General features: G+C 53.3%; 60 protein-coding genes (2 of these 60 only partly in view). 41 read left to right on the plus strand and 19 right to left on the minus strand.

The annotated features are described in order from the left end of the window. From HV107_RS19455 to HV107_RS19465, 3 genes are all read right to left on the minus strand, one after another. A protein-coding gene (locus HV107_RS19455; protein ID WP_182060431.1) for a MysB family protein crosses the window boundary here: on the minus strand, positions 1–362 show its 5' portion. The gene continues 13 nt to the left of window position 1, outside the view; the window shows 362 of its 375 coding nt (coding positions 1–362); its start codon is at positions 360–362; its stop codon lies beyond the left edge, outside the window. A 98-nt stretch (positions 363–460) separates the two neighbouring features. Continuing rightward, complete coding sequence (gene mdtG / locus HV107_RS19460) at positions 461–1711, minus strand: multidrug efflux MFS transporter MdtG (RefSeq protein WP_182060432.1); 1251 nt, start codon at positions 1709–1711, stop codon at positions 461–463. A gap of 138 nt (positions 1712–1849) precedes the next feature. Then, complete coding sequence (locus HV107_RS19465) at positions 1850–2776, minus strand: Kdo(2)-lipid IV(A) acyltransferase (protein ID WP_182060433.1); 927 nt, start codon at positions 2774–2776, stop codon at positions 1850–1852. 222 nt (positions 2777–2998) lie between these two features. Here HV107_RS19465 and HV107_RS19470 point away from each other — a divergent pair, with 222 nt between their 5' ends. After that, positions 2999–4048 carry a rhodanese-related sulfurtransferase gene (locus HV107_RS19470; RefSeq protein ID WP_182060434.1) on the plus strand — a complete coding sequence of 350 codons (1050 nt, stop codon included), beginning with the start codon at positions 2999–3001 and terminating at the stop codon, positions 4046–4048. A 42-nt stretch (positions 4049–4090) separates the two neighbouring features. On the opposite strand, the gene HV107_RS19475 is transcribed toward HV107_RS19470, so the two are convergent. The 5 genes from HV107_RS19475 to bssS all read right to left on the minus strand — a co-directional run bounded on the left by HV107_RS19475 (position 4091) and on the right by bssS (position 7093). Next, on the minus strand, positions 4091–4669 hold the full coding sequence (locus HV107_RS19475; RefSeq protein ID WP_182060435.1) for a YceI family protein: 579 nt from the start codon (positions 4667–4669) through the stop codon (positions 4091–4093). Position 4670: 1 nt separating this feature from the next. After that, positions 4671–5237 (minus strand): cytochrome b, encoded by a 567-nt coding sequence (locus HV107_RS19480; protein WP_182060436.1) that lies wholly within the window; start codon positions 5235–5237, stop codon positions 4671–4673. 192 nt (positions 5238–5429) lie between these two features. Beyond that, positions 5430–5543, minus strand: coding sequence for a DUF2770 family protein (locus tag HV107_RS19485; protein WP_182060437.1), 114 nt, complete (start codon positions 5541–5543; stop codon positions 5430–5432). 61 nt (positions 5544–5604) lie between these two features. Further along, positions 5605–6723: an N-methyl-L-tryptophan oxidase gene (solA, locus tag HV107_RS19490; RefSeq protein ID WP_182060438.1), complete on the minus strand. Its 1119-nt coding sequence runs from the start codon at positions 6721–6723 to the stop codon at positions 5605–5607. Between the two features lie 115 nt (positions 6724–6838). Further along, on the minus strand, positions 6839–7093 hold the full coding sequence (gene bssS / locus HV107_RS19495) for a biofilm formation regulator BssS (protein WP_014069756.1): 255 nt from the start codon (positions 7091–7093) through the stop codon (positions 6839–6841). Positions 7094–7193: 100 nt separating this feature from the next. On the opposite strand from bssS, the gene HV107_RS19500 reads away from it, so the two are divergent. Continuing rightward, positions 7194–8341 (plus strand): IS3 family transposase gene (locus HV107_RS19500; RefSeq protein ID WP_172747731.1). Its coding sequence is split into 2 segments (ribosomal slippage): positions 7194–7431 and positions 7431–8341, totalling 1149 coding nucleotides; the frame shifts between segments, so codons are not numbered across the junction. Positions 8342–8606: 265 nt separating this feature from the next. Here HV107_RS19500 and dinI read toward each other — a convergent pair. From dinI to mdtH, 4 genes are all read right to left on the minus strand, one after another. Next, positions 8607–8852: a DNA damage-inducible protein I gene (gene dinI, locus HV107_RS19505; protein ID WP_182060439.1), complete on the minus strand. Its 246-nt coding sequence runs from the start codon at positions 8850–8852 to the stop codon at positions 8607–8609. A gap of 75 nt (positions 8853–8927) precedes the next feature. Beyond that, positions 8928–9974, minus strand: a complete 1047-nt coding sequence (gene pyrC, locus HV107_RS19510) for a dihydroorotase (RefSeq protein ID WP_182060440.1) — start codon at positions 9972–9974, stop codon at positions 8928–8930. A 128-nt stretch (positions 9975–10102) separates the two neighbouring features. Then, entirely contained in the window at positions 10103–10663 is a 561-nt protein-coding gene (locus HV107_RS19515) for a lipoprotein (RefSeq protein ID WP_182060441.1), read from the minus strand. Positions 10664–10788: 125 nt separating this feature from the next. Then, positions 10789–11997 (minus strand): multidrug efflux MFS transporter MdtH, encoded by a 1209-nt coding sequence (gene mdtH, locus HV107_RS19520; RefSeq protein ID WP_182060442.1) that lies wholly within the window; start codon positions 11995–11997, stop codon positions 10789–10791. Positions 11998–12233: 236 nt separating this feature from the next. On the opposite strand from mdtH, the gene rimJ reads away from it, so the two are divergent. The 4 genes from rimJ to murJ all read left to right on the plus strand — a co-directional run bounded on the left by rimJ (position 12234) and on the right by murJ (position 16069). Then, on the plus strand, positions 12234–12818 hold the full coding sequence (rimJ, locus tag HV107_RS19525) for a ribosomal protein S5-alanine N-acetyltransferase (RefSeq protein ID WP_182060443.1): 585 nt from the start codon (positions 12234–12236) through the stop codon (positions 12816–12818). Positions 12819–12827: 9 nt separating this feature from the next. Beyond that, positions 12828–13478, plus strand: coding sequence for a YceH family protein (locus tag HV107_RS19530; RefSeq protein ID WP_182060444.1), 651 nt, complete (start codon positions 12828–12830; stop codon positions 13476–13478). Between the two features lie 2 nt (positions 13479–13480). Then, positions 13481–14404 (plus strand): Gfo/Idh/MocA family protein, encoded by a 924-nt coding sequence (locus HV107_RS19535; protein ID WP_182060445.1) that lies wholly within the window; start codon positions 13481–13483, stop codon positions 14402–14404. Positions 14405–14533: 129 nt separating this feature from the next. Next, on the plus strand, positions 14534–16069 hold the full coding sequence (gene murJ, locus HV107_RS19540; RefSeq protein WP_182060446.1) for a murein biosynthesis integral membrane protein MurJ: 1536 nt from the start codon (positions 14534–14536) through the stop codon (positions 16067–16069). A 59-nt stretch (positions 16070–16128) separates the two neighbouring features. On the opposite strand, the gene flgN is transcribed toward murJ, so the two are convergent. From flgN to flgA, 3 genes are all read right to left on the minus strand, one after another. Then, positions 16129–16554, minus strand: a complete 426-nt coding sequence (gene flgN, locus HV107_RS19545; protein WP_014069765.1) for a flagella biosynthesis chaperone FlgN — start codon at positions 16552–16554, stop codon at positions 16129–16131. A gap of 4 nt (positions 16555–16558) precedes the next feature. Continuing rightward, positions 16559–16852, minus strand: coding sequence for a flagellar biosynthesis anti-sigma factor FlgM (flgM, locus tag HV107_RS19550; RefSeq protein ID WP_182060447.1), 294 nt, complete (start codon positions 16850–16852; stop codon positions 16559–16561). Positions 16853–16945: 93 nt separating this feature from the next. Next, entirely contained in the window at positions 16946–17635 is a 690-nt protein-coding gene (gene flgA, locus HV107_RS19555) for a flagellar basal body P-ring formation chaperone FlgA (protein WP_182060448.1), read from the minus strand. Positions 17636–17792: 157 nt separating this feature from the next. On the opposite strand from flgA, the gene flgB reads away from it, so the two are divergent. The 11 genes from flgB (at position 17793) to flgL (ending at position 27708) form a co-directional block, all read left to right on the plus strand. Next, complete coding sequence (gene flgB, locus HV107_RS19560; protein WP_182060449.1) at positions 17793–18209, plus strand: flagellar basal body rod protein FlgB; 417 nt, start codon at positions 17793–17795, stop codon at positions 18207–18209. A gap of 3 nt (positions 18210–18212) precedes the next feature. Next, on the plus strand, positions 18213–18617 hold the full coding sequence (gene flgC, locus HV107_RS19565; protein WP_014069769.1) for a flagellar basal body rod protein FlgC: 405 nt from the start codon (positions 18213–18215) through the stop codon (positions 18615–18617). An 11-nt stretch (positions 18618–18628) separates the two neighbouring features. Then, complete coding sequence (flgD, locus tag HV107_RS19570) at positions 18629–19336, plus strand: flagellar hook assembly protein FlgD (protein WP_182060450.1); 708 nt, start codon at positions 18629–18631, stop codon at positions 19334–19336. 26 nt (positions 19337–19362) lie between these two features. Next, positions 19363–20631, plus strand: coding sequence for a flagellar hook protein FlgE (gene flgE, locus HV107_RS19575; RefSeq protein ID WP_182060451.1), 1269 nt, complete (start codon positions 19363–19365; stop codon positions 20629–20631). Positions 20632–20651: 20 nt separating this feature from the next. Next, a complete protein-coding gene (locus HV107_RS19580; protein ID WP_109081055.1) occupies positions 20652–21407 on the plus strand; it encodes a flagellar basal body rod protein FlgF in 756 nt (251 codons plus the stop codon). Positions 21408–21418: 11 nt separating this feature from the next. Then, the gene (flgG, locus tag HV107_RS19585; protein ID WP_014069773.1) at positions 21419–22201 is read left to right on the plus strand and encodes a flagellar basal-body rod protein FlgG; all 783 of its coding nucleotides are present in this window, start codon (positions 21419–21421) and stop codon (positions 22199–22201) included. Positions 22202–22258: 57 nt separating this feature from the next. Beyond that, a complete protein-coding gene (gene flgH, locus HV107_RS19590; RefSeq protein WP_182060452.1) occupies positions 22259–22957 on the plus strand; it encodes a flagellar basal body L-ring protein FlgH in 699 nt (232 codons plus the stop codon). A 12-nt stretch (positions 22958–22969) separates the two neighbouring features. Beyond that, a complete protein-coding gene (locus HV107_RS19595; RefSeq protein ID WP_182060453.1) occupies positions 22970–24067 on the plus strand; it encodes a flagellar basal body P-ring protein FlgI in 1098 nt (365 codons plus the stop codon). Further along, the gene (gene flgJ / locus HV107_RS19600) at positions 24067–25023 is read left to right on the plus strand and encodes a flagellar assembly peptidoglycan hydrolase FlgJ (protein ID WP_182060454.1); all 957 of its coding nucleotides are present in this window, start codon (positions 24067–24069) and stop codon (positions 25021–25023) included. The genes HV107_RS19595 and flgJ overlap by 1 nt, the downstream gene beginning before the upstream one ends. A gap of 75 nt (positions 25024–25098) precedes the next feature. Next, positions 25099–26739 carry a flagellar hook-associated protein FlgK gene (flgK, locus tag HV107_RS19605; RefSeq protein WP_182060455.1) on the plus strand — a complete coding sequence of 547 codons (1641 nt, stop codon included), beginning with the start codon at positions 25099–25101 and terminating at the stop codon, positions 26737–26739. A 15-nt stretch (positions 26740–26754) separates the two neighbouring features. Further along, a complete protein-coding gene (flgL, locus tag HV107_RS19610; RefSeq protein WP_182060456.1) occupies positions 26755–27708 on the plus strand; it encodes a flagellar hook-associated protein FlgL in 954 nt (317 codons plus the stop codon). A gap of 78 nt (positions 27709–27786) precedes the next feature. On the opposite strand, the gene HV107_RS19615 is transcribed toward flgL, so the two are convergent. Then, entirely contained in the window at positions 27787–29001 is a 1215-nt protein-coding gene (locus tag HV107_RS19615) for an MFS transporter (protein WP_182060457.1), read from the minus strand. 109 nt (positions 29002–29110) lie between these two features. On the opposite strand from HV107_RS19615, the gene HV107_RS19620 reads away from it, so the two are divergent. Then, positions 29111–30043, plus strand: a complete 933-nt coding sequence (locus HV107_RS19620) for a LysR family transcriptional regulator (RefSeq protein ID WP_182060458.1) — start codon at positions 29111–29113, stop codon at positions 30041–30043. 48 nt (positions 30044–30091) lie between these two features. On the opposite strand, the gene rne is transcribed toward HV107_RS19620, so the two are convergent. Next, entirely contained in the window at positions 30092–33199 is a 3108-nt protein-coding gene (gene rne, locus HV107_RS19625) for a ribonuclease E (protein WP_182060459.1), read from the minus strand. 571 nt (positions 33200–33770) lie between these two features. Between rne and rluC the strand changes: the two genes are divergently transcribed. Continuing rightward, complete coding sequence (gene rluC, locus HV107_RS19630; protein WP_182060460.1) at positions 33771–34718, plus strand: 23S rRNA pseudouridine(955/2504/2580) synthase RluC; 948 nt, start codon at positions 33771–33773, stop codon at positions 34716–34718. A gap of 87 nt (positions 34719–34805) precedes the next feature. Here rluC and HV107_RS19635 read toward each other — a convergent pair whose 3' ends face one another. Continuing rightward, complete coding sequence (locus HV107_RS19635; RefSeq protein ID WP_182060461.1) at positions 34806–35390, minus strand: nucleoside triphosphate pyrophosphatase; 585 nt, start codon at positions 35388–35390, stop codon at positions 34806–34808. 140 nt (positions 35391–35530) lie between these two features. Between HV107_RS19635 and yceD the strand changes: the two genes are divergently transcribed. From yceD to ptsG, 14 genes are all read left to right on the plus strand, one after another. Further along, positions 35531–36052, plus strand: coding sequence for a 23S rRNA accumulation protein YceD (yceD, locus tag HV107_RS19640; protein WP_182060462.1), 522 nt, complete (start codon positions 35531–35533; stop codon positions 36050–36052). Between the two features lie 16 nt (positions 36053–36068). Next, positions 36069–36242, plus strand: coding sequence for a 50S ribosomal protein L32 (rpmF, locus tag HV107_RS19645; protein WP_003857964.1), 174 nt, complete (start codon positions 36069–36071; stop codon positions 36240–36242). Between the two features lie 79 nt (positions 36243–36321). Next, entirely contained in the window at positions 36322–37356 is a 1035-nt protein-coding gene (plsX, locus tag HV107_RS19650; RefSeq protein WP_182060463.1) for a phosphate acyltransferase PlsX, read from the plus strand. 6 nt (positions 37357–37362) lie between these two features. Further along, on the plus strand, positions 37363–38316 hold the full coding sequence (locus HV107_RS19655; RefSeq protein WP_182060464.1) for a beta-ketoacyl-ACP synthase III: 954 nt from the start codon (positions 37363–37365) through the stop codon (positions 38314–38316). Between the two features lie 16 nt (positions 38317–38332). Next, on the plus strand, positions 38333–39262 hold the full coding sequence (fabD, locus tag HV107_RS19660; RefSeq protein ID WP_182060465.1) for an ACP S-malonyltransferase: 930 nt from the start codon (positions 38333–38335) through the stop codon (positions 39260–39262). A gap of 12 nt (positions 39263–39274) precedes the next feature. Beyond that, positions 39275–40009, plus strand: coding sequence for a 3-oxoacyl-ACP reductase FabG (gene fabG, locus HV107_RS19665; protein ID WP_014069787.1), 735 nt, complete (start codon positions 39275–39277; stop codon positions 40007–40009). 154 nt (positions 40010–40163) lie between these two features. Then, positions 40164–40400 (plus strand): acyl carrier protein, encoded by a 237-nt coding sequence (gene acpP, locus HV107_RS19670; protein WP_003857954.1) that lies wholly within the window; start codon positions 40164–40166, stop codon positions 40398–40400. Between the two features lie 89 nt (positions 40401–40489). After that, the gene (gene fabF / locus HV107_RS19675) at positions 40490–41731 is read left to right on the plus strand and encodes a beta-ketoacyl-ACP synthase II (protein ID WP_182060466.1); all 1242 of its coding nucleotides are present in this window, start codon (positions 40490–40492) and stop codon (positions 41729–41731) included. Positions 41732–41850: 119 nt separating this feature from the next. Continuing rightward, positions 41851–42666, plus strand: a complete 816-nt coding sequence (pabC, locus tag HV107_RS19680) for an aminodeoxychorismate lyase (RefSeq protein WP_182060467.1) — start codon at positions 41851–41853, stop codon at positions 42664–42666. Further along, positions 42663–43685: a cell division protein YceG gene (yceG, locus tag HV107_RS19685; RefSeq protein WP_182060468.1), complete on the plus strand. Its 1023-nt coding sequence runs from the start codon at positions 42663–42665 to the stop codon at positions 43683–43685. The genes pabC and yceG overlap by 4 nt, the downstream gene beginning before the upstream one ends. Further along, on the plus strand, positions 43675–44316 hold the full coding sequence (gene tmk, locus HV107_RS19690; protein WP_182060469.1) for a dTMP kinase: 642 nt from the start codon (positions 43675–43677) through the stop codon (positions 44314–44316). The genes yceG and tmk overlap by 11 nt, the downstream gene beginning before the upstream one ends. Further along, on the plus strand, positions 44313–45317 hold the full coding sequence (gene holB / locus HV107_RS19695) for a DNA polymerase III subunit delta' (protein ID WP_182060470.1): 1005 nt from the start codon (positions 44313–44315) through the stop codon (positions 45315–45317). Before tmk ends, holB begins: the two co-directional genes overlap by 4 nt. A gap of 10 nt (positions 45318–45327) precedes the next feature. Further along, entirely contained in the window at positions 45328–46122 is a 795-nt protein-coding gene (locus HV107_RS19700) for a metal-dependent hydrolase (RefSeq protein WP_182060471.1), read from the plus strand. 298 nt (positions 46123–46420) lie between these two features. After that, a complete protein-coding gene (gene ptsG, locus HV107_RS19705) occupies positions 46421–47854 on the plus strand; it encodes a PTS glucose transporter subunit IIBC (protein ID WP_182060472.1) in 1434 nt (477 codons plus the stop codon). A 121-nt stretch (positions 47855–47975) separates the two neighbouring features. Here the strand turns inward: ptsG and fhuE are convergent, their stop codons facing one another. Continuing rightward, entirely contained in the window at positions 47976–50168 is a 2193-nt protein-coding gene (gene fhuE / locus HV107_RS19710; RefSeq protein WP_182060473.1) for a ferric-rhodotorulic acid/ferric-coprogen receptor FhuE, read from the minus strand. A 353-nt stretch (positions 50169–50521) separates the two neighbouring features. On the opposite strand from fhuE, the gene hinT reads away from it, so the two are divergent. From hinT to HV107_RS19750, 8 genes are all read left to right on the plus strand, one after another. Beyond that, positions 50522–50881, plus strand: coding sequence for a purine nucleoside phosphoramidase (gene hinT, locus HV107_RS19715; protein WP_014069796.1), 360 nt, complete (start codon positions 50522–50524; stop codon positions 50879–50881). A gap of 1 nt (position 50882) precedes the next feature. Continuing rightward, entirely contained in the window at positions 50883–51257 is a 375-nt protein-coding gene (locus tag HV107_RS19720; protein ID WP_182060474.1) for a YcfL family protein, read from the plus strand. A 13-nt stretch (positions 51258–51270) separates the two neighbouring features. Then, positions 51271–51915, plus strand: a complete 645-nt coding sequence (lpoB, locus tag HV107_RS19725; protein WP_182063552.1) for a penicillin-binding protein activator LpoB — start codon at positions 51271–51273, stop codon at positions 51913–51915. After that, positions 51896–52720: a thiamine kinase gene (gene thiK / locus HV107_RS19730; RefSeq protein WP_182060475.1), complete on the plus strand. Its 825-nt coding sequence runs from the start codon at positions 51896–51898 to the stop codon at positions 52718–52720. The genes lpoB and thiK overlap by 20 nt, the downstream gene beginning before the upstream one ends. Before the next feature lie 11 nt (positions 52721–52731). Then, entirely contained in the window at positions 52732–53757 is a 1026-nt protein-coding gene (nagZ, locus tag HV107_RS19735; protein ID WP_182060476.1) for a beta-N-acetylhexosaminidase, read from the plus strand. A gap of 34 nt (positions 53758–53791) precedes the next feature. Beyond that, positions 53792–54334, plus strand: coding sequence for an alpha/beta hydrolase YcfP (gene ycfP, locus HV107_RS19740; RefSeq protein WP_182060477.1), 543 nt, complete (start codon positions 53792–53794; stop codon positions 54332–54334). A 236-nt stretch (positions 54335–54570) separates the two neighbouring features. Continuing rightward, positions 54571–55875 carry an NAD(P)/FAD-dependent oxidoreductase gene (locus tag HV107_RS19745; RefSeq protein ID WP_182060478.1) on the plus strand — a complete coding sequence of 435 codons (1305 nt, stop codon included), beginning with the start codon at positions 54571–54573 and terminating at the stop codon, positions 55873–55875. Positions 55876–56067: 192 nt separating this feature from the next. Beyond that, positions 56068–56450: the 5' portion of a glycine zipper 2TM domain-containing protein gene (locus tag HV107_RS19750; protein WP_182060479.1), read on the plus strand. It continues 157 nt past the right edge of the window; 383 of the gene's 540 nt are visible here — the first part of the coding sequence; its start codon is at positions 56068–56070; the stop codon falls past the right edge of the window.

Here is a 56450-nt window from a genome sequence, read left to right on the forward strand (position 1 = left end):
CACTCATCTGCTGCGGTTTGCCCCTCTTCGGTATCCAGCGGAGGTTCGAGCTGGAACTCGCCCTCATCCCACTCGTGCAGGGTGTTTTCTTCAAGCCATTCCTGACGCAGTTCTATTTCGTCATAGTCACCGTCGAAGACGGCCTGCGCCGCTTCACCACTCAATATCGGCAAACATTCCCCTTCATCACCGTCATCAACGAAGAATTCGGCCTGCCACATAATATCCCCGTCCTGAAGGACATATTTTTGAATATTGAGTTGTTGCACGTCAGCGTCATCTTCCTCAATACCGGGATTATCGGCGAGGAACTCTTCGCGAGCGGCATCAATAGCTTCTTCCAGCGTGGCGTACATGGTCATCAGTTTCTCCCTGTTTTCGAGAAGGTATTCAGGGAAAGAATAGCTGATTATCAGATCCTGCAAGTATGAATACGAAAATATGCCGTCACGCCTTCGTCTTATTCGCGGGCAGGGCTATTTTGTTCACCTGGCTTGTCGGGAGCAGGGCGTAATGCTCTCGATAAACTGAACCAGGAATAGATGGCGTTAAACAGGACTACACCTGCTGTCACGATAAATACGGCGCGAAAACCAAAACTTGCAGAAACCCCTGCGCCGACGAGCGGCCCGGTGACATTGCCGATGTCACGGAACGACTGGTTATAGCTAAAAATACGCCCGGCAATCTGGTTGGTGGAGTTATAAACCAGCAGGGTCTGAACCGCGGGAAGAAGTGCGCCATCTGCGGCGCCCAGCAGGAAACGGAGCAGGCCCAGCTGCCACGGGGATTGCACCATCGACATCGGGATGAGCAACAATACCGAGATGACCAGCGCGCAAATCAGGATTTTCTCCGGGCCAATTTTGTCGCCCAGTCTTCCCAGACGCGGCGCACTCAGCAGCGCGGCAACCCCGGGCACAGACGCAATAAGCCCGCTGATAAAGGCAATATTATTCACATTACCCGCGAGATCACGCACGTAGAGCGTCAGAATCGGGGCAATAGAACCCGTGGCGACCTGGATTATCATGGTGGTGACAAACAGGCTTAATACCAGTTTCGGATTTTTCAGCGAAGCCAGAACGTCCCTTGCGTGGAGCATCTCTTTTTTGGCAATCGGGGTAAATTTTTCCCGGATACAGAGCAAGGTGACGATAAAACAGAGGAACAACACGCTGGCGGTAATGAAAAAGACCGGTCGCAACCCGTAATTATCTGCCAGTAACCCGCCAGCAAGTGGCCCCAGTAGCGCACCGCTCACCGCACCTGTTGAAAGCGTCCCCAGTGCCCAGCCGCTTTTATGACGGGGAATTTGCGTGGCGATAAGCGCGTTAGCGTTGGGCACAAACCCGCCCAGCAGACCCAGCAGTGCGCGTAAAATCAGGAACTGCCAGACGTTCTGCGCCATTCCCATCAGCACCATAATAATGGACATGCCAAGCGCGGAACGCAGCAGCATGATTTTTCGCCCTTTACGGTCGGCAAGCCCACCCCAGAACGGTGAGGCAATCGCCGAGAACAGGAAGGTGATACTGAACACCAGTCCTGACCACATATTCAGCGCGCTGTGGCCTGTCACGCCAAGCTGTTCGACATAGAGAGGGAGGAAAGGCATCACAAGGCTGAATGCTGCACCAGTGAGAAAACAGCCAAGCCATGCAACCGTGAGGTTACGTTTCCAGTTTATGGGGGCATCTGAGGGTGACATAACAATCCGCATAACGAGGTGCAGCGCACGATAAAGTAGAGGTAATAAGCCTGCTAATTATGCGCCTGGGTTATGATTGCTGCAATGTCAGGAGCTTTTAAAGCTAAAACAAAATGCGGCCACTGCGGCCGCACAGGATTAATAACGGGAGGGAACACCTTCCGGGCGGGTCTTGAAGCGGCGATGCAACCACATGTATTGCTCCGGCGCCAGCATAATGCATTGTTCAACAACGCCGTTCATCCATTTGGCCGTGGTTTCGGCATCGTCCAGCGGCGGTGTCATTTCCGGTTTCAGCATGATTAACTGATAGCCTGAACCATCGGGTTTACGGCGCGGAACAAAGGGAACGATAGCGGCTTTGGACATCCGCGCCAGCATCCAGGTGCCGGTTGTTGTGGCGGCTTCATCGACCGCAAAAAAGGGGACAAACACGCTGGCCTGCGGGCCGTAATCATGGTCCGGGGCATACCAGACAACTTCACCTGACTTGAGTGCACGGATCATCCCTTTCAGATCCTTACGGTCGATCATGCTTTTGTTTGAGCGCATCCGGCCATTGGTCTGCACTAAATCGATTACCGGGTTGTCATTCGGGCGATAAACACCAATACCTGGTGCCTGCATTCCGAACATACGCGCGCCGATTTCCAGCGTCAGAAAGTGCACACCAATTAACAGAACCCCGGTCTGATTCTCCTGAAGAGAATGCACTGGCTCCATGCCTGTTCCGGTTACCTCAGTCCAGCGTGCCATGCGTTTGTCAGGCCAGAACCATGCCATACCGGTTTCCATTAGCCCCATGCCCACAGACTCAAAATTTTTGGCGACCATATCATGACGTTCTGATTCGCTCATTTGCGGAAAGCAGAGTTCCAGATTGCGGTAAGCAATTCTGGCGCGACGCTTCATGAACATTAGCGCGATACGACCCAATCCTTTACCCAGACGGAAAATAACCGGATAAGGGAGTTGTACAAGCAGCCACAAAAAGCCAATACCAAGCCAGGTTAACCAATAACGGGGATGCAAAAGGTCGGCAGTAAATTTCGGTAACTGGGTCATGTCTGTCCTGTTTTCTTACGTCCTGAAGGTCTTATTGTCTCATTTTTTAAGGCTTAACCAAAATGTCCGTCATCGAATCGAGCGTTAATACAGCAAATGTTACATGCAATAATTCGGGCTGAGTGAAATGTAGCGTAAATTGTGTGGATGTAAATTGTCATTGTTTGCTATATGATGCCGACCGATTTTTCTTACTCTTAACGATTGCAGGACTTGTACACCATGCCAGTGTTACACAACCGCGTATCGAATGAGATGTTAAAAGAGCGTATGTTGGCTGAAACCGAACCGCGCACGACAATCTCATTCTACAAATATTTCACCATCAACGATCCACAAGCGACCCGCGATGCACTTTACCAGGCATTCACTGCGCTGAATGTGTTCGGACGCGTCTATTTGGCACGTGAAGGTATTAATGCGCAGATCAGCATCCCTGAAAGCAAAGTAAATGCGTTCCGTGATTTCCTCTACGCGTTTGACCCTGCGCTGAACGATCTGCGTCTGAATGTTGCGCTGGACGATGACGGTAAATCGTTCTGGGTGCTGCGTATGAAAGTCCGCGAACGTATTGTTGCCGACGGTATCGACGACCCGAGTTTTAATGCGGGCGATGTGGGGGAATACCTCAAAGCGGCCGAAGTGAATGCGATGCTGGACGACCCGGATGCAGTGTTCATCGATATGCGTAACCACTACGAATACGAAGTGGGTCATTTCGAAAACGCACTTGAAATCCCGGCGGATACCTTCCGTGAACAGCTGCCGAAAGCCGTTGAAATGATGCAGGAACATAAAGATAAAAAAATCGTTATGTACTGCACCGGCGGTATTCGCTGCGAAAAAGCCAGCGCCTGGATGAAACACAACGGGTTTAATAAAGTCTGGCACATTGAAGGTGGCATCATTGAGTATGCCCGTCGTGCCCGCGAGCAAGGGCTGCCGGTGCGCTTTATCGGCAAGAACTTCGTGTTTGATGAGCGTATGGGCGAGCGGATTTCAGATGATGTGATTTCACACTGCCACCAGTGCGGTACACCGTGCGATACACACACGAACTGCAAAAATGATGGCTGCCATCTGTTGTTTATCCAGTGTCCGACGTGTGCCGAGAAGTACCACAACTGTTGTAGCGAGCTGTGCAGTGAAGAGAGCATGTTGCCTGAAGAAGAGCAACGCCGCCGTCGCGCTGGCCGTGAAAACGGCAACAAGATCTTTAATAAATCTCGTGGTCGCCTGAATACCAAACTGGGTATTCCTGACCCGGAGTAAAGAAATAAGCCCGGTGGTGTGTTGGCTCACCGGGCTGCATTATTACGACTTCTGCTGAACACCTTCCACAGAAATAATCAATTCGACATCCTGGGACGCCGGGCCTAAATCCGTGGTGATATTAAAGTCTTTCAGGTGAATTTTCCCGGTGGCTTCAAAACCTGCACGCTTTCCGCACCACGGATCATCACCCTGGCCGATTAACGTTGCCTGAAGTGTGACCGGTTTTGTTACCCCGTTGAGTGTGAGATTACCGGTAATATCAAGTTTATCTCCGGCTTTCTTCACCTCTGTTGAAGTGAATGTGGCCTGCGGGAATTTGGTTACGTTAAGAAAATCGGCACTGCGCAGATGCTTATCGCGCTCAGCATGGTTTGTGTCCACGCTGCTGGTATTTATGGTGACGTTGACGTTATCCGCGGCGGGGTTTTTGTCATCAAAACGAAATGTGCCATCGAAATCGTTAAAACTGCCATATAACCAGCTATAACCAAGATGCTGAATCCGGAAATTGACGAAAGCATGTTGGCCTTCTTTATCAATTTTATAATCAGCGGCCACCGCAGAACCGGTGGTAAATAACAGCGAACCTAACGCGATACCCAACAGGTGTTTTTTCATTTTATGCTCCAGAGTCAACTGACGAACGGCCGAGCATTCGCTTCAGCGTATCGTCTTTATCAATAAAGTGGTGTTTGAGCGCAGCAAGCCCATGAAGGACTGAAAAGATAACGATGCTCCAGGCAAGCCACAGATGAACAATGCCCGCGATATCGGCCTGTGAACCGGCATCCGTCAATGTGGCGGGAACATCAAAAATGCCAAAGACGCTGACCGGCTTGCCATCTGCGGTGGAGATAAGATACCCACTAACCAAAATGGCGATGAGCAGGGCATAGAGGGCAATATGTACCCCTTTTGCGCTAAGACGCGTGAATTTACCGTGGCTTTGCGGAGCCGGCGGCGGTGGAGAAATATGTCGCCACACCACGCGGAAAACGAGCCCCATCATCAGCAGAATGCCAATGCTTTTATGCAACTCAGGTGCCTGATGATACCAGCCATCATAATAGCTGAGCGTCACCATCCAGAGTCCAAGACCGAACATGGCATAAATAGCCAGAGCAAATACCCAGTGTAAGCACATGGATATAATGCCGTAGCGCGAAGACGAATTTCGCAGTTGCATAAATATTACCATTCGTAATAAACAGAACGGTAAAAATGGACTGAGTAAAAAGATATTGCAACTTAAAAAATAGAATGACGATATTTATTTAATTTATTTCAGTGATTTTGAAAGTGATGAGGTGGTGTAATTCAGTAAGTTCGTGCAATTAAATTAATATAAAGTTATGTCAGTTATTGTCAGTGTTTGTTTTTAGTAAAATACAATATAAATAAAATCGATGATTGCCAGCAGCGACCACAATAAAATATAAAACATTAAATGCTCGCGAATATTATTGATAAGGTAGCTAACGATTTTGCGCATAATACCCCGAGAGATGTAGTGATAAAAAACAGGCTCCGCATCTTCGGAGCCTGAGGGCGTATTATCCGTTAAAACGGGAGAGGGAGAAGGGCTTCAGATCAAACTGTGGCGCGATCCCCTGAGCAAATTGTGCAGCGATTTCGCCCAGCACAGAGGCAAATTTAAACCCGTGGCCGCTAAGCCCGGTGATGAGCAGCGTGTTGTCATGGCCAGGCAGGGTGTCGATGATGAAATCTTCATCCGGCGTGTTGTCATAGGTGCAGGCTGCACCGTAGAGCAGGCCGCCAATACCTGGCAGGATATTTCGCAGGAACGTAAAGGCTTCAGAACCGTCGGTCGGGTAAGCGCCAAAAGGTTTACGCTCTTCTGGTGAAGAGATAACTTGCCCGCCGTTGTGTTTACCAATCTTGAGCGCGTCTTTTTCTGACGGGAAGCCGTAGAACTGATCGCCATTGGGCAATTCGCCAGTGAAGGCCGGGAACTTATTCTGGCTGCTGTAACGACCATCCGCCTGAAACCAGGAGAAGACTTTACGCACTGGCTGTACGGGCAGGTCAGGCAGCAGTTTTGTAACCCAGGTGCCAGCGCTGATAAGCAAACGAGAGGCAGAGTAGTCGCCTTCCTGGGTGCTGACGGTGACGCCTTCTTCGTGATGGGTAATGGCAGTTACCGGGCAGTTGAATAGTTGAGCGCATCCTGCTTTTTCAGCAAGAGAAATCCAGGTTTTGATAGCCGTCTCGCAATGCAACACGCCGGAATTGGCTTCAAACAGCCCAAAGTAATCATCAGGAACACGGATCTCCGGCCAGCGTTTCATGATGGCTTCGGCGTCAAGACGCTCAACATCAAGATTAAACTCACGCGCGCTGTGTTCGACGGTGGCCAGAAAAGCGGAATGGGCAGGTCCGAGGTTAATAATGCCTGTTCGGTCAAAGACGCGCTCTTCGGTGAGCGTGGCCAGTTCATCCCAAAGCGTCTGGGCACGCAGCACGAGGGGCACATAGCGTTCACCTTCGCCATAGGCATGACGAATCAGACGGGTATCACCGTGATGGCTGCCTTCAGAATGCGGAGGAAGATGGGCGTCTATCATCAGAACGTTAAGACCGGCCTGCGTTGCATAATAACCTGCTGCAGAACCCACGGAGCCGCTGCCTATAATGATTAAGTCGTATTTCATAGGTATCTCATAAACCAACACTTTGTAGCAGAGTAATTAACATCGGAGGGTTATACAAGGGAGAAATAAATAAGGCACCCCGAGGGTGCCTGTTGAGTGAAATGTGGGCATAAGGTTAATGCCGTTTATACTCATTTTCCTGGTAGTCGCCAGATTCTATTTTTGCAATACCTGCTTCCAAAATAGAAATAAACTGACGTGCGACGGCAGTGGTAAGCCACAGCGTCTGCCCAATTTCCGCTTCTTCACGGTTTGGCTGATTCGGGGTCTGGTAGTGCAAACGCAGCATCAAAGCATCGTAGCTATCTACGGTACTGATATCCCAACCAACGAGAGGATGGGTCTGGATGACTTCACTATTCTTTTCCATGATAACCCCCTTAATACGTGCTAGAAGACAACGACTTTGAATCGCCATGGGTTTAACAGACACCTCAGAGTCATTTAAGATGGCTTAAAGAGAGGTGCCCATGAGCGGTAAGCGTTATCCCGAAGAGTTTAAAACTGAAGCAGTCAAACAGGTTGTTGATCGCGGTTATTCTGTTGCCAGCGTTGCAACACGTCTCGATATCACCACCCACAGCCTTTACGCCTGGATAAAGAAGTACGGTCCGGATTCTTCCACTAATAAAGAACAGTCAGATGCTCAGGCCGAGATCCGCCGTCTCCAGAAAGAGCTGAAACGGGTTACCGACGAACGGGACATATTAAAAAAAGCCGCGGCGTACTTCGCAAAGCTGTCCGACTGAGGTACGCCTTTATCCGTGACAACTCCTGTTGCTGGCCTGTTCGCCTGCTCTGTCGGGTGCTGGATGTTCATCCTAGTGGTTTTTACGCCTGGCTTCAGCAGCCGCATTCACAACGCCATCAGGCAGACCTGAGACTGACAGGACAGATTAAACAGTTCTGGCTGGAATCGGGATGCGTCTATGGTTATCGCAAAATCCATCTGGATCTGCGGGACAGCGGGCAACAGTGCGGAGTGAACCGGGTCTGGCGACTGATGAAACGTGTCGGGATAAAGGCTCAGGTCGGATACCGGAGCCCGCGGGCACGTAAAGGCGAGGCCAGTATCGTGTCGCCCAACAGGCTCCAGCGACAGTTCAATCCGGATGCTCCGGATGAGCGTTGGGTAACGGACATAACCTACATCAGGACCCACGAAGGCTGGCTGTATCTTGCCGTTGTTGTTGATCTGTTCTCACGCAAAATTATCGGCTGGTCCATGCAATCCCGGATGACAAAGGACATTGTCCTGAACGCACTGCTGATGGCTGTATGGCGGCGTAATCCCCAAAAACAGGTGCTGGTTCATTCGGATCAGGGCAGTCAGTACACAAGCCATGAGTGGCAGTCGTTCCTGAAATCACACGGCCTGGAGGGCAGCATGAGCCGTCGCGGTAACTGCCATGATAATGCGGTTGCAGAAAGCTTTTTCCAGTTGTTGAAACGCGAACGGATAAAGAAAAAGATCTACGGAACGCGGGAAGAAGCCCGCAGCGATATTTTTGATTACATCGAAATGTTTTATAACAGTAAGCGTCGGCATGGTTCTAGCGATCAGATGTCACCGACAGAATATGAAAACCAGTATTATCAACGGCTCGGAAGTGTCTAGATTTTCCGTGGCGATTCACTTTGAGGTTCAATGCATGTTTTTCTGAAGCAACTTCAGTATATCAATAAATAAGGGTTATGACGGGAAAAATAAATAGCTGGCAACACATTTTTCTGTGTTTTAGGATTGTTCGAACAATAAAACACCATCTTGTTCACGTTTTTTAAAGAAGACACCCAATTATTTTGAACTATCCCAAATACCGGATAGCAGATAAAAAAAAGCCGGGGCGACCCGGCAAAAAAACACAATGAGGGAGCAAGATTTAATCGGTGATGAACCAGTCGTCGGCACTTTCCCACGTTTCTTGCAGGATTTCGCTGATGCGATCTTTATCTTCTTTCGCAGCGCCAATAACGGACAGATTGTTCGCGGCAGCATAACGTACCGTTACGGCGCCATCGTTTTCCGGGAAACTGTTGTGAATACGGCGGGATAATTCACCGGCAAGCGCATCAAGCGCGCCAGCAGGCAGAACGGTTGTTTTGGCGATGGTAACTTCAATACGCATAAATGCCCCCTGTGTAATATACTGTTTATTTATACAGGTATATTATGGGTTTGACAACAAGGGGCATTGATATTTTTAGCGTTTAACTGTCCATTGCACGGTTTCACCCGCCAGGAATGGGATCAGCGTGTCGTCAGTCAGTGGAATGGCGTCTTCTACCTGGTACGCGGTGCGCTCCAGTTCGATAAAGGTTTCATTGACCGGCAGGCCATAGAAACGCGGGCCGTTCAGGGAGCAGAAGGCCTCAAAATGCGCCAGCGCGTTCATCTCTTCAAACACGGTTGCGTAGCTGGCAAGTGCCGTTGGCGCGTTAAAGCAGCCCGCACAGCCGCAGCTCGCTTCTTTACGATGACGCGCGTGTGGCGCGGAATCGGTGCCCAGGAATGCGCGGTCGAAGCCACTTGCCACCAGCTCGCGCAGTGCCTGCTGGTGAATATTACGCTTGAGGATCGGCAGGCAGTAGAGATGCGGACGAACACCGCCTACCAGCATGTGGTTACGGTTAAACATCAGATGCTGTGGGGTGATGGTAGCAGCGATAAGCTCGTTGCCGTCGCGAACATATTCGGCGGCATCTTTGGTGGTGATGTGCTCAAACACCACTTTCAGTGCAGGCAGACGCTGACGCAGCGGCTCCATCACCGTCTCAATAAAACGGGCCTCACGGTCGAAGATATCAATATCAGCATGGGTAACTTCGCCGTGGATCAGCAGCGGCATCCCCAGTTTCTGCATTCTTTCCAGCACCGGCATAATGGCGTCGATACTGGTTACACCGTGGCTGGAGTTGGTGGTCGCATTGGCCGGGTAGAGCTTAGCGGCGGTGAACACCCCTTCGTTAAACCCGCGCTCCACCTCGTTCGGGTCGAGTGAGTCCGTCAGATAGCAGGTCATCAGCGGGGTGAAATCATGGCCCGCAGGGACGGCATCAAGAATACGCTGGCGATACGCGATAGCAGCATCGACGGTGGTGACTGGCGGAACCAGGTTAGGCATAACAATCGCGCGGCCATAAATTTCGCTGGTATAAGGCACGACGGTTTTCAGCATATCGCCATCACGCAGATGGATATGCCAGTCGTCAGGGCGGCGGATTTTAAGAACCTGGGGTTGTGCAGTCATGGATGAGCTCCGGCTTGTCAGGAATCAGTCATTGGGATGGCCGTTTTTGCCGGACACAAATCATAAGCGGAAACGTTTTCGTTTGCACACATTTCCGTAAAAAAAAGGGCGCCTGAGCGCCCCTGGGGTTAATCGGTGAATGGAATGATGATTTCTCCCGGTTTCACCTCTATCCCTTTTGCATATTTTTTGGCAAGTGATTCGCCTTTGCTCTTATCTTCACTCAGAACATAGGCTGGCTGCTGGTTGAAATAGCTGCTCAGCGACTGGTTGAGGTAGGGGATCAGGGTCTGGATCACCGGTTTCATCTTATCGGGTGAAACCACTGCATCCACCACTTCCATCTCTTGCAGATAGATGGCCCCTTTCTCTTTATTGAAGACCGGCAGCGCTTTGAGCTTGAGTTTGATATTCGCTTTCTGGCTACCGAAGAGGGAATTCATGTCCAGGTCTGCATCACCGGTAAGGGTGACTTTGTTCGGCTCTTCACGCCCAATCTGGCTGGTGAGCTTGCTCAGCACGATATGCGCGTCGGCAAGGCCCGGCACGCCAATGTCTTTTGAAAAGTTGTTATGCTTTTCCAGCGCCTGATTAATCTCCTGCTCACTGACGGTATATTGCGTAAGCTGGTTACAACCCACCAGCAGGCCGCTAACGACGAATGCTGCGGCAAAGACGATCTTCTTCATGGCGTTCCTCAAAAAAATATCGGCGCTTCTGTCCTGATGCGTCAGTATGTCAGTGAGATCTGGCAGAAACCAGCAGAAAAAACTGATAAAGAAGGGCGGGAGAGCGCTCCCGCCGAACAGAGAGGTTATGCGCCAGGCTCGAGCATCCCGCGCGCACTGCGTTTCTGGCTGAACTGCCACCACAATGCAAGAAGTGTAATAAAGCCCACCACGCCCAGCATCATCCACGGAAGCTCTGGTTGATTCAGCGCTTTGCCCGCATCAAACAGCCAGCCACCGCCGGCATAGCCCAGCGCACCGCCAAAGGCCAGCCCAAGACGGCTGAACCCCATATAGCTGCCACGGGCGCGGGCGTCTGCCAGAGAGGCACTCAGCGTTTCACGCGCCGGTTCGGCGATAATCGAACCGATGTAGAACGTGCATATCAGCATAAAGAGCTGCTGCAAGGTATTCACTAGCCCAATCGGCATCATGCTCAGGGTCATCAGCAGCAGCCCGGCCATCAGCCGATGCTCAAGACGAAACCGGCGTTCGCTCCAGCGAGCAATCGGATAAAGCAGCGTCAATGAGAGGCTGGCTTCAATGGCATACATCCATTTGACGGCCGCGGGTGAGCCGGCAATATCGTTGACCATGATGGGCAGCATCAGCATGACCTGAACCGCGAGCATGTAATAGCCCGTCAGGGTCAGTACATAAGTGACGAAGCGTTTGTCACGTAGCACGCGGCCCAGACCTTCACGCACTGGGGCTTTTACCGTCGATAATTTCCATGCAGGCAGCAGCCATGCGTTAAAGGCTGCACACAGAATAAAGAGCACTGCGCCGGTGGCACACACCAGACGAAAATCATATTGCAGCAACCAGCTTCCCAGCAGTGCGCCTACCACCGCACCGGCGCTATCCTGCATCATCAGCACAGAGAAGAAGCGGCCTCGCTGGCGCGGGCGGATCAGCTTGACCACCAGTGCCGTTCGTGGGGGATCGAAGAGGGTGCCGCCGATACCGGAAAGGAAGCAGGAGAACCACAGCAACCAGGGTTCATGCGCAATTCCCATGGTGGCGAAACCTGCCGCGCGTAACAACATCCCGGTGACAATCATTGGCTTGGCACCAAAACGGTCAGCGATAGCCCCACCAAATACGCCCAGCCCCTGCTGGACAAACTGGCGTAAACCCAGCGCGATGCCGACCATTAATGCCGCCCAGCCCATTTGATCGACAAAGCGAATCGAAATAAGCGGAAAAACGACAAAAAAGCCGAGCACGACCAGCATGTTATCGACTAACAGGAAATATTTACCCAGGTTCCTGGCCTGTGATACGCGGGACATTTCCCCTCCAGGGAAAAGAAGATGGTGAGCACGCTAATATTCTGCGGGGTCGTCAGGCTTTTTCCCACCCCGCCAGCGACAATATTTTTTTATCAAAAGGGTGCTTTGATAGAGACTTCTCATCGAAAAATGTGAAAAGAGGTCAAAATGGTATGTCACTGTTTTCACAGACGGCAAAGGCGCAGGTATAGTAAAGCTAATGGGTAGAGCAGAAGCGACGGGAAGGAGTGGTATCGATGTTTGGCTATCGCAGTAATGTGCCAAAAGTGCGCCTGACAACGGACAGGCTTGTCGTCCGTCTGGTGCATGAGCGTGATGCCTGGCGTCTGGCGGATTATTACGCCGAGAATCGCCAGTTTTTAAAACCCTGGGAACCCGTTCGGGATGAGAGCCATTGTTACCCGTCAGGCTGGCAGGCGCGGCTCAGTATGATTACGGAGTTTCACAAGCAAGGTAGTGCGTTCTATTTTGCGCTGCTGGACCCGGAAGAAAAAGAGATCGTTGGTATCGCTAACTTTTCCAATGTAGTGCGTGGGTCATTTCACGCCTGTTATCTTGGGTATTCCATCGGACAGAAGTGGCAAGGTCAGGGGTTGATGTTTGAAGCGCTGACCACGGCAATTCGCTACATGCAACGCACTCAACACATTCATCGCATCATGGCGAACTATATGCCGCATAACCAACGCAGCGGAAATTTGCTGGCGCGTTTAGGGTTTGAGAAAGAAGGTTACGCCAAAGATTATCTGCTTATCGATGGTGAATGGCGTGACCATGTGCTGACGGCGTTAACCACCCCAGACTGGACAGCAGGTCGTTAAGGAGAAAAGATGAAATATCAGTTAACCGCCACCGAAGCGCGGGTCATTGGCTGCCTGCTTGAAAAGCAGGTGACCACCCCAGAGCAATATCCGTTATCTGTGAATGCGGTGACCATGGCCTGTAATCAAAAGACCAACCGCGAGCCGGTGATGAATCTCGGTGAACACGACGTGCAGGATGTACTGGACGCGCTGGTCAAACGGCATTATCTACGCACGGTGAGCGGGTTTGGCAACCGGGTGACCAAGTACGAACAACGTTTTTGTAATTCCGAGTTTGGCGATCTCAAATTAAGTAGCGCAGAAGTGGCGGTCATCACCACGCTGCTGTTGCGTGGCGCGCAAACCCCTGGCGAACTGCGTTCACGTGCCTCCCGAATGCATGAATTCAGCGATATGCAGGAAGTCGAGCAAACGCTGGAAGGGCTGGCGACACGCGAAGATGGCCCTTACGTGCAACGCCTTGCGCGGGAGCCGGGCAAGCGCGAAAGCCGCTTTATGCACCTGTTCAGCGGTGATGTGGAACCGCTGGACAGTTATACCGAAACCGATGCACCAGAGGGCAATGACAGCCTGACGGCGCGAGTGGAAGCGCTTGAAGAAGAAGTCGCCGGGCTTAAACAGCGTCTGGATGCCTTGCTTGCTCATTTGGGAGATTAACGGTGACAAAATTACGCGTGGGAGTCGTCGGGCTTGGCGGTATTGCTCAAAAAGCCTGGTTGCCGGTATTAGGCGCAGCGACGGACTGGACGCTGCAAGGGGCGTGGTCGCCTACTCGCGAAAAAGCGCAGCGCATCTGTGATACCTGGCGCATCCCGTATGCCAACTCGCTGCTGGATTTAGCCCGCGACTGTGATGCGGTGTTTGTGCATACCTCAACCTCAACGCATTATCAGGTGGTCAGCGAATTGCTGAACGCCGGTGTGCATGTCTGCGTGGATAAGCCGCTGGCGGAAAACGTTCAGGATGCCGAGCGCCTGATTGACCTTGCGGCCAGCAAAAACCTGCAACTGATGGTGGGTTTCAACCGTCGCTTTGCGCCACTCTATCAGCAACTCAAAGCCCAGTCCGGGAACCTTGCCTCGCTGCGCATGGACAAGCACCGTACTGACAGCATTGGGCCGAACGATCTGCGCTTTACGTTGCTCGATGATTATCTGCATGTTGTGGACACCGCACTGTGGCTCACCAACGGCAACGCGCAGCTGAAAAGCGGAACGCTGTTAACCAGCGAGCAGGGCGAAATGGTGTATGCCGAACATCACTTTTCGGTGGATCATCTCCAGGTAACAACCAGTATGCACCGCCGGGCAGGAAGCCAGCGGGAATCGGTGCAGGCCGTTACCGATGGCGCACTGTATGACATTACCGATATGCGCGAGTGGCGGGAAGAGAAGGGCAACGGCGTGGTGATGCAGCCCGTTCCAGGGTGGCAGAGCACGCTTGAACAACGTGGCTTTGTCGGGTGTGCGCGTCACTTTATCACCTGCGTGCAAAATCAGACGGTTCCTGAAACCTCTGGCGAGCAGGCAATCCTGGCGCAGCGTATTGTAGAAAGGCTCTGGCGAGATGCCATGAGTGAATAACTCGCTGTAACATCTGCGGATAGTAATTCGTTGAAATCGGGTTAGACTAAGCGCCGCTCGTTGGCTTTGCCGGGTGGCGCTTTCGTTTACCCGGCCTACAAATCCGTATGGTTCTGGAAATTCACGTTAATGAACTTATTAAAATCGCTGGCGGCAGTCAGCTCGATGACCATGTTTTCCCGCGTGCTTGGCTTTGCGCGCGATGCCATTGTGGCAAGGGTTTTTGGCGCAGGGATGGCCACTGACGCCTTTTTCGTCGCGTTCAAGCTGCCGAATTTGCTGCGCCGTATTTTTGCCGAAGGGGCATTTTCACAGGCGTTTGTTCCCATCCTTGCGGAATATAAAAGCAAGCAAGGCGAAGATGCCACCCGCGTTTTTGTCTCCTATGTTTCTGGCCTGTTGACGCTTGCACTGGCGGTAGTGACCGTAATCGGGATGCTGGCGGCCCCCTGGGTAATTATGGTGACGGCGCCGGGTTTTGCTGATACGGCCGATAAATTTGCCCTCACCAGCCAGCTTCTGCGCATTACCTTTCCTTATATTCTGCTTATCTCGCTGGCCTCACTGGTTGGTGCCATTCTGAACACCTGGAACCGCTTCTCCGTTCCGGCGTTTGCGCCCACGTTCCTTAATGTCAGCATGATTGGCTTTGCGCTGTTCGCGGCCCCGCATTTTAATCCGCCGGTTCTGGCGCTGGCCTGGGCCGTTACCGTGGGCGGTGTATTACAGCTGGCCTATCAGTTGCCGCATCTGAAAAAAATTGGGATGCTGGTGCTGCCGCGCGTTAACTTCCGCGATGCCGGGGCGATGCGGGTGATTAAGCAGATGGGCCCGGCGATCCTGGGCGTATCCGTCAGCCAGATCTCGCTTATCATCAACACCATCTTTGCCTCTTTCCTGGTGTCCGGCTCCGTTTCCTGGATGTATTACGCTGACCGTCTGATGGAGTTCCCGTCAGGCGTGCTGGGCGTTGCGCTGGGGACTATCCTGTTGCCATCGCTGTCGAAAAGCTTCGTCAGCGGCAATCATGATGAATACTGCCGTTTGATGGACTGGGGTTTGCGTCTTTGCTTCCTGCTGGCGCTGCCTGCTTCGGTGGCGATAGGGATCCTCGCTAAACCCCTGACCGTTTCTCTTTTCCAGTACGGAAAATTCACCGCTTTTGATGCCGCCATGACTCAACGCGCGCTGGTGGCCTATTCAGTGGGGCTGATGGGGCTGATTGTCGTTAAAGTGCTCGCTCCCGGTTTCTATTCCCGTCAGAACATTAAAACCCCGGTGAAGATTGCCATCGTGACCCTGATCATGACGCAGTTGATGAACCTTGCGTTTATTGGCCCGCTGAAACATGCCGGCCTGTCACTGTCGATTGGCCTTGCGGCTTGCCTGAACGCCGGGCTGTTGTACTGGCAGCTGCGTAAACAGGATATCTTTACCCCCCAGCCGGGATGGGCGAGTTTCCTGGTGCGTTTACTGATTGCGGTGCTGGTGATGTCAGCGGCGTTACTCGGCATGATGTACGTGATGCCAGACTGGGCCCAGGGTACGATGCCTTATCGCCTGCTGCGTCTGATGGCTGTAGTGGTGGTGGGTATTGTGGCTTACTTCGCAACGCTTGCAGTACTTGGGTTTAAAGTGAAAGAGTTTGCCCGCCGTACGGCATAAACGCCAAAAGGGGAGTTCACCCGATGGTGCTCCCCGTTCCCTGATTCGCCGTTAAAACGTCAAATCGAAATCTTTTTCCCGCCCGTAATTCTCGCACTGGATGTTTGACCATCTGCGCCGTAAAGCCCCGTTTCTTTATGGGGTTTTAACACTTCAAGCGCCTGCTGATTACGAACGATCTGTCCTTCTAACAGCCAGCCGTTATGCTGATTGAGGTCGCGAAGGTGCTGGGTCTTTTCTGTAATAGTCTGCCAGCGTTCGACAATCTCATCGTTTGCACTGCGTCGCGGATCTTGTTCCGCGCGTCGCTGCTGCTCCAGGTAATCCAGCGTCGCCAGGAGCGAACTTTTGTCTTCGGTAATACGTTGCAACGCGCTGCCGTTGATCTGACCGGAAGACAGGTGTTGTTGTTCTGCATCCATTACCGTTTTCAGGTCGTTCAGGACAACCGTCATTTGATCCAGTATTTCTGGCAGTCGACTCATACGGTTAGTTACTCTGTAAGAAACTCTGCGCTTCCTGAATCAGTGCATCAGCGATTTTGCTGGTGTCCATTTTCAGCTCGCCGTTACGAATAGCGGTTTTCAGTGATTCAACACGGTCCATGTTGATATCGCTGCTGCCTGGCTGCATCAGTTTCGCCTGCGCATCGCTCAGGGTGACGCTGGTGCTGTTTGCAGTCGACGGTTTTTCCAGACGCGTTTTCTGCGGCGTAGCGTCATTCGTTTCGCGAGGTTGTACACTGCTAACCGGTTTTAGGGCTGATGTACGATCAATGCTCATTATGTTGTCCTCATCGAGGGTTCGCGGCGTTTGCGCCTGACATCATCATTTGTTGATTATTTATCGGCAGTCGCAGCGAAATCTTTAAAAAGATTATAGGTTAATCAGAATATTCCCATCAGTATCGACAGTTCCGCTAACCACCTGGCCTGAGGACATCCTCACACGGGCATTTTGTGCAACGGCGGCGTTATTTAACGCCTGGCCTTCACTGTTGACGCTAAACCCATCTCCGTTGGCTACGACCATCACCCGCTGGCCTGCTTTTACTCGCCATGCCTGGCGCAGCATAGACAGCTGAATGGCCTGGCCTGGGGCGACATCGCGAAGGCTTACCGCGTCCTGCGCCTGATTAATGTCGAGCATGGTGCGAGGCGGCAACTGGTCCAGGCGGCCACGCTTTAGCGTCACGCTGCCTGTCTGTAACACGCTTCCCCGGGCGATAGGCTGGGCGGCGACAACATAATTGCCCGTCGCCTGAACTGCAACCTGTAAATAACGTTTTTCATTGGCGCAGCGCGCCAGCACGTTCACATTGCCCCACAGTTTTGCACTGCCGGTCACGCTGAAAGAGGGCTGGTCGCAGGAAGGATACATATTGGGCGGTGTGCGCACGATAACCGTGACGTCATCGCTAAAGCCCGCCAGCTGCTGGGCAAAGAAGCTCGTCAACTGGTCGCTAAGGCCATTGGCCTGACTATTGTCGGCCTGAACATTATCTGCCTGAACAAAGGGGCTTAAAAACAATAAGGTTGCCGCAAGGCCATGTTTCAACGTCCGCATCGCACGTTCCACCGTTTTCAGAATTGAGAGGATTCTACCTTCAGTGGTTTTGCATCAACGCAATAAATAGCGACGCATTTTGCGCTTATTCCGTCGATAAGGCAGACGGGTTGAGATTTAAGCTGTGAACTGAAATTTTGCCATCAGCGGAGGAGACATGCTCGATAAACTCGACGCTGCCTTACGTTTTCAGCAGGAAGCGCTCAATTTACGCGCCCAGCGGCAGGAAATTTTAGCCGCCAATATCGCTAACGCGGATACCCCCGGGTTTCAGGCACGCGATATTGATTTTTCCAGTGAGCTTAAAAAAGTGATGGAGCGGGGACGTACCGAAGGGACAGGGGTTGCGCTTGCACTGACATCCTCACGCCATATTCCCGCTCAGGCGATGACTGCGCCAACCACTGACTTACTTTATCGCGTCCCCGATCAGCCTTCACTCGACGGTAACACCGTAGACATGGACCGGGAACGTACACAGTTTGCCGATAACAGCCTTCAGTACCAGACAGGCCTGAGCGTACTCGGTGGACAAATCAAAAGCATGATGAGCGTCCTCCAGGGGGGCAACTAATTCATGGCCTTGCTGAATATTTTTGATATCGCCGGTTCGGCGCTGACAGCGCAGTCCAAACGCCTGAACGTGGCAGCCAGTAACCTGGCAAACGCCGATAGCGTGACCGGCCCGGACGGGCAGCCTTATCGCGCAAAACAGGTTGTCTTTCAGGTCGATGCTGCGCCAGGTGCGGCGACGGGCGGCGTGAAAGTCTCTGACGTGGTAGAGAGCCAGGCACCGGACAAACTGGTCTACGAGCCGGGTAATCCGCTCGCCGACGCCAGTGGTTACGTGAAAATGCCAAACGTGGATGTGGTCGGTGAAATGGTCAACTCCATGTCGGCTTCGCGTAGCTATCAGGCCAACGTCGAAGTGCTTAATACCGTGAAGAGCATGATGCTCAAAACACTCACTCTCGGCCAGTAAAGGAGACACGCATGTCCATCGCCGTCAATGTGAATGACACCACTAACTCGGGCGTAACCAGTACCAGCTCTACCAGCTCCAGCTCCCTGACGGGAAGCAGTGCTTCCGATCTGCAAAGCAGCTTCCTGACGCTGCTGGTGGCGCAGCTGAAGAACCAGGATCCAACCAACCCGATGCAGAACAACGAACTGACCACGCAGCTTGCGCAGATCAGTACCGTTAGCGGCATTGAAAAGCTCAACACCACCCTTGGTTCAGTATCCGGCCAAATCGACAGCAGCCAGTCGCTTCAGGCGGCGAACCTGATTGGCCACGGCGTTATGATCCCTGGCACCACGGTGCTTGCCGGCAGCACCACTACCGATGGCTCGACAACCACCTCTACTACACCGTTTGGCGTGGAGCTGCAACAGGCTGCTGACAAAGTTACCGCCACGATTAAAGACTCCACCGGAGCCGTGATTCGTACCATTGATATTGGTGCACTGTCGGCCGGTGTTCACACCTTTACCTGGGATGGCAGCGCGACCGATGGCTCCACTGCGCCGAACGGTTCTTACACCGTTTCTATCGCGGCCAGTAGCGGGACCACTCAGCTGGTTGCACAACCACTTCAGTTTGGCCTGGTGCAGGGCGTGATTAAAGGCAGCGACGGCAACAAACTGGATTTGGGTACCACAGGTACCACCACACTCGACGAAGTTCGGCAGATTATCTAAGCCTTAACACTTATCAGGAGTAAGTCATGGCCTTTTCTCAAGCGGTCAGCGGCCTGAATGCTGCGGCCACCAACCTGGATGTCATTGGCAACAACATCGCCAACTCCGCGACCTACGGTTTTAAATCCGGCTCTGCCTCTTTTGCAGACATGTTTGCCGGTTCCAAAGTAGGCCTGGGCGTTAAAGTTGCAGGCATCACTCAGGACTTCACCGACGGCACCACCACCAACACCGGTCGTGGCCTGGATGTGGCAATTAGCCAGAACGGTTTCTTCCGTATGGTTGATGCGAACGGTTCCGTGTTCTACAGCCGTAACGGCCAGTTCAAACTGGATGAAAACCGTAACCTGGTGAACATGCAGGGTCTGCAACTGACCGGTTACCCTGTTGCGGGTACACCGCCATCGGTACAGACCGGTGCGAACCCACAGCCTATTTCGATTCCGAATACCCTGATGGCCGCGAAATCGACCACCACGGCGACCCAGCAGATCAACCTGAACTCCACGGACGATATCCCGACAGTGGCATTTGATCCGACCAACGCGGACAGCTACAACAAGAAGGGTTCGGTCACGGTTTATGACAGCCAGGGTAACGAACATAATATGAGCGTTTACTATGTCAAAACCGCGGACAACACCTGGGATTTGTATACCCAGGATGCAAGCGTTGCTAACGCTACTGCGAACAAAGCGGCGCAGATGAGTTTTGACAACAACGGTAACCTGGCAGGCGTGTATAACTACACCGCGCTTGGCACCACGCCGCAAACCTGGTCACTGGCTACTACCGCCAACACCACCCCGTCTATCAATATCGTTACCGATTCAGTCAGTGGCGCAACCCCTGCATCGTTCAACCTGAGCTTCCTGAACTCCATGCAGCAGAACACCGGTTCCAACAACGTTGTGGCGACCACTCAGAACGGCTACAAGCCTGGCGACCTGGTGAGCTACCAGATCAACGATGACGGTACCGTTGTGGGTAACTACTCCAACGAACAGACTCAGGTTCTGGGCCAGATCGTGATGGCAAACTTCGCTAACAACGAAGGTTTGCAGTCTGAAGGCGATAACGTCTGGTCTGCAACCCAGTCATCCGGCGTTGCGCTGCTGGGTACAGCAGGAACCGGTAACTTCGGTACGCTGACTAACGGTGCCCTGGAAGCCTCAAACGTTGACCTGAGTAAAGAGCTGGTGAACATGATTGTTGCTCAACGTAACTATCAGTCAAACGCACAGACCATCAAAACTCAGGATCAGATCCTCAACACGCTGGTTAACCTGCGTTAAGCGGCTAACAGGAAAGCGCAATGGATCACGCAATATATACAGCGATGGGCGCCGCAAGCCAGACGCTCAATCAGCAGGCCGTCACCGCCAGCAACCTGGCGAACGCCTCTACACCGGGTTTTCGTGCGCAGCTTAATGCGCTGCGCGCCGTGCCGGTAGAAGGGCTGTCGTTACCCACGCGTACGCTGGTAACGGCTTCTACACCAGGTGCGGATATGACGCCGGGTCAGATGGATTACACCTCGCGTCCACTGGACGTTGCGCTTCAGCAGGACGGCTGGCTGGCCGTGCAAACTGCCGATGGCAGCGAGGGATATACCCGCAACGGTAATATCCAGGTGAGCGCCACCGGGCAACTGACGATCCAGGGACACCCGGTTATGGGTGAAGCTGGCCCGCTTACCGTACCGGAAGGCTCAGAGCTGACCATCGCTGCTGACGGGACCATCTCGGCATTAAACCCAGGTGACCCGGCAAACACCGTTGCGCCTGTCGGTCGTCTGAAGCTGGTTAAAGCGGAAGGTAAAGAAGTGCAGCGTGGTGATGACGGGATGTTCCGTCTGACCCAGGCGGCGCAAGCCACGCGCGGTGCCACATTACAGGCTGATCCGAGTATTCGTGTGATGTCTGGTGTGCTGGAAGGCAGTAACGTCAAACCGGTTGAAGCCATGACCGATATGATCGCCAGCGCCCGTCGTTTTGAAATGCAGATGAAAATTATCAGCAGCGTTGATGAAAACGCGAGCAAAGCTAACCAACTTCTGGCTATGAGTTAACAGGACTTCTTATGATCAGTTCTTTATGGATCGCGAAAACGGGCCTGGACGCACAACAAACCAATATGGACGTTATTGCCAACAACCTGGCAAACGTCAGTACCAATGGTTTCAAGCGTCAGCGCGCCGTTTTCGAAGATTTGCTTTACCAAACTATTCGTCAGCCAGGTGCTCAGTCTTCTGAACAAACCACGCTGCCGTCCGGTTTGCAGATAGGTACAGGTGTTCGTCCGGTGGCGACCGAGCGTCTGCACAGCCAGGGCAACCTGTCTCAGACCAACAACAGTAAAGACGTGGCAATCAAAGGTCAGGGTTTCTTCCAGGTGCAGCTGCCTGACGGAACCTCTGCCTACACTCGCGATGGCTCTTTCCAGGTTGATCAGAACGGCCAGCTGGTAACAGCGGGTGGTTTCCAGGTTCAGCCTGCGATCACTATCCCGGCGAACGCCCTGAGCATCACCATCGGACGTGATGGTGTGGTCAGCGTAACGCAGCAGGGGCAGACCAACCCGGTGCAGGTAGGGCAGCTCAACCTGACCACCTTCATGAACGATACTGGTCTGGAAAGCATTGGTGAGAACCTCTACACCGAAACGCAATCCTCCGGTACGCCAAATGAAAGCACGCCTGGCCTGAACGGCGCAGGTTTGTTGTATCAGGGTTATGTCGAAACCTCGAACGTTAACGTTGCGGAAGAACTGGTGAATATGATCCAGGTTCAGCGCGCGTATGAAATTAACAGTAAAGCAGTGTCGACGACCGACCAGATGCTGCAAAAACTGACGCAACTCTAAGGTGTAGCCCGGTGTGGTAACTGCCACACCGGCTCCCTGTTTTCGAAGATGAAGGCAATGCAAAAAAACGCGGCGTTTCGTTATCCAATACTGACTGTGCTGGCTGTTACCCTCAGTGGGTGTGCCTGGGTCCCGTCTAAACCACTGGTTGAGGGTGCGACGACCGCCCAACCCGTTCCTGGCCCTTCGCCAGTCGTGAACGGTTCAATTTTCCAGACCGCGCAGCCGATTAACTATGGCTATCAGCCGCTGTTTGAAGACCGTCGCCCACGTAACGTCGGCGATACCCTGACCATTGTGTTGCAGGAAAACGTCAGTGCGAGCAAGAGTTCGTCGGCGAACGCCAGCCGCGATGGCAAAACTAATTTTGGCTTCGACACCGTACCACGCTATCTGCAGGGCCTGTTTGGCAATGCGCGTGCCGATGTTGATGCATCTGGCGGTAACACCTTTAATGGTAAAGGTGGCGCAAATGCCAGCAACACCTTCAGCGGTACGCTGACGGTGACGGTTGACCAGGTTCTGGTTAACGGCAACTTACACGTTGTGGGTGAAAAACAGATTGCCATCAACCAGGGCACTGAGTTCATTCGTTTCTCCGGTGTGGTTAACCCTCGCACCATTAGCGGCACCAATACCGTACCGTCCACCCAGGTGGCGGATGCGCGCATCGAGTACGTCGGCAACGGCTACATCAACGAAGCGCAAAATATGGGCTGGCTGCAGCGCTTCTTCCTTAACTTATCGCCGATGTAAGCGAGGTAACTCATGTTTAAATTCCTCTTCGCAGCGGCGCTGGCGCTGGTGGCTACCTTTGCTCAGGCAGACCGTATTCGTGACCTGACCAGCGTACAGGGCGTACGTGAAAACTCATTGATTGGTTATGGCCTGGTCGTGGGGCTGGACGGTACGGGTGACCAGACCACCCAGACACCGTTCACCACCCAGAGCTTAAACAACATGCTCTCCCAGCTTGGTATTACCGTACCGGCGGGCACGAACATGCAGCTGAAAAACGTGGCCGCGGTGATGGTCACCGCCTCTTTCCCGGCGTTTGCGCGCCAGGGGCAAACCATCGATGTGGTCGTTTCCTCTATGGGTAACGCCAAAAGCCTGCGCGGCGGTACGCTGCTGATGACGCCATTAAAAGGTGTTGATAGCCAGGTGTATGCGCTGGCGCAGGGGAACATCCTGGTCGGTGGGGCGGGTGCATCTGCGGGCGGCAGCAGCGTGCAGGTGAACCAGCTCAACGGCGGACGTATTACCGGCGGGGCGATTATCGAACGTGAACTGCCAACCCAGTTCGGTTCCGGTAACACCATTAACCTGCAACTGAATAATGAAGACTTCACGATGGCGCAGCAAATTGCCGACACCATCAACCGCAGCCGTGGCTATGGCAGCGCAACCGCGCTGGACGCACGTACCGTGCAGATCCGTACCTCTACAGGCAGCAGCAACCAGGTGCGGATGCTGGCGGATATCCAGAATATGGAAGTGAACGTTCCGCTTCAGGATGCCAAAGTCATTATTAACTCGCGTACAGGCTCTGTGGTGATGAACCGTGAAGTGATGCTGGACAGCTGTGCCGTGGCGCAGGGTAACCTCTCGGTGACGGTGAACCGTTCCGCGAACGTCAGCCAGCCGAATACGCCATTTGGTGGCGGCCAGACGGTTGTGACGCCGCAAACGCAGATTGATATGCGCCAGAGCGGCGGTTCGCTGCAAAGCGTGCGCTCCAGTGCCAACCTGAATAGCGTGGTACGTGCGCTGAACGCATTGGGCGCAACGCCGATAGATCTGATGTCCATTCTGCAATCGATGCAAACTGCAGGTTGCCTGCGTGCCAAAGTGGAAATCATCTAATGCTGACCGATAGCAAACTGCTGACCAGTGCCGCCTGGGATGCCCAGTCGCTCAACGAACTGAAAACCAAAGCGGGTAAAGATCCGTCGGCGAATATTCGCCCGGTCGCCCGCCAGGTGGAAGGGATGTTTGTACAGATGATGCTGAAAAGTATGCGTGAAACCCTGCCGAAAGACGGGATTTTCAGCAGCGACTCAACGCGACTCTATACCAGCATGTATGACCAGCAGATTGCGCAGCAGATGACGGCCGGGAAGGACTTAGGTCTGGCTGACATGATTGTGAAACAGACCGAAGCCGCGCAGGGTGTGCAGGCACAGGAAGAGCAGCCGCAGCAGGTGCCGATGAAGTTTGACCTGGAAACGGTGACCAGTTATCAGAACCAGGCGCTGACGCAGATGGTGCGTAAAGCGATGCCGAAGGCGACGGATAACAGTGACGAGCCGCTTTCCGGTGACAGCAAGGACTTCCTGGCTCAGCTTTCCCTGCCCGCGCGGCTTGCCAGTGAGCAGAGCGGCGTACCGCATCACCTGATTCTGGCGCAGGCTGCGCTGGAGTCGGGCTGGGGGCAACGTCAGATCCGTAAAGAAAACGGTGAGCCAAGCTTTAACATCTTTGGCGTTAAGGCCAACGCCAACTGGAAAGGGCCAACCACCGAGATAACCACCACGGAATACGAAAACGGCGCTGCCGTGAAAGTGAAAGCGAAATTCCGTGTGTATAGCTCTTATCTGGAAGCCTTGTCGGATTACGTGAACGTTCTGAGCCGCAACCCGCGCTATACCGCCGTGACCCAGGCGGCAACGCCGGAGCAGGGCGCGCAAGCGTTGCAGAATGCGGGCTACGCCACCGATCCAAACTATGCGCGTAAGCTCACCAGTATGATCCAGCAGCTGAAATCAATGGGCGAGAAAGTCAGCAAAGCCTATAGCACAGATCTCGAAAATCTGTTCTGAAAGTTCTCAAGTCCCGGTGGAGGCTGCCGATAACCTTCATCAGGACTCGTGTCTGAAAGTATAAAAGGAACCCCCATGTCCAGTTTGATTAACAGCGCCATGAGTGGCCTCAGTGCTGCACAGGCGGCACTCAATACCGTCAGTAATAATATTTCAAGCTACAACGTGGCCGGTTACACTCGCCAGAACACCATTCTGGGAGCCTCTAACAGCACGCTGACAGGCGGTGGCTGGGTTGGCAACGGGGTTTATGTCTCCGGCGTTCAGCGTGAGTATGATGCATTCATCACTAACCAGCTGCGTGCGGCAGATACCCAGAACAGCGGGCTGACAACGCGTTATCAGCAGATGTCGAAAATTGACGACGTGCTCTCTGATACCACAAACTCGCTGTCCACGACGTTGCAGGACTTCTTTACCAGCCTGCAAACGCTGGTCAGTAACGCAGAAGACCCGGCTGCGCGTCAGACGGTACTCGGCAAAGCCGATGGCCTGGTTAACCAGTTCAAAGTTAACGATCAGTATCTGCGCGATCAGGATAAGCAGGTTAATACCTCCATCACCAGCAGCGTCGACCAGATCAACGCCTACGCGAAGCAAATCGCGAACCTCAACGATCAGATTTCACGTCTGACAGGTGTGGGTGCTGGTTCATCCCCGAACGAACTGCTCGATCAGCGTGACCAGCTGGTCAATAACCTGAACCAGATTGTGGGTGTTGAAGTGGCCGTGCAGGACAGCGGTACTTACAACATCTCCTTCGCGAACGGTTATACCCTGGTTCAGGGAAGCACCGCGAATCAGCTGGCGGCAGTTCAGTCCAGCGCTGATCCTTCGCGTATCACTGTTGCGTATGTAGATGCGGCTTCTGGCAACGTTGAGATCCCGGAAAAACAGATAACCTCCGGTTCTCTGGGCGGGTTGTTAACCTTCCGTTCTCAGGATCTGGATAAAGCACGTAACTCCCTGAACCAGATGGCGCTGGCGTTTGCCGATGCCATGAATACCCAGCATGAAGCCGGGTTTGATGCGAATGGCGATGCGGGCGGCAAACTGTTTGATTATGGATCTCCGTCAGTACTGAGCAACAGCAGAAATACCGGCAGTGCAGCTGTGACGGCGAGCGTAACCGACAGCTCTGCGGTGCAGGCGACTAACTACAAAGTCGAATACAACGGCACGAACTGGACGGTAACGCGTCTGGCGGATAAAACCAGCTTTACCGCAACGGCTGATGCCAGCGGCAACCTGTCGTTTGACGGCCTGAACGTCAACATCAGCGGTTCTGCTAACACCAAAGACAGTTTCGTGGTGAAGCCGGTGAACGACGTCATCATCAATATGGATCTGGCGATTAGCGACGAATCCAAACTGGCAATGGCATCTGCCAGCGGCAGTGGCGATAGCGATAACACCAACGGTCAAAAACTGCTGGATCTGCAAAGCGCCAAAGTGGTTGGTGGCAATAAGACCTTCAACGATGCCTACGCTGCACTGGTCAGTACGGTGGGTAGCACCACCGCATCGCTGAAAACCAGTAGCGAAACGCAGACTAACGTCGTGACGCAGCTGACCAAGCAGCAGCAGTCTATCTCCGGGGTTAACCTGGACGAAGAATACGGCAACCTGCAACGCTATCAGCAGTATTACCTGGCGAATGCGCAGGTACTTCAGACTGCCAGCACGCTCTTTGATGCGTTAATCAATATTCGCTAAGGACCGGAGTGAAAAATGCGTATTAGCACTCAAATGATGTATGAGCAGAGTATGCGTGGGGTGACAAACTCCCAGAGTCTCTGGCTCGGTTATGGCGAACAGATGTCTACCGGTAAGCGTGTAAACCGCCCATCCGATGACCCGATTGCCGCGTCTCAGGCTGTTGTCCTGTCTCAGGCGCAAACCCAGAACAGTCAGTATGCACTGGCGCGTACCTTCGCAACGACCAAAGTCTCTCTGGAAGAGAACGTGTTGACGCAGGTGACATCGGCTATCCAGAGCGCGCAGGAAAAGATCGTGTATGCGGGTGACGGCACGCTGAGTGATACCGACCGCGCTTCGCTTGCGACTGACCTTCAGGGTATCCGCGATCAGCTGATGAACCTGGCGAACAGCACCGACGGTAATGGCCGCTATATCTTTGCCGGTTACAAAACCGAAGCGGCAGCCTTTGATTCAACGACCGGTAATTACGCTGGCGGCACGACGCCAATCAGTCAGCAGGTTGATTCAGCACGTTCAATGCAAATCAGCCATACCGGCTCTGAAGTTTTCGATAAGTTCACCAGCAGCGCGAAACCAGAGCCAGATGGCAGTGCCCCGGAAACGAATCTGTTCAAGATCCTGGACACAGCGATTGCCGCACTGAATACCCCTATTGCCGACGACCAGACCGCCGCTGACGCTCTGACCGCTGCAGTTGATAAAACCAACCGTGGCCTGAGCAACTCCCTGGATAACGTCCTGACGGTGCGCGCTGATTTGGGTACGAAGCTGAATGAGCTGGATAAACTGGATGCGCTGGGTGATGACCGTGCGTTGGGGCAAACTCAGCAGATGAGCAACCTGGTTGACGTTGACTGGAACTCGGTGATTTCGTCTTACACCATGCAGCAGGCGGCATTGCAGGCGTCTTATAAAGCCTTCAGCGATATGCAGGGCATGTCTCTGTTCCAGATGAACAAGTAACATCTTGACCTCTTAGAACATGTCTCGAAACTGGACATGTTTTGACTGCCCAATCCGTATCTGGATTGGGCATTTTTTTTATAACGCTTCAGCCTGAGCAGACATCACACGGGCGCTTTCAATCAAGCGGATCACCAGTGCAATGGCACCACACAGGGTTGCCAGCGCTACCACGCCAGACCAGCCTGCCAGAGAATAGATGTTCGTGCCCGCTACTGAACCCAGCGCCATCCCGATAAAGACCACCGTAAACAGCAGGGCGTTAAGACGACCGCGTGCCTGAGGCTCCAGGCTGTAAACCAGGTTCTGGTGTGCCACCAGGCTCGATTGCAGACCCAGGTCGAAACCGACGGCGGACAGTGCAATCAGGAACAATTGCCCGTGTGTGCCAAGAGCAGGCATCAGGAACATCAGGGCAAAAGAGACGGTCACCAGTACCGCACCAAGCTGGGTGACTTTACCCGCGCCCAGTTTGTCCGCCAGCCCTCCCGCCAGCGGTGCGGCCAGTGCACCCGCCGCACCGGCAATACCAAATCCACCAGCAACGGCGCTGCCCAGGTGATAGCGCTCAAACAGCATTACGGCAAGCGTTGACCAGAACGCACTGAACGCCACGGAAAGGAAACCCTGAGCCAGAGCCGCACGGCGCAGGGCCGGATAACGACGCCACAGGTGCTCCATGGAGCGCATCAGTGCCGGATAGCTGAGTGTTGAGTGGGTCGCAAAACGCGGCAGTACCGCCCACATCACCGCGCCGATAATGGCAATACTGACGGCGGCCAGCTGATACATGACGCGCCAGCCAAAGGCTTCACCCACCACGCCGCTGACGGTACGCGACAGCAAAATACCCAGTAACAAACCGGTCATGACCGTACCCACGGTTTTCCCTTGTTTACCTTCCGGCGCGAGAATGGCTGCCGCAGGGACGATATCCTGTGCCATGGTTGCGGCCATCCCGATTAACAGGCTTGCCAGCAGCAGGGAATGCAATTGCCCGGTCAGGCTACAGCCCAGTAAGAAGAGGGCCAGTGCGGCACTCTTTATCAGGATTAGCGTTCTGCGGTCATGACGATCGCCAAGCGGCAGCAGGAAAAGAATACCAAGCGCATAGCCTGCCTGGGTCAGCGTGGGTACCAGACCCATGCCTTCGATGCTTAAATGCAGGTCTGAACCCATCAGGGGCAGAAGAGGCTGGGCATAGTAAATCGATGCCACGCTGAATCCGGCACCCATCGCCAGCATAAAAATAACCCAGCGGCTTACGGCATGGGTGGCAGTTGTTGTGTTCATAAGACGTTCCTCAGTCATAGTGTGAGGACATTTTTTCGCAGTCAGCCTTGTGGTGGTAGACGGCCTGGTGGTAAAACGCTTATACGTTAAACGTATTACCAGTAAAATAATGAAACGAACTGAACGTATAGACAGGGTTGAGTTGATGCGGACGTTTGTTCGCATCGTGGAGTCGGGCTCGTTGTCTGCGGCAGCAAGGCAGCTTGGCACAACGCAGGCGACAGTTAGCCGACGTCTGCAATCGCTGGAAACCGTGCTGGGTGTCCGGTTGTTGCTCCGTACCACCCATGCAACTAAATTAACGGATGATGGCGAGCGCTGTTATCAACATGCCCGGCGGGTGATTGATAGCTGGCTGGCGCTGGAAGATGAAGTCGGGCAGACCGAAGATGAACCGGTTGGCGTACTGCGGGTACGTGCACCCCATGCTTTCGGGCAGGATCAGCTTCTGAAACCGCTCACGCAATTTTTGCAGCGCTACCCGCAATTGTCCGTTGAGTGGATGCTGAATGATAAGTCGGTCGACTTCCTGAGCGACAACCTCGATTGTGCCATACGCGTGGGGGCAGAAATCGATCCAGCGACCGTTTCTGTGCTGCTGGCAGAGGTCCCGCGCTGTGTGGTGGCATCGCCGGAGCTGTTGGCTCAGTTTGCGCCAGTGAAAACCCCGGAAGATCTCTCTGTGCTGCCGTGGATTGCGATCAACACCTTCTATCAGCGCCATGTCGAGTTATTCGATGGCGTTTCTGAGTTGCCCGCGCGTGTTGCCATCACCCCAAGACTGAGTACCGATAGCCTGCATGTGGCACGCAATACCGTGCTGAGCGGGCTGGGCGTGGCGGTTGTTTCAAGCTGGACGGTCAAAGAGGATATTCAGGAAGGGCGGCTAGTGCATTTACTTTCCGACTGGCAACCTGCGGCGTTGCCTGTGCATCTGGTTTATCCGTGGTCACGCTATTACCCGGCGCGCCTGCGGCGTTTTCTGGAGATGATGCGCCAGGTGATGCCGGACATTGCCGGCATGAGAAAACCCGGGCAGTAGCAATAAAAAAGCCGACCCGAAGGTCGGCTTTTCTTATTTTACGCAGGCTTACTCAACAGACTGTGGGCGGGTAGCCGGTGCAGTCGCCTGTTGCGTTGCACTGTGACCACCGGCAGAGCCTTTGCCGTCGAAGTTAAAGCTCGGACGAACCCAGTCGCTCTGACGAGGTGCTTCCGGAACGTACTCTGGCGCTGGCGCACGCGTCATTGGCGCAGTGGCAACGTGAGCATGAGCAGCCACTTCGACAACCGGTTCAGGCTTCACTTCTGTAACAATGGCTTCGGTAACGACAGGTGCAGGTTCAGCTTTAACTTCAACTGCAACTGGTGCTTCGGCGACCACGTTTTCAGTGACAGCTTCAACGATCTCTTCAACCGGTGCGGCAGGTTCAACTTCTTCAGCCACCTGCTCAGCAACCACAGTGTCTTCTTCCGCGATGATGTGTACAGCGTCATCAACCGGCGCAGCAATTACTTCCGGATGGGTCGTTTCAACGACAACCGCATGAGGAGCACTCTCAACAGCCTGAGGCTCAACAACGGTTGCTGCTTCTGTTACCACTTCCTGCACAGCTTCAACTGGAGCGACGAACTCTTCAGCCACAACCGCTTCTTCAACCACCTGCTCTGGGCGTGCAACCGGATAGCGGATCCAGACTTTACCCGAGGCCATTTCCGGGGAAGCACAGGCTACGGCTAACGGCATTGGCGACTGAGCTGGATAACGCTCGTCACGGTAACGACGACGACGCTGACCGCTTACGCGCAGGTGACGAGGAGAACGACGGGAGCGACGTGGCATCCCGGTGTTATCTCGGCCTTCAGCGTTTTCATCCTGCTCTGCGCTGTTGTCGACCACGGCTGGCAAGTCTACTTTAGCCAGCTGGGTGTTCGGCGCGATTTCAGCGACGGTTTCAGCAGTGACGATTGCTGTCTCTTCCGTTTGCTCTGACGCAAAACGAACTTTCTGGGACAGCTGACGCGGTTTACGGCGCGGCATAACCTGAGTACGTTCTTCCTGCTCAGTTTCCGGCTGTTCAACAGGCGCTTCGAGGTTCAGGTTTTTAACTTCCTGCTGAGCCTGACGCTTATCGTCGTTACGGCGACGATTACGCTCACGGCGAGGCTGCTGCTCGTCGCGCTGTTTGCTCTTCTCAGACTCATCGCCCGCCTGCTGGCGAATTTCGCGATCTTCAACGTTTGGCTGTTGTTTCTCACGACGGTTGCGACGGTTGTCTTCGCGTTGCTCACGGCCTTCGTTGTTATCGGAACGGTTATCACGGCGCTCGTTACGATCGTTACGGTCATTGCGATCGCGACGGTTGTTCTGACGTTTACGACGATCCTGCTGACGCTCTGGTTTCGCCTCTTTCGGCGTTTCCTGCACTTGTTCCGGCTGTGTTTCTTCGCCTGCGAACATCTTTTTCAGTGCGCCGAAGAAACGACCCAGAAGACCAGGCTGAGCAGGCTGTGCTTTAACTGCTTCTGGAGCAGGTTTTTGTGCAGCAGGTTTCTCAGTTGGTTTTTCCAGTGCGGTTTCTGGTGGTGCTTCCGGCATGATGAAGGTCGCTAATGCAGGCTGCTCAGGCAGTTTGCGTTCGGCAGGCTCTTCATCAGCAGGCAACGCCATCTCTTCTTCGTGCAGCTTAGGCAGAAGGTAGCTCAGCGTAGAGGTTTCTTCGCCTTTACGGACGCGCAGCACATGGTAGTGCGGGGTCTGCATCTGGTCGTTTGGCACGATGATGCAGCGCACGCCGCCCTGACGCGCTTCGATTGCACTGACTGCCGCGCGTTTTTCGTTCAGCAGGTAAGAGGCAATCGGTACCGGAACAATGGCGTGGACTTCTTTGGTGTTCTCTTTCAGCGCTTCTTCTTCGATCAGACGCAGAATAGACAGGGACAGTGATTCGTTGTCACGAACGGTACCTGTACCAGAACAGCGTGGGCAGACGTGATGGCTGGACTCACCCAGTGATGGGCTAAGACGCTGACGGGACATCTCCAGCAGGCCAAAACGAGAGATATGGCTAATCTGGATACGCGCACGATCCTGACGTACCGCTTCACGCAGACGGTTTTCAACCGCACGCTGGTGGCGTACAGGGGTCATGTCGATGAAGTCGATAACAATCAGGCCACCCAGGTCGCGCAGGCGCAACTGGCGGGCGATTTCATCGGCTGCTTCAAGGTTGGTGTTGAAGGCTGTTTCTTCAATATCGCCGCCGCGTGTTGCGCGTGCGGAGTTGATGTCGATTGCGGTCAGCGCTTCAGTGGTATCGATAACGATAGAACCACCGGATGGCAGGCGCACTTCACGCTGGAAGGCGGACTCAATCTGGGATTCAATCTGATAATGGCTGAACAGCGGGATTTCACCGGTGTACAGTTTGATTTTGCTGGTGAAATCCGGGCGACCCAGTGCCGCGATGTGCTGGCGAGCCAGCTCAAGCACTTTCGGGTTATCAATCAGAATTTCGCCGATGTCCTGACGCAGATAGTCACGGAAAGCACGCACGATGACGTTACTTTCCTGGTGGATCAGGAATGGAGCTGGGCGGCTTTCAGCTGCTTTCTGGATAGCTTCCCAGTGCTTCAGGCGGAAGCTTAAGTCCCACTGCAAGGCTTCGGCAGATTTGCCCACGCCTGCGGTACGAACAATAAGCCCCATGCCATCCGGCAGCTCAAGGCTTGCCAGCGCTTCTTTCAGCTCGGTACGGTCGTCGCCTTCGATACGGCGAGAGATACCACCCGCACGCGGGTTGTTTGGCATCAGTACCAGATAGCTGCCTGCCAGGCTGATAAAGGTGGTCAGCGCAGCGCCTTTATTGCCACGTTCTTCTTTATCAATCTGAACAATAACTTCCTGACCTTCGCGCAGAACATCTTTGATGTTCGGGCGACCGTGGGAGTTATAGTTGGCAGGGAAGTATTCGCGAGCAATTTCTTTAAGAGGAAGGAAACCGTGACGCTCAGCGCCGTAATCGACGAATGCAGCTTCAAGGCTTGGTTCAATGCGGGTGATTTTGCCTTTGTAAATGTTCGCTTTTTTCTGTTCGTGTCCAGGACTTTCGATATCCAGATCGTACAGGCGCTGCCCATCCACAAGGGCGACACGCAACTCTTCTTGCTGAGTTGCGTTGATTAACATTCTTTTCATCGTAACTTACTCATTATTCTTACATTGACGACAAAGCTGCGGGCAAGGTGACGCTTTCCGGGGTATGAACCGATGGCCTCGTGTCTATTCACGTCGCCAACCTCACGGTTGTCGCTCGCTTAAGAGGCGCAGAGTGTCGGTTGCCTGTGATTCATACGGAAACACAGCGCAATTATCAGGGGAATTGCCTGGGTAAAACTCTCCAGAGAACAATCCTTATACCGGGAAGTACTGCAACCCGCAGCCCGCTAACTGCCTGAAAGATCAATACGTCTTACGCCATTGCTGCGTGGATGATCGGTCAGACAAAATTGGTCATTCCGTCAGTATCCTTACTTAACCAGGATTTAACACGGAAAACGGCCTCATTATTCCACTGCTCGCCGGGTTATAGCAAGATGACTTTTACCAATTATCACCCGGTTACTCACAGTTTCTCCACTTCAGCGAAGCGATTGGTCTAATATCCACCAAATCGATTGCGCACGAAGAAAGCGTGCCGGATAAAAGTAAATATAAGCATAGAAAAATGAGTGGCGCTAATGCGTGACGATATTTAGAATCGCCAACCATGAAAACAGAGACTCCAGCCGTAAAAATGGTTGCCATCACCGATGATGAAGCGGGGCAACGTATCGATAACTTTTTGCGTACCCAACTGAAAGGCGTACCAAAGAGTATGATTTATCGCATCTTGCGTAAGGGCGAGGTGCGGGTGAACAAAAAACGCGTGAAACCTGAATATAAACTCGAAGCGGGCGATGAAGTCCGTATTCCGCCAGTACGTGTTGCTGAGCGTGAAGAAGAGGCGGTTTCACCAAAATTGCAGAAAGTCGCGGCCCTTAGCGATGTGATTTTATATGAAGACGATCACATTCTGGTGCTGAACAAGCCATCTGGCACGGCGGTACACGGCGGTAGTGGTCTGAGTTTTGGCGTGATTGAAGGTCTGCGCGCCTTGCGACCGGAAGCACGTTTCCTTGAGCTGGTGCATCGCCTCGACCGCGACACCTCTGGCGTGTTACTGGTAGCGAAAAAGCGCTCCGCGTTGCGTTCCCTGCACGAGCAGTTGCGTGATAAAGGAATGCAGAAGGATTACCTGGCGCTGGTGCGTGGTCAGTGGCAATCCCATGTGAAAGTGGTTCAGGCACCATTGTTGAAAAATATCCTGCAAAGCGGTGAGCGCATTGTTCGCGTTAACCAGGAAGGCAAGCCGTCTGAGACGCGTTTTAAAGTCGAAGAGCGTTTTGAGTTTGCCACCCTGGTGCGCTGTAGCCCGGTGACGGGCCGTACGCACCAGATCCGCGTGCATACGCAATATGCCGGGCATCCTATCGCATTTGACGACCGTTACGGTGACAGGGAGTTCGACAAACAGCTGGCTGGCACCGGGTTAACGCGCCTGTTTCTTCATGCCGCCGCGCTGAAGTTCACCCATCCGGGGACGGGTGAGGTGATGCGTGTTGAAGCGCCGCTGGACGACCAGCTGAAACGCTGCCTCAAAGTTCTGCGCGGCTAAGGTAAAAGTAAAACGGCAACGAAGTTGTCGTTTTTAATGTTTGCACCCTCTTCCTGTGGGAGAGGGCATCAGGCCGCAACGGTTAAATCACGCACTGAGCGGATTTAACGCCTCACGCCTTAACATCTGGCACAGCGCAATCAGCGGTAAACCGACCAGCGCGTTAGGGTCGCGGCCTTCCAGTCTTTCGAACAACGCAATCCCCAATCCTTCACTTTTAAAACTGCCTGCGCAGTTCAGCGGACGCTCTTTACGAACGTAATCCACAATCTCTTGCTCGCTGAGATGGCGGAAGTGCACATCGAAAGGCTCGCATTCGGTTTGCAGATGGCCAGTGGCCGAGTTATACAGCGCCAGACCAGTATAAAAGGTAACGATATTGCCGCGTGCGCTCATCAGTTGCTGGATGGCATTCTCTTCGGTGTGAGGTTTTCCGGTGATAACGCCATCGAGCACGCAAACCTGATCGGAGCCTATAATCAAATGGGCAGGGTAACGTGCAGCCAGAGACTGAGCTTTTTCCTGCGCCAGACGGGTAACCAGATGCCGTGGCGACTCACCGGATTGTGGTGTTTCGTTAACGGCCGGTGCGGCACATTCAAACGGGATACCGAGTTTTTCCAGCAACATTCGACGGTAGGGTGAAGTGGAGGCGAGAACGAGATTTGGCATATTTTTATCACCAGATATAGCGTATCGATGCCAGCCATTTTAAACTACAGGCCGCAATGTGTGCGAATAATTGGCAAAAGGCAGCCCTGGTTGCCTTTTTCTTTGACTATATGACGTTACAAAGTTAATATGCGCGCCCTATGCAAAAGGTAAAATTACCCCTGACTCTTGATCCGGTTCGTACGGCTCAGAAACGCCTCGATTACGAAGGAATCTATTCTTCCGATCAGGCAGAGCGTATCGCCGAATCCGTAGTCAGTGTGGACAGTGATGTAGAATGCTCCATGTCGTTCGCTATCGATAACCAGCGCCTTGCCGTTTTAACCGGTGATGCAAAGGTTACGGTAACGCTCGCTTGTCAGCGTTGCGGGAAACCGTTTGTACAGCATGTTCACACAACGTATTGTTTTAGTCCGGTTCGTTCTGACGAACAGGCTGAAGCACTCCCGGAAGCGTATGAGCCGATTGAGGTTAACGAATTCGGTGAAATCGATCTTCTGGCTCTGGTTGAAGATGAAGTCATCCTCTCCTTGCCAGTCGTTCCGGTGCATGATTCTGAACACTGTGAAGTGTCCGAGGCGGACATGGTCTTTGGGGAATTGCCTGATGAAGCGCAAAAACCAAACCCATTTGCCGTATTAGCCAGCTTAAAGCGTAAGTAATTGAGGAGTAAGGTCCATGGCCGTACAACAGAATAAACCAACCCGTTCCAAACGTGGCATGCGTCGTTCCCATGACGCGCTGACCGCAGTTACCAGCCTGTCTGTAGACAAGACTTCTGGTGAGAAACACCTGCGTCACCACATCACTGCTGACGGTTTCTACCGTGGCCGCAAGGTAATCACTAAGTAATTACGCGCAAGCGTGATGAAGCTTAGTGAGGATTTCCCCAGGCAACTGGGGAAACACCAAACCAGGCAGTGACGACACCTTGACACGTCTAACCCTGGCGTTAGATGTCATGGGGGGCGATTTTGGCCCTTCTGTGACAGTGCCTGCAGCATTGCAGGCACTGAATTCTAATTCGCAACTCACACTTCTTTTAGTCGGTAATCCCGACACAATCACGCCATTACTTGCAAAAGCTGACTTCGAACAACGTTCGCGTCTGCAGATTATTCCTGCGCAGTCAGTTATTGCCAGTGATGCCCGGCCATCGCAGGCTATTCGCAATAGCCGTGGCAGCTCTATGCGAATAGCGCTGGAGCTGGTGAAAGAAGGGCGAGCACAGGCTTGCGTCAGTGCCGGGAATACCGGTGCGCTGATGGGGCTGTCGAAATTATTGCTCAAGCCGATAGAGGGCATTGAGCGTCCGGCGCTGGTGACGGTGTTACCGCATCAGCAAAAGGGCAAAACGGTAGTGCTGGATCTGGGCGCTAACGTTGATTGTGATAGTACAATGCTGGCTCAGTTTGCCGTCATGGGATCGGTGCTGGCAGAAGAGGTTGTCGGGATCAACAATCCCCGTGTTGCGTTACTGAATATTGGTGAAGAAGAGACAAAAGGTCTGGATAACATTCGCGAAGCAGCTGAATTGTTAAAACAGGTACCTTCTATCAACTATATTGGTTATCTCGAAGCCAATGAGTTGCTCACCGGCAAAACTGATGTGCTGGTGTGCGACGGGTTCACCGGTAACGTAACGTTAAAAACCATGGAAGGGGTTGTTCGAATGTTCCTTTCGCTGCTCAAATCACAGGGCGAAGGGAAAAAAAGGTCCTGGTGGCTGATTTTATTAAAGCGTTGGTTACAAAAAAGCCTGACGCGGCGATTCAGTCACCTCAACCCCGACCAGTATAATGGCGCCTGTCTGTTAGGATTGCGCGGTATCGTGATTAAGAGTCACGGTGCGGCCAATCAGCGAGCTTTTTCCGTCGCGATTGAACAGGCAGTGCAGGCGGTGCAGCGACAAGTCCCACAGCGGATTGCCGCTCGCCTGGAATCTGTATTAGCTAAAAGTGACTGAGCGTACATGTATACGAAGATTATAGGTACCGGCAGCTACCTGCCAAAACAAGTGCGAACCAACGCCGATCTGGAAAAAATGGTAGATACGTCTGACGAGTGGATTGTCACGCGCACAGGTATCCGTGAACGTCGTATTGCCGCGCCAGACGAAACCGTTGCCACTATGGGCTATGAAGCTGCACAACGTGCGCTTGAAATGGCTGGTATTGATAAAGAACAGATTGGTTTGATCGTGGTCGCAACAACGTCCGCGACGCACGCCTTCCCAAGTGCCGCATGTCAGATTCAAAACATGCTGGGCATTAAAGGTTGCCCGGCATTTGATGTCGCCGCAGCCTGTGCAGGTTTCACCTATGCACTGAGCGTTGCCGATCAATATGTTAAATCCGGTGCAGTGAAGCACGCGCTGGTTATCGGCGCTGACGTGCTGGCACGCACCTGCAACCCGGAAGATCGCGGGACCATTATCATTTTCGGCGATGGCGCGGGTGCGGTACTGCTTGGGCAGTCCGAAGAGCCGGGTATCATCTCCACGCATTTACATGCTGACGGTAGCTACGGCGAGCTGTTAACTCTGCCTAACGCGGATCGCGTTAATCCTGACAACTCCATCTACCTGACCATGGCGGGTAATGAAGTGTTCAAAGTGGCAGTGACCGAACTGGCTCACATTGTCGATGAAACGCTGGAAGCGAACAATCTTGAACGCTCCGCGCTCGACTGGCTGGTTCCGCATCAGGCGAACCTGCGCATTATCAGCGCAACAGCGAAAAAGTTGGGCATGTCGATGGATAACGTTGTGGTGACCCTGGATCGTCACGGCAACACCTCTGCGGCGTCGGTACCCTGCGCATTTGATGAAGCGGTACGCGATGGACGAATCAAACGGGGCCAGTTGGTCTTGCTTGAAGCCTTTGGTGGCGGGTTCACCTGGGGTTCCGCGCTGGTTCGTTTCTAGTATAAGGATTAAAAAGATGACGCAATTTGCTTTTGTGTTCCCGGGACAGGGTTCTCAAACCGTTGGGATGTTGTCTGAAATGGCAGCAAACTATCCGATAATCGAAGAGACTTTCCGTGAAGCTTCTGATGCACTGGGTTATGATCTGTGGGCATTGACTCAGCAGGGTCCTGCTGAAGAGCTGAACAAAACCTGGCAGACGCAGCCAGCACTGCTGAGCGCATCCGTTGCGCTGTGGCGTGTATGGCAGCAGCAGGGCGGTAAAGCGCCAGCGCTGCTCGCGGGTCATAGCCTTGGCGAATACTCTGCACTGGTCTGTGCAGGTGTGATTGCATTTTCCGATGCAGTACGTCTGGTTGAACTGCGTGGTAAGTTCATGCAGGAAGCGGTACCAGAAGGCACGGGTGGCATGTCTGCGATTATCGGTCTTGATGATGCGTCTATCGCCAAAGCATGTGAAGAATCAGCAGAAGGTCAGGTTGTTTCTCCGGTCAACTTCAACTCGCCAGGCCAGGTGGTTATCGCCGGTCATAAAGAAGCGGTTGAACGTGCGGGTGCTGCCTGTAAAGCTGCGGGCGCGAAGCGTGCTCTGCCACTGCCAGTCAGCGTGCCGTCACACTGTGCGCTGATGAAGCCAGCTGCCGACAAACTGGCGGTTGAGCTGGAAAAAATCACCTTTAACGCACCGACGATTTCCGTTGTGAACAACGTCGATGTGAAATGCGAAACTACGCCGGAAGCTATCCGTAATGCGCTGGTTCGTCAGCTTTATAGCCCGGTACAGTGGACCAAAACCGTTGAGTTTATGGCCTCGCAGGGCGTTGAGCATCTGTATGAAGTCGGTCCTGGTAAGGTCCTCACCGGTCTGACAAAACGTATTGTTGACACCCTGACTGCCTCGGCGATTAACGAGCCGGAAGCGATGTCAGCGGCACTCTCGCAATAAAAGAGGAATACCATGAGTTTTGAAGGAAAAATCGCACTGGTCACCGGCGCAAGCCGCGGTATCGGGCGCGCAATTGCTGAAACACTGGTTGCGCGTGGCGCGAAAGTGATTGGTACAGCAACCAGCGAGAATGGCGCTAAAGCCATCAGCGAATATCTGGGTGAAAACGGTAAAGGTCTGGTACTGAATGTGACCGAACCGGCATCTATCGAATCTGTTCTGGAAAATATTCGCGCAGAGTTTGGCGAAGTGGATATTCTGGTAAATAATGCCGGGATCACTCGCGACAACCTGCTGATGCGAATGAAAGATGATGAGTGGAACGATATTATCGAAACCAACCTGTCATCTGTATTCCGTCTGTCAAAAGCGGTAATGCGCGCTATGATGAAAAAGCGTCATGGTCGTATTATCACTGTTGGTTCTGTGGTTGGTACCATGGGAAATGCTGGTCAGGCTAACTACGCTGCGGCGAAAGCAGGCCTGATCGGTTTCAGTAAGTCGTTGGCACGTGAAGTTGCGTCCCGCGGTATTACTGTAAACGTTGTTGCTCCGGGTTTTATTGAAACGGACATGACGCGTGCGCTGACAGATGATCAGCGTGCGGGTACACTGGCAGCAGTTCCTGCGGGCCGTCTTGGCGACCCTAAAGAAATTGCCAGTGCGGTTGCATTTTTAGCCTCTGACGAAGCGGGTTACATCACTGGTGAGACCCTCCACGTCAACGGCGGGATGTATATGGTTTAATCACGATCGAAAATATTTGCGTTATTAGGGCGAATGGCCTCAAAATAACGTAAAATCGTGGTAAGACCTGCCGGGATTTAGTTGCAAATTTTTCAACATTTTATACACTACGAAAACCATCGCGAAAGCGAGTTTTGATAGGAAATTTAAGAGTATGAGCACTATCGAAGAACGCGTTAAGAAAATTATCGGCGAACAGCTGGGCGTTAAGCAGGAAGAAGTTGTGAACTCCGCTTCCTTCGTTGAAGACCTGGGCGCAGATTCTCTTGACACCGTTGAGCTGGTAATGGCTCTGGAAGAAGAGTTTGATACTGAGATTCCGGACGAAGAAGCTGAGAAAATCACCACCGTTCAGGCTGCCATTGATTACATCAACGGTCACCAGGCGTAAGTGAACATCTCCAGGCGGTCATTCGACCGCCTGAGTTTTATCTTTTTTAGTCCCACGAATCCCTTTTTATCCCTCCCTGGAGGACAAACGTGTCTAAGCGTCGTGTAGTTGTGACCGGACTTGGCATGTTGTCTCCTGTCGGCAATACCGTAGAGTCCACCTGGAAAGCTCTCCTTGCCGGTCAGAGCGGCATCAGCCTAATCGACCATTTCGATACTAGCGCCTATGCAACGAAATTTGCTGGCTTAGTAAAGGATTTTAACTGTGAAGAGATCATCTCGCGCAAAGAACAGCGCAAGATGGATGCCTTCATTCAATATGGAATTGTCGCTGGCGTTCAGGCCATGCAGGATTCTGGCCTTGTCATTACGGAAGAGAACGCAACCCGCATTGGTGCCGCTATTGGCTCCGGGATTGGCGGTCTTGGCCTAATCGAGGAAAACCACACATCTCTGATGAACGGTGGCCCGCGTAAGATTAGCCCATTCTTCGTTCCGTCAACGATTGTTAACATGGTGGCAGGTCACCTGACCATTATGTTCGGGCTGCGTGGCCCAAGCATTTCCATTGCTACTGCCTGTACGTCTGGTGTGCATAACATCGGTCAGGCTGCGCGCATTATCGCTTATGGCGATGCTGATGCGATGGTAGCGGGCGGTGCTGAAAAAGCCAGTACCCCACTGGGTGTTGGTGGTTTTGGTGCAGCGCGTGCGCTGTCTACCCGTAACGAAAATCCTCAGGCGGCAAGCCGTCCGTGGGATAAAGACCGTGATGGTTTCGTGCTGGGTGACGGTGCCGGTATGATCGTACTGGAAGAGTACGAACACGCGAAAAAACGTGGCGCTAAAATCTATGCTGAAGTCGTTGGCTTTGGTATGAGTAGCGATGCTTATCACATGACTTCACCTCCAGAGAACGGTGCAGGTGCTGCGCTGGCGATGGAAAATGCGATTCGTGATGCAGGTATCACTCCTGCACAGATTGGCTACGTCAATGCGCACGGTACGTCCACTCCGGCAGGCGATAAAGCAGAAACTCAGGCTGTTAAGTCTATCTTCGGTGAATCTGCCAGCCGCGTAATGGTGAGCTCGACGAAATCCATGACCGGTCACCTGTTAGGTGCGGCGGGTGCAGTAGAGTCTATCTACTCTATCCTTGCGCTGCGCGATCAGGCTGTTCCGCCAACCATCAACCTGGATAACCCGGATGAAGGTTGCGATCTGGACTTCGTTCCGCACGAAGCGCGCCAGGTTAGCGGCATGGAGTACACCCTGTGTAACTCCTTCGGCTTTGGTGGTACTAACGGTTCCCTGATCTTTAAAAAGGTCTGAGCCTGACTGCCTGATGGCGATAAAAAGGTCCGCTTGTCGGACCTTTTTTATTCGGTTTTATCCCCTTGTCCTATTTTATTCACCTTGCCAGACTGAACGACCACGCATAAGGAGCCAGCATGTTTCTAATTAATGGCCTTGAGCAGGACACGCTTCCTGCAAGCGACAGGGCGACTCAGTTTGGTGATGGTTGCTTCACCACGGCGCGTATTATTCAGGGCGAGGTCTGTTTTCTTGCAGAGCATATCCGTCGGTTACAGGGTGCCTGTGAAAAACTGCTGATCCCGTTTACCGCATGGGACACTCTGGCTGATGAGATGGTTCAGTTGGCGGCAGGACACGCCAGTGGCGTACTGAAAGTGATCATCAGCCGTGGCAGCGGTGGCAGGGGCTACAGCGGCGCGAACTGCCAGCATCCGACACGGATCCTCAGCGTTTCTGCTTATCCTGCACATTATGCGCGCTGGCGTCAGGATGGCATCACACTTGAATTAAGCCCTATACGTCTTGGGCGAAACCCTGCGCTTGCCGGAATAAAACACCTGAATCGTCTTGAACAGGTCTTGATCCGTGCTCATCTTGAGCAGTCAGAAGCCGATGAGGCGCTGGTCCTTGACAGCGAAGGGCTCATTACTGAATGCTGTGCGGCTAATTTATTCTGGCGGCGGGGCAGTGATGTCTTCACGCCGAAGCTTGATCAGGCTGGCGTAAATGGCATCATGCGCCAGTTTTGTATGCAGCAGCTGGCACACTCTGGTTTTCGCGTTGTCGAAGTTAACGCAACTGAGGATGCGCTGTTAGCGGCAGATGAAGTCGTTGTCTGTAACGCACTGATGCCAGTTGTACCTGTTCGCGCCTGCGGCCAGCAACGCTGGTCATCGCGCGAGCTGTATCATTATTTAGCCCCGTTATGTGAGCAAACCAGAACGTCATGAAGAAAATGTTGCGCTTTATCCTGCTCCTGGTTGTTGTGCTGGCTGTTGCTGGCGGAGCCGGAGTGTGGAAGGTTCGTCAACTGGCGGACAGTAAAATCCTGATTAAAGAAGAGACAATATTTACCCTTAAAGCAGGAACCGGACGTCTGGCGCTCGGCGAACAGCTTTACGGCGATAAAGTGATTAACCGCCCTCGGGTGTTCCAGTGGCTGCTGCGCGTTGAGCCTGACCTGTCGCATTTTAAAGCAGGCACGTATCGCCTGACGCCAGGCATGACGGTAAGAGAAATGCTGCAATTACTCGAAAGCGGCAAAGAGGCACAATTCCCGCTGCGCTTTGTCGAGGGGATGCGTCTGAGCGACTATCTCAAACAGCTGCGTGATGCACCTTACATCAAACATACCCTGAAAGATGATAACTACCAGACGGTTGCTGAGGTGCTGAAACTCGAACACCCTGAATGGGTTGAAGGCTGGTTTTGGCCGGATACCTGGATGTATACCGCCGGGACTACCGATGTTTCCATCCTGAAGCGTGCGCACAAAAAAATGGTTACCGCCGTTGATGCTGCCTGGGAAGGGCGCGTAGATGGGCTGCCGTATAAAGATCAGAACCAGTTCGTGACCATGGCCTCTATCATCGAAAAAGAGACGGCGGTTGCTGCAGAGCGTGACCAGGTGGCATCGGTGTTTATCAACCGACTGCGCATCGGGATGCGGCTGCAAACCGATCCTACGGTGATTTACGGCATGGGTGAGAATTACACCGGTAAGATATCGAGAAAAGACCTGGAAACGCCGACCGCGTATAATACCTACGTGATTAGCGGATTACCGCCAGGCCCAATTGCCACGCCGAGCGAAGCCTCGCTTAACGCGGCGGCTCATCCGGCAAAAACACCCTATCTCTATTTTGTGGCTGATGGAAAAGGCGGGCATACTTTTAATACCAACCTTGCCAGCCACAATCGCTCTGTTCAGGACTATCTGAAGGCACTTAAGGAAAAAAATGCGCAGTAAATACATTGTTATTGAGGGGCTGGAAGGCGCAGGTAAAACGACCGCGCGTAATCTGGTGGTGGATACACTCAAAACGCTGGGTATCGGGGATATGGTGTTCACCCGCGAGCCGGGCGGCACGCAGCTGGCGGAAAAACTGCGAAGCCTGGTGCTGGATATCAAATCAGTGGGTGACGAAATCATCACAGATAAAGCCGAAGTTCTGATGTTTTATGCCGCGCGCGTTCAGTTGGTTGAAACCGTTATCAAACCTGCACTGGCTGAAGGCAAATGGGTGATTGGCGATCGTCACGATCTGTCGACCCAGGCTTATCAGGGCGGTGGTCGGGGTATCGACCAGACGATGTTAGCCACGCTGCGCGATGCGGTGCTGGGTAACTTCCGCCCGGACCTGACGCTCTATCTGGATGTTACCCCCGAAGTGGGCCTGAAACGCGCCCGTGCGCGTGGCGAGCTGGACCGCATTGAACAGGAGTCGCTGGATTTCTTCAACCGTACTCGCGCGCGCTATCTTGAGCTTGCCGGGCAGGACAGTTCCATCCGCACAATTGATGCTACCCAGTCACTCGATGATGTGGCGCGCTCTATTCGTGAAACGGTGACCCAGTGGGTACAGGAGCAGCAGGCATGAAATGGTATCCATGGTTGCGCCCACACTTTGAGCAGCTGATTAACAGCTATCAGGCCGGTCGGGGGCATCATGCGTTACTGATTCAGGCGTTGCCAGGCATGGGGGATGATGAGCTGATTTACGCGATCACCCGTTTTTTGATGTGCCAGCAGCCAGAAGGGCACAAAAGCTGCGGTAAATGCCGGGGCTGCCAGCTGATGCAGGCGGGTACCCATCCTGATTACTACACCCTGGAGCCAGAAAAAGGCAAAACGACCCTCGGTATTGATGCCGTGCGTGAGGTCAGTGAAAAACTGTACGAACATGCGCGACTGGGCGGGGCAAAAGTAGTCTGGCTGAAAGATGCGGCGTTACTCACCGAGGCAGCGGCAAACGCACTGCTGAAAACGCTTGAAGAACCCCCGGAGAAGACCTGGTTCTTTATGTCATGCCGTGAACCGGGGCGATTGCTGGCAACATTGCGTAGCCGCTGTCGTCTTCATCATCTCTCTGTACCGCAAGAATCCTGGGCGTTAAGCTGGCTTGAACGTGAAGTGACAACGTCACAAGAAGCAGCCCTCACTGCATTGCGCTTATGCAGTGGTGCGCCGGCGGCAGCACTGGCACTGCTGCAACCTGATAGCTGGTCACAGCGTGAGGCGCTCTGCCGTGCCGTGGCGTCAGCGCTGGATAGTCGTGACTGGCTGAGTTTACTGGCTGTTCTGAACCATGACCAGGCGGCTGAGCGGTTGCACTGGCTGGCGTCAATGCTGCTGGATGCGCTGAAATGTCAGCAGGGCGCAACATTGCTGTCCAACGTGGATGCCTGGGGGGTTATCAATACTCTGGCCAACCGTCTTTCTGGCAATATGCTGCGTGCGATCCTTCATGATGTCTGCCAGAGCCGTGAACAACTCTTAACGGTAACCGGTCTTAATCGCGAGCTTTTACTAACGGACCAGTTACTGCGTATCGAACATTACCTGCAACCAGGCACACCGCTGCCTGTTTCCCATCTCTGAGAGAGACATTATGTTTTTAGTCGACTCACACTGCCATCTTGATGGCCTGGATTACCAATCCCTGCATAAAAACGTGGACGATGTGCTGGCGAAAGCCGCCGCCCGCGATGTGAAATTCTGCCTGGCGGTGGCAACCACGTTGCCGGGCTATCGCACCATGCGCGAGCTGGTGGGTGTCCGCGATAACGTAGTATTTTCCTGCGGCGTGCACCCGCTGAATCAGGATGAAGAATACGACGTTGAGGACTTACGTCGTCTTGCGGCGGAAGAGGGTGTTGTCGCGATGGGCGAGACGGGGCTGGACTATTTCTACACACCTGAAACTAAACCTCGTCAGCAGGCGTCTTTCCGTAACCACATCCGTATTGGCCGCGAGCTGAACAAGCCGGTTATCGTGCATACGCGTGATGCACGAGCCGATACGCTGGCGATCCTCCAGGAAGAAAACGTGACGGATTGTGGTGGCGTACTACACTGTTTCACAGAAGACAGAGAAACGGCGGGTAAGCTGCTTGATTTAGGTTTTTATATCTCGTTTTCTGGGATCGTGACGTTTCGTAACGCAGAGCAGCTTCGTGATGCTGCGCGCTATGTCCCTCTCGATCGCATTCTGGTGGAAACAGACTCTCCTTATCTGGCACCGGTGCCGCATCGCGGCAAAGAGAATCAACCTGCCATGACAAGAGATGTGGCTGAGTATATGGCCGTTCTGAAGGGTGTCAGCATCGATGAGCTGGCTCGCGTCACGACGGAAAACTTCGCAAATCTGTTCCACATCGACCCCGCCCGCCTGCAATCTGTTTGATACACATGTTTTTTTTAGGCTCGTAATTAATAAATAAAGCGAGTAAAGTTCACCGCCTCATTTGGGGCGGTGACGGTGTTTTTAGACACATCCAGAAATGCTTTTTGTAAAAAACTGAAAGTTTTTGGTCTGCCTTGAGCTGAAACGTGATAGCCGTCAAACAAACTCAGAGGGATTTATTTTACTCTGTGTAATAAATAAAGGGCGCTTAGATGTCCTGTCCACGGCGCGGTACTCCCCCCGGGCCAATGCGTGAAAACGTAAAAAAAAGCACAAATACTCAGGAGCACTCTCAATTATGTTTAAGAATGCATTTGCTAACCTGCAAAAGGTCGGTAAATCGCTGATGCTGCCAGTATCCGTACTGCCTATCGCAGGTATCCTGCTGGGTGTCGGTTCTGCTAACTTCAGCTGGCTGCCAGCCGTAGTTTCCCACGTGATGGCCGAAGCAGGCGGCTCTGTTTTTGCTAACATGCCGCTGATCTTCGCTATCGGTGTTGCTCTGGGCTTCACCAATAACGATGGTGTATCTGCGCTGGCCGCAGTTGTTGCCTACGGCATCATGGTGAAAACCATGGCTGTGGTTGCACCACTGGTCCTGCATTTACCTGCTGAAGAGATCGCAGCGAAACACCTGGCTGATACCGGTGTTCTCGGTGGGATTATCTCCGGTGCGATTGCAGCGTACATGTTTAACCGCTTCTATCGCATCAAGCTGCCTGAGTATCTGGGCTTCTTCGCGGGCAAGCGTTTCGTTCCGATCATTTCTGGTCTGGCAGCGATTTTCACTGGCGTGATCTTGTCCTTCATTTGGCCACCGATCGGCTCTGCAATCCAGACCTTCTCTCAGTGGGCTGCTTACCAGAACCCGGTTGTGGCATTCGGTATCTACGGCTTCGTTGAACGCTGCCTGGTACCATTTGGTCTGCACCACATCTGGAACGTTCCATTCCAGATGCAGATTGGTGAATTCACCAACGCAGCAGGTCAGGTGTTCCACGGTGATATCCCACGTTACATGGCAGGTGACCCAACCGCAGGCAAACTGTCTGGTGGCTTCCTGTTCAAAATGTACGGCCTGCCGGCTGCTGCGATTGCAATCTGGCACTCTGCTAAACCAGAGAACCGTGCAAAAGTGGGCGGTATCATGATCTCCGCAGCGTTGACCTCGTTCCTGACCGGTATCACCGAGCCGATCGAGTTCTCCTTCATGTTCGTTGCGCCGATCCTGTACATCATTCACGCGGTACTGGCTGGTCTGGCATTCCCAATCTGTATCCTGCTGGGTATGCGTGATGGTACGTCCTTCTCTCACGGCCTGATCGACTTTATCGTTCTGTCCGGTAACAGCAGCAAACTGTGGCTGTTCCCAATCGTTGGTGCGTGCTACGCCGTTGTTTACTACACCATCTTCCGTGTGCTTATCAAAGCACTGGACCTGAAAACTCCAGGTCGTGAAGATGTGTCTGAAGACAACAAAGCAACAGCTACCAGCGAAATGGCTCCGGCTCTGGTTGCAGCGTTCGGCGGCAAAGAAAACATCACTAACCTGGACGCGTGTATCACTCGTCTGCGTGTGAGTGTTGCCGACGTAGCGAAAGTTGACCAGCCTGGTCTGAAAAAACTTGGCGCAGCGGGCGTTGTTGTTGCAGGTTCCGGTGTTCAGGCAATCTTCGGTACTAAATCCGATAACCTGAAAACCGAAATGGATGAATACATCCGCGGCAACTAAGTTGTGACTGGGGAGACTAAGGCAGCCGACTGGCTGCCTTTTTTATTGCTTGTGCACCGGAGTGCGAAAAACGGGCACAAACAAAGGGAGCCATCTGGCTCCCTTTGTTGTTGATACTGTCTTAGAAATCGTAGCTCGCGCTCACCGAGAAGCTAAGCGGTGCGCCGTACACGAGATAAGACCCGACATAGTCGTAGTAATCTTTATCGAACAGGTTGTTCACGTTCGCCTGAACAGCAAAGTTTTTGGTCACCTGGTAGCGGCTGAACAGATTCACCAGCGCGTAGCTGCCCTGTTCAGCACGGGAGCGTCCGGCAGGGCCGCCATCAACATCCGTCCAGACCTTGTTTTGCCAGTTAACACCGCCGCCCACGGCCAGCTCTGGCAGCATCGGCAGTTGATAACGGGTAAAAAGCTTCATGGTGGTGCGAGGCTGGTCAGAGCTCACTGCATTACCGTTCTTATCTTCGGCGATAAAGCGGGTCGCACCGAAGGTCAGCTGCCAGTTATCGGTCAGGGCGCCGTTCAGCTCAAACTCAATCCCTTTACTCACCACCCCATCCAGTGATTCATAAATTGACTCACCGCTTGGCATATAGGTATAGGTATTGTTGGCAACGTTATCCTGTTCAATACGGAAGATGGCCAGAGAGGTGGTCAGGCGGGTGTTAAACCAGTCTGCCTTCACGCCCGCCTCGTAACTTTTACCCGTTGTAGGATCGAGGTAGCGGCCATTGGCATCACGCTTGTCCTGTGGCTGAAAGATAGAGGTATAGCTGACGTATGTTGACCAGTCTTCGTTGATGTCATAGATCAGGCCCGCGTACGGCGTCACGTTGTCTTTGGTGCTCTCCAGTCGGGTGTCCGGGGACCCGGCCGGGTTATAGCGAATGTTGTAATTGGTGTAGCGCGCGCCCAGGATCAGGTGCAGCGGATCGGCCAGCGAGAAGCGGGCAGAGGTGTATGCTGACGACTGACGAATATCGTCCTGGCTGTAGAGTTTCCACGGCGTCCACTGTGGGTCGGCAATATTACCGTTCCAGTTTTTGAAATCACCCACATCAACCATACCGTACTGGGCATCCGGCATTGAGTTGTCGTAGTGGTTGCGCTGACGGCTGAAGCTGCCGCCAAACATCATTTCGTGCTGGCGACCGAAGAGATCGAATCCACCGCGCAGGAAGGCATCGACCGCATCCTGTTTACGCTCACCACGATTCCAGCCGCCGTAACCCACCATCCCTGCTCCCGTGTCTTTATCCGGGTAGCCGGACATGTACATCAGCTTGGTATCAAAGTTGGTTTCCGCGTGCATCCCGTTGATGTGCGCTTCCCAGCCGTTGTCGAAACGTTGGGTCAGGTTGGCAAAAATGCGGGTGTTGTCTTTGTCCGAATACGCCCAGTCTGGTGCAACGGTCTGGCTATGGTTGTAATGCGTTTTGCTACCGTCACTGTACCAGGTTGGCAGGCCGCCCCAGGTAGGATCTTCGGTCCTGCTCTCCTGGTATTCGTATCCCAGAGAGAGGGTAGTGCTGTCGGTGACATCGGCATCCACCACACCGTACAGGAATTTCTTACGGTAGTGATAGTTATCGACAAAGCTGTCGTTGTCCTGATAACCGGTGATCAACCGCCCACGGACTTTACCGGACTCAACCAGCGGAGCCTGTAAATCGAGTACATAGCGCTGTTTATCCCAGCTGCCATAGCTGGCCGATACGTTGCCCTTGAATTCATTGCTGTCAGCATGTTTACGCACCATGTTGACGTAGGCGGCCGGGTTACCCGTGCCGGACATCAGGCCTGTTGCGCCACGAACCACTTCAATGCGATCGTAAATGGCGGTATCGGCCGCCGTATCGCCAAAGTTCCACACTTCACTGATGGAGGTTGGCAGGTCATCGTATGCATAGTTACTCACGAAGAAACCACGGGAGTAAAATACAGAACGGTCGCTGTCCTGAACCTGCGACGTCACCCCGGTGGTATTGGTCAATACCTGCCCGATAGATTGCAGATTCTGGTCAGCCATGCGTTGCTGGCTGATAACGCTGACGGATTGGGGAATATCGCGCGGCACGAGCAGCAGTTTTGTACCGGTAGTGGTGGTTTTAACGCTGTAATCCTGCTCCTGGCCGGCAGATGGATCCTGCGCGTTATCAAAACCGCCATCAACAACAACGGTGTCTTCAGTGGAAGTGGTAGCAGCGAAACTTACGGTTGGCATCAATGCCATAGCAATGCAGGCTGCCAGCAACGAAGGTGTTGTGGCAGGCTGACGTTGCCCATCCCTGGTGTGATTAATGAAAGACATCATCAAACCCTTAATGAATGGTGAAAGTTGTGTGCGTCAGTCCCGTGAAACCGGGCTGAAGTCGTTTTCTATGTTTGAAATGCGCATGAAAATGCAAATGCGAAATATACTCATTGTGATTAATGCTGTAAACAGATGTTTCGAACGGAAGTGAAATATTGTTTCAGGATATCAACACACAAGAGCGCTCACTCTTCATGCAGCTGTCGTGCAATAAGGAAAGAAATCGAGGGAGAAGGTTGAAAGGACAGGAGAAACTCGCTCATACTCTTGAGTTGTGTCACACAGTAATGCAGACAATGTGTGTTATTGGCAGACCCACCACGCCAGATTAAACAAAAAAGGAAAAGGTCATGGCTGAAGAAACGATTTTCAGTAAAATTATCCGCCGCGAAATTCCGTCGGATATCGTGTATCAGGATGAGCTGGTCACAGCCTTCCGGGACATTTCACCTCAGGCGCCGACACACATCCTTATTATTCCCAATATTCTGATTCCTACCGTGAACGATGTGAAAACCGAGCACGAAGTGGCATTAGGCCGTATGCTGACGGTGGCGGCAAAAATTGCTGAGCAGGAAGGCATTGCGCAGGACGGCTATCGCCTGATCATGAACTGCAATCGCCATGGCGGGCAGGAAGTCTATCACATTCACATGCATCTGCTGGGTGGCCGCCCGCTGGGGCCGATGCTGGCACATAAAGGTCTTTGACATGCTAAGAGGGCGTTTTGCAGCGCTGGTAATGACGCTGGTGATGGTCGGGTGCAGCGCGCGTCCCGCAATCCCGGTGAATGATGAACAGACGCTGGTGATGGAGTCCTCTGTTCTGGCGGCGGGTATCACGGCAGAACAACCTTCGCTGACCATCAGCGAAATTCAGGCCTCTGCGTCCTCTGCGCTTTATAACGAAAGACACGAACCAGTAACGGTGCATTACCGTTTCTACTGGTACGACGTACGAGGTCTTGAAATGCACCCCCTTGAAGCGACGCGCACGGTAATCATTCCGGCGAGGTCATCGGTCACGCTGTATGGCAGCGCGAACTACCTGGGTGCGCATAAGGTCAGACTTTATCTTTATTTGTAAGGGGTGAACCTTGATTAAAAATATGAGCCGTTTTGCGCTCGTTACCGCATTTGCACTCTTCCTTTCAGGGTGTATGACGCGCATGGAACAACCTGCTCCTGTGGAAGAGGCGAAACCGGGCACGGCACAACCTGTACCGCCAACGCAGCCGGTGCCAACCGTGCCTTCTGTTCCGACCATCCCGGCGCAGCCTGGCCCAATCGAACATCCTGATGCAACGGCGCAGCCTGCACCGCGCGTGCGTCACTACGACTGGAACGGCGCAATGCAGCCAATGGTCGGTAAAATGTTGCAGGCGCAGGGCGTTACCCCTGGCAGTGTGCTGCTGGTGGATAGCGTGAATAACCGCACTAACGGTTCCCTGAATGCGGGGGAAGCGACCGAAACGCTGCGTAATGCTCTGGCGAATAACGGTAAATTTACGCTGGTTTCTGCGCAGCAGCTCGCTGTTGCAAAACAGCAACTGGGGCTGTCTGCACAGGATAGTCTCGGCTCGCGTAGCAAGGCGATTGGTATCGCCCGTAACGTCGGCGCGCAGTATGTGCTTTATTCTAACGCCAGCGGTAACGTGAATACGCCAGCGTTGCAGATGCAGCTGATGCTGGTTCAGACAGGCGAAATTATCTGGTCGGGTAAAGGTGCCGTTACGCAACAATAACATCACGCGTGATGACGTTCTGACACGTTATTTTCCGCAGTATCGCCTTATCGCGCCGCAGGCCCATTCCGGGCTTGGCGGCGCGAGTTGCATTATCGCCCGGGGCGAACATCGGCTGGTGTTACGCCAGCACCATGATGACTCCGCTCCGGCTTCCCATTTTCGTCGACAGTACCGCGCATTAACGCGGCTTCCCGCAGAGCTTGTGCCGAAACCCCGGTTTTTTATGCAGGGCTGGATGGCGGTGGAATATCTTGCGGGCGAGATCAAAACCGGATTACCGGATACTCCCACGCTCGCCGCCATGTTGTATCATCTGCACCGCCAACGGCGTCTGGGCTGGCGCATCACGCTTTTACCCTTGCTTGAACAGTACTGGCAGCAGGCGTCGCCCACCAGACGCACGCCTTTTTGGCTGGCGCAGCTCAAACGGCTGCGTAAAGCGGGTGAGCCACAGCCGCTGCGGCTTGCGCCTTTGCATATGGATGTTCACGCCGGAAATATCGTCCACACGCCAGTGGGTGACAGACTGATCGACTGGGAATATGCCGGTGACGGGGACGTTGCGCTGGAGCTTGCGGCAGTCTGGACGGCGGATGATGCTGCGCGCAGGCTGTTAATTCAGGCCTACGCCAGAGGCGCGCATATAGACCCTCAGACGCTTGCACACCAGGTCTGGCGCTGGCGGCCTTGGGTCCTGATGCTGATGGCTGGCTGGTTTGAAGTACGCTTGCAGCAATCGGCCGACAAACAATTTATCGCGCTGGCAGATGACGTCTGGCGCCAGTTACAAACTAAAGGATAAGAGAGGTTCGTGTGGGTCCAGTCATGTTGGATGTAGAAGGCTTTGAGCTGGATGCGGAGGAGCGCGAAATTCTGGCGCACCCGCTGGTTGGTGGCCTGATTCTGTTTACCCGCAACTATCACGACCCGGAGCAGCTGCGGGAGCTGGTTCGACAAATTCGCGCGGCGTCACGCAATCAGCTGGTGGTGGCGGTAGACCAGGAAGGCGGGCGCGTGCAGCGTTTTCGCGAGGGCTTTACCCGCCTGCCAGCGGCGCAGTCTTTCGCAGCGCTGCTGGGCTCCGAAGAGGGCGGCAAGCTGGCGCAGGACGCAGGCTGGCTGATGGCAAGCGAAATGATTGCGATGGATATTGATATCAGCTTTGCACCCGTGCTGGATGTCGGGCATATCAGCGCGGCTATCGGCGAGCGTTCATATCATGAAGACCCGCGCATCGCACTGGCGATGGCCACACGTTTTATCGACGGGATGCACGATGCCGGGATGAAAACTACCGGCAAACACTTCCCGGGCCACGGGGCGGTCACGGCGGATTCTCACAAAGAAACCCCACGCGACCCGCGCCCTGAAGCGGAGATCCGTGCCAAAGACATGTCGGTGTTCCGTTCGCTTATCACCGATAACAAACTTGATGCCATTATGCCGGCACATGTTATCTACAGCGATGTCGATCCGCGCCCGGCGAGCGGCTCGGCACACTGGCTGAAAACCGTGCTGCGTCAGGAATTAGGTTTTAACGGCGTGATCTTCTCTGACGATTTGTCGATGGAAGGGGCTGCCATTATGGGCAGCTATGCTGAACGCGGACAGGCATCGCTGGATGCAGGTTGCGATATGATCCTGGTCTGCAATAATCGTAAAGGCGCAGTCAGTGTGTTGGATAACCTGTCGCCGATCAATGCTGAGCGTGTTACACAATTGTATCATAAAGGTTCATTTAGCCGTCAGGAGCTGATGGGCTCGGCGCGCTGGAAGACGGTCAATGCACAGCTTGAGGCGCTGAATGAGCGCTGGCAGGCACATAAGGCAGGCCTTTAATCCCTCCTGGTAGGCGTAGCGTGGTGAGAAGACGATGATCATCTATTTACACGGTTTTGACTCAAACAGTCCTGGTAATCATGAGAAAGTGCTGCAACTGCAGTTTATCGATCCGGATGTACGGCTGATTAGCTACAGCACGCGCCATCCGAAACATGATATGCAGCATTTGCTCAAAGAAGTGGACAAAATGTTGCAGCTTAATGTCGACGATCGCCCGCTGATTTGTGGGGTGGGTCTGGGCGGATATTGGGCTGAGAGGATTGGATTCTTGTGCGATATCCGTCAGGTGGTGTTCAACCCGAACCTGTTCCCGCATGAAAATATGGAAGGGAAGATCGACCGTCCGGAAGAGTATGCTGATATCGGAACCAAGTGCGTCAGCAACTTCCGTGAAAAGAATCGCGATCGTTGTCTGGTGATCCTGTCGCGTAATGATGAAGCCCTGAGCAGCACTCGTGCCGCCGAGCTGCTTCACCATTACTATGAAATTGTCTGGGACGAAGAACAGACCCACAAGTTCAAAAGTATCTCCCCGCATCTGCAACGCATCAAGGCCTTTAAAACCCTGGGTTAAAGGCATCTGACGTTCTCTAAAGCCTGGCGGCGTAAGCTTGCCGGGCTTTCTTTTTGCTAAAACTGTACAAATATCAGCCATCAAAACTTGATGCATATCAATTTTGGTATGACCAATGCGCCTGGCGTGTTATTCTCAATGCACCTGAATGGTTTCAGTGCTGTAACCTGTTGTTAATTAAGGGTTATTTTTATAACTTTTAATTAACAATTGGTTAATAATTTGAGGGGGTCACGTTGACTACGCCATTGAAAAAGATAGTGATTGTAGGCGGTGGTGCTGGCGGGCTGGAGCTGGCTACACAGCTGGGCAAAAAGCTGGGTCGCAGTAAAAAAGCTAAAATTACGCTGGTCGATCGTAACCACAGTCACCTGTGGAAACCACTGTTGCACGAAGTTGCAACCGGATCGTTGGATGAAGGGGTTGATGCGCTGAGCTATCTGGCACATGCGCGTAATCACCACTTCCAGTTCCAGCTGGGTTCCGTGGTGGACATCAACCGTGAAAGCAAAACCATCACGCTTGCCGAGTTGCGTGATGAAAAGGGCGAGTTGCTGGTTCCTGAACGCAAGCTGCCTTATGACACGCTGGTGATGGCTCTGGGCAGTACCTCCAACGATTTCAACACGCCTGGCGTGAAAGAACACTGCATCTTCCTGGATAACCCGCATCAGGCGCGCCGTTTCCATCAGGAAATGCTTAACCTGTTCCTGAAGTACACCAATAACATGGGTGCCAACGGCAAGGTTAACATCGCGATTGTCGGCGGTGGTGCTACGGGCGTGGAGCTCTCTGCTGAGCTGCACAATGCGGTCAAACAACTGCACAGCTACGGCTACAAAGGGCTGACCAACGAAGCACTGAACGTGACGCTGGTCGAAGCGGGCGAACGCATTCTGCCTGCTCTGCCTCCGCGTATTTCCGGTGCGGCGCACAGTGAGTTAACCAAACTGGGCGTTCGCGTGATGACCCAGACAATGGTAACCAGCGCTGATGAAGGCGGTCTGCATACCAAAGATGGCGAATACATCGAAGCGGATCTGATGGTCTGGGCGGCAGGGATTAAAGCGCCAGATTTCATGAAAGATATCGGTGGCCTGGAAACGAACCGTATTAACCAGCTGGTGACTGAGCCAACGCTGCAAACCACCCGCGACCCGGAAATCTACGCGATTGGTGACTGTGCATCCTGTGCGCGTCCTGAAGGTGGTTTCGTGCCGCCACGTGCTCAGGCAGCGCACCAGATGGCAAGCCTTGTGCTGCACAATATTCTGGCGCAGACCAAAGGTAAACCAATGAAATCGTACGTTTATAAAGACCACGGTTCCCTGGTGTCGCTCTCTAACTTCTCTACCGTAGGCAGCCTGATGGGTAACCTGATGCGCGGCTCAATGATGGTAGAAGGGCGCATTGCACGCTTCGTGTACATCTCGCTGTACCGTATGCATCAGATTGCGCTGCACGGTTACTTCAAAACCGGCCTGATGATGCTGGTGGGTAGAATCAACCGCGTGATCCGTCCTCGCCTTAAACTGCACTAATCCCGCTCTCCCTCCGGGCTCCCCGGAGGGATTTTTAGCATATCATGCTGGTCATTCCATCTGCATCTCTTAGGAGTTCTCCTAAACAGGGCGATTCTGCCTACATCCCCACATTTTTAATCCTTTTTCTGATTGGCTAAGTCTGTCGTTAATTGCAGAATTGTTACCAATAGCAACAAAGGAGGAAGTCCCGTGAATAAATCAATGTTGGCGGGTATCGGGATTGGTGTTGCTGCTGCGTTAGGTGTGGCAGCGGTTGCCAGTCTCAACGTGCTTGATCGCGGCCCGCAGTATGCGCAGGTCGTTTCTGCTACCCCTATTAAAGAATCAGTAAAAACACCGCGTCAGGAATGCCGCAACGTGGCCGTTACGCATCGCCGTCCGGTTCAGGATGAAAACCGTATCGCCGGTTCAGTCCTGGGTGCGGTTGCAGGTGGTGTGCTCGGTCATCAGTTTGGTAACGGTCGTGGTAAATCTGTGGCGACCGTGGTTGGCGCGCTGGGTGGCGGCTATGCCGGTAACCAGGTTCAGGGCGCAATGCAGGATAACGATACCTACACCACGACTCAGCAGCG

This window comes from Enterobacter sp. RHBSTW-00175 (assembly GCF_013927005.1).
In the GTDB taxonomy this organism is placed as follows: domain Bacteria; phylum Pseudomonadota; class Gammaproteobacteria; order Enterobacterales; family Enterobacteriaceae; genus Enterobacter.

Bases quoted from the DNA above. Each gene is read 5' to 3' on its own strand.
- mdtG (WP_182060432.1), bottom strand. From the start codon at position 1,711: ATGTCACCCTCAGATGCCCCCATAAACTGGAAACGTAACCTCACGGTT.
- HV107_RS19465 (WP_182060433.1), bottom strand. From the start codon at position 2,776: ATGACCCAGTTACCGAAATTTACTGCCGACCTTTTGCATCCCCGTTAT.
- HV107_RS19470 (WP_182060434.1), top strand. From the start codon at position 2,999: ATGCCAGTGTTACACAACCGCGTATCGAATGAGATGTTAAAAGAGCGT.
- HV107_RS19475 (WP_182060435.1), bottom strand. From the start codon at position 4,669: ATGAAAAAACACCTGTTGGGTATCGCGTTAGGTTCGCTGTTATTTACC.
- HV107_RS19480 (WP_182060436.1), bottom strand. From the start codon at position 5,237: ATGCAACTGCGAAATTCGTCTTCGCGCTACGGCATTATATCCATGTGC.
- HV107_RS19485 (WP_182060437.1), bottom strand. From the start codon at position 5,543: ATGCGCAAAATCGTTAGCTACCTTATCAATAATATTCGCGAGCATTTA.
- solA (WP_182060438.1), bottom strand. From the start codon at position 6,723: ATGAAATACGACTTAATCATTATAGGCAGCGGCTCCGTGGGTTCTGCA.
- bssS (WP_014069756.1), bottom strand. From the start codon at position 7,093: ATGGAAAAGAATAGTGAAGTCATCCAGACCCATCCTCTCGTTGGTTGG.
- dinI (WP_182060439.1), bottom strand. From the start codon at position 8,852: ATGCGTATTGAAGTTACCATCGCCAAAACAACCGTTCTGCCTGCTGGC.
- pyrC (WP_182060440.1), bottom strand. From the start codon at position 9,974: ATGACTGCACAACCCCAGGTTCTTAAAATCCGCCGCCCTGACGACTGG.
- HV107_RS19515 (WP_182060441.1), bottom strand. From the start codon at position 10,663: ATGAAGAAGATCGTCTTTGCCGCAGCATTCGTCGTTAGCGGCCTGCTG.
- mdtH (WP_182060442.1), bottom strand. From the start codon at position 11,997: ATGTCCCGCGTATCACAGGCCAGGAACCTGGGTAAATATTTCCTGTTA.
- rimJ (WP_182060443.1), top strand. From the start codon at position 12,234: ATGTTTGGCTATCGCAGTAATGTGCCAAAAGTGCGCCTGACAACGGAC.
- HV107_RS19530 (WP_182060444.1), top strand. From the start codon at position 12,828: ATGAAATATCAGTTAACCGCCACCGAAGCGCGGGTCATTGGCTGCCTG.
- murJ (WP_182060446.1), top strand. From the start codon at position 14,534: ATGAACTTATTAAAATCGCTGGCGGCAGTCAGCTCGATGACCATGTTT.
- flgN (WP_014069765.1), bottom strand. From the start codon at position 16,554: ATGAGTCGACTGCCAGAAATACTGGATCAAATGACGGTTGTCCTGAAC.
- flgM (WP_182060447.1), bottom strand. From the start codon at position 16,852: ATGAGCATTGATCGTACATCAGCCCTAAAACCGGTTAGCAGTGTACAA.
- flgA (WP_182060448.1), bottom strand. From the start codon at position 17,635: ATGCGGACGTTGAAACATGGCCTTGCGGCAACCTTATTGTTTTTAAGC.
- flgB (WP_182060449.1), top strand. From the start codon at position 17,793: ATGCTCGATAAACTCGACGCTGCCTTACGTTTTCAGCAGGAAGCGCTC.
- flgC (WP_014069769.1), top strand. From the start codon at position 18,213: ATGGCCTTGCTGAATATTTTTGATATCGCCGGTTCGGCGCTGACAGCG.
- flgD (WP_182060450.1), top strand. From the start codon at position 18,629: ATGTCCATCGCCGTCAATGTGAATGACACCACTAACTCGGGCGTAACC.
- flgE (WP_182060451.1), top strand. From the start codon at position 19,363: ATGGCCTTTTCTCAAGCGGTCAGCGGCCTGAATGCTGCGGCCACCAAC.
- HV107_RS19580 (WP_109081055.1), top strand. From the start codon at position 20,652: ATGGATCACGCAATATATACAGCGATGGGCGCCGCAAGCCAGACGCTC.
- flgG (WP_014069773.1), top strand. From the start codon at position 21,419: ATGATCAGTTCTTTATGGATCGCGAAAACGGGCCTGGACGCACAACAA.
- flgH (WP_182060452.1), top strand. From the start codon at position 22,259: ATGCAAAAAAACGCGGCGTTTCGTTATCCAATACTGACTGTGCTGGCT.
- HV107_RS19595 (WP_182060453.1), top strand. From the start codon at position 22,970: ATGTTTAAATTCCTCTTCGCAGCGGCGCTGGCGCTGGTGGCTACCTTT.
- flgJ (WP_182060454.1), top strand. From the start codon at position 24,067: ATGCTGACCGATAGCAAACTGCTGACCAGTGCCGCCTGGGATGCCCAG.
- flgK (WP_182060455.1), top strand. From the start codon at position 25,099: ATGTCCAGTTTGATTAACAGCGCCATGAGTGGCCTCAGTGCTGCACAG.
- flgL (WP_182060456.1), top strand. From the start codon at position 26,755: ATGCGTATTAGCACTCAAATGATGTATGAGCAGAGTATGCGTGGGGTG.
- HV107_RS19615 (WP_182060457.1), bottom strand. From the start codon at position 29,001: ATGAACACAACAACTGCCACCCATGCCGTAAGCCGCTGGGTTATTTTT.
- HV107_RS19620 (WP_182060458.1), top strand. From the start codon at position 29,111: ATGAAACGAACTGAACGTATAGACAGGGTTGAGTTGATGCGGACGTTT.
- rne (WP_182060459.1), bottom strand. From the start codon at position 33,199: ATGAAAAGAATGTTAATCAACGCAACTCAGCAAGAAGAGTTGCGTGTC.
- rluC (WP_182060460.1), top strand. From the start codon at position 33,771: ATGAAAACAGAGACTCCAGCCGTAAAAATGGTTGCCATCACCGATGAT.
- HV107_RS19635 (WP_182060461.1), bottom strand. From the start codon at position 35,390: ATGCCAAATCTCGTTCTCGCCTCCACTTCACCCTACCGTCGAATGTTG.
- yceD (WP_182060462.1), top strand. From the start codon at position 35,531: ATGCAAAAGGTAAAATTACCCCTGACTCTTGATCCGGTTCGTACGGCT.
- rpmF (WP_003857964.1), top strand. From the start codon at position 36,069: ATGGCCGTACAACAGAATAAACCAACCCGTTCCAAACGTGGCATGCGT.
- HV107_RS19655 (WP_182060464.1), top strand. From the start codon at position 37,363: ATGTATACGAAGATTATAGGTACCGGCAGCTACCTGCCAAAACAAGTG.
- fabD (WP_182060465.1), top strand. From the start codon at position 38,333: ATGACGCAATTTGCTTTTGTGTTCCCGGGACAGGGTTCTCAAACCGTT.
- fabG (WP_014069787.1), top strand. From the start codon at position 39,275: ATGAGTTTTGAAGGAAAAATCGCACTGGTCACCGGCGCAAGCCGCGGT.
- acpP (WP_003857954.1), top strand. From the start codon at position 40,164: ATGAGCACTATCGAAGAACGCGTTAAGAAAATTATCGGCGAACAGCTG.
- pabC (WP_182060467.1), top strand. From the start codon at position 41,851: ATGTTTCTAATTAATGGCCTTGAGCAGGACACGCTTCCTGCAAGCGAC.
- yceG (WP_182060468.1), top strand. From the start codon at position 42,663: ATGAAGAAAATGTTGCGCTTTATCCTGCTCCTGGTTGTTGTGCTGGCT.
- tmk (WP_182060469.1), top strand. From the start codon at position 43,675: ATGCGCAGTAAATACATTGTTATTGAGGGGCTGGAAGGCGCAGGTAAA.
- holB (WP_182060470.1), top strand. From the start codon at position 44,313: ATGAAATGGTATCCATGGTTGCGCCCACACTTTGAGCAGCTGATTAAC.
- HV107_RS19700 (WP_182060471.1), top strand. From the start codon at position 45,328: ATGTTTTTAGTCGACTCACACTGCCATCTTGATGGCCTGGATTACCAA.
- ptsG (WP_182060472.1), top strand. From the start codon at position 46,421: ATGTTTAAGAATGCATTTGCTAACCTGCAAAAGGTCGGTAAATCGCTG.
- fhuE (WP_182060473.1), bottom strand. From the start codon at position 50,168: ATGTCTTTCATTAATCACACCAGGGATGGGCAACGTCAGCCTGCCACA.
- hinT (WP_014069796.1), top strand. From the start codon at position 50,522: ATGGCTGAAGAAACGATTTTCAGTAAAATTATCCGCCGCGAAATTCCG.
- HV107_RS19720 (WP_182060474.1), top strand. From the start codon at position 50,883: ATGCTAAGAGGGCGTTTTGCAGCGCTGGTAATGACGCTGGTGATGGTC.
- ycfP (WP_182060477.1), top strand. From the start codon at position 53,792: ATGATCATCTATTTACACGGTTTTGACTCAAACAGTCCTGGTAATCAT.